This is a genomic window from Butyricicoccus sp. AF18-9LB, from assembly GCF_027684505.1.
Taxonomy (GTDB): domain Bacteria; phylum Bacillota; class Clostridia; order Oscillospirales; family Butyricicoccaceae; genus Agathobaculum; species Agathobaculum butyriciproducens.
This window is the reverse complement of sequence record NZ_JAQCWA010000010.1, coordinates 28,519-86,189: the sequence shown is the minus strand read 5'-3', so window position 1 is coordinate 86,189 and position 57,671 is coordinate 28,519. Positions and strand designations below refer to the sequence as shown.

55 protein-coding genes and 1 riboswitch (1 of these 56 running past the window's edge) are annotated in these 57,671 nt (G+C 59.0%); of the genes, 10 read left to right on the top strand and 45 right to left on the bottom strand.

The window, feature by feature from the left end; genetic code table 11:
* The 5 genes from PGY33_RS08140 to PGY33_RS08120 form a co-directional block, all read right to left on the bottom strand.
* Window positions 1-138: the 5' portion of an ABC transporter ATP-binding protein gene (locus PGY33_RS08140; RefSeq protein WP_118285663.1), read on the bottom strand. It extends 570 nt beyond the left edge of the window; 138 of the gene's 708 nt are visible here — the first part of the coding sequence; the start codon lies at window positions 136-138; its stop codon lies beyond the left edge, outside the window.
* Between the two features lie 17 nt (window positions 139-155).
* Window positions 156-914: an ABC transporter ATP-binding protein gene (locus PGY33_RS08135; protein WP_117751972.1), complete on the bottom strand. Its 759-nt coding sequence runs from the start codon at window positions 912-914 to the stop codon at window positions 156-158.
* A gap of 3 nt (window positions 915-917) precedes the next feature.
* A complete protein-coding gene (locus tag PGY33_RS08130; protein WP_270478138.1) occupies window positions 918-2,000 on the bottom strand; it encodes a branched-chain amino acid ABC transporter permease in 1,083 nt (360 codons plus the stop codon).
* A gap of 12 nt (window positions 2,001-2,012) precedes the next feature.
* Window positions 2,013-2,894, bottom strand: coding sequence for a branched-chain amino acid ABC transporter permease (locus PGY33_RS08125; RefSeq protein WP_116704605.1), 882 nt, complete (start codon window positions 2,892-2,894; stop codon window positions 2,013-2,015).
* A 362-nt stretch (window positions 2,895-3,256) separates the two neighbouring features.
* Complete coding sequence (locus PGY33_RS08120; protein ID WP_270478135.1) at window positions 3,257-4,441, bottom strand: ABC transporter substrate-binding protein; 1,185 nt, start codon at window positions 4,439-4,441, stop codon at window positions 3,257-3,259.
* 378 nt (window positions 4,442-4,819) lie between these two features.
* On the opposite strand from PGY33_RS08120, the gene PGY33_RS08115 reads away from it, so the two are divergent.
* Window positions 4,820-5,491, top strand: coding sequence for a M23 family metallopeptidase (locus PGY33_RS08115; protein ID WP_118668120.1), 672 nt, complete (start codon window positions 4,820-4,822; stop codon window positions 5,489-5,491).
* On the opposite strand, the gene PGY33_RS08110 is transcribed toward PGY33_RS08115, so the two are convergent.
* Window positions 5,476-6,015 carry a hypothetical protein gene (locus PGY33_RS08110; protein WP_270478134.1) on the bottom strand — a complete coding sequence of 180 codons (540 nt, stop codon included), beginning with the start codon at window positions 6,013-6,015 and terminating at the stop codon, window positions 5,476-5,478. The genes PGY33_RS08115 and PGY33_RS08110 overlap by 16 nt on opposite strands.
* Before the next feature lie 250 nt (window positions 6,016-6,265).
* Here PGY33_RS08110 and ispD point away from each other — a divergent pair, with 250 nt between their 5' ends.
* From ispD to PGY33_RS08085, 5 genes are all read left to right on the top strand, one after another.
* Entirely contained in the window at window positions 6,266-6,982 is a 717-nt protein-coding gene (ispD, locus tag PGY33_RS08105) for a 2-C-methyl-D-erythritol 4-phosphate cytidylyltransferase (protein WP_118360805.1), read from the top strand.
* A 1-nt stretch (window position 6,983) separates the two neighbouring features.
* Window positions 6,984-7,457: a 2-C-methyl-D-erythritol 2,4-cyclodiphosphate synthase gene (gene ispF / locus PGY33_RS08100; protein WP_117751979.1), complete on the top strand. Its 474-nt coding sequence runs from the start codon at window positions 6,984-6,986 to the stop codon at window positions 7,455-7,457.
* 82 nt (window positions 7,458-7,539) lie between these two features.
* Window positions 7,540-7,734 carry a DUF951 domain-containing protein gene (locus tag PGY33_RS08095; protein ID WP_117488760.1) on the top strand — a complete coding sequence of 65 codons (195 nt, stop codon included), beginning with the start codon at window positions 7,540-7,542 and terminating at the stop codon, window positions 7,732-7,734.
* A complete protein-coding gene (gene udp / locus PGY33_RS08090) occupies window positions 7,728-8,489 on the top strand; it encodes a uridine phosphorylase (protein WP_110435086.1) in 762 nt (253 codons plus the stop codon). The genes PGY33_RS08095 and udp overlap by 7 nt, the downstream gene beginning before the upstream one ends.
* Complete coding sequence (locus tag PGY33_RS08085; protein WP_270478131.1) at window positions 8,486-9,853, top strand: MATE family efflux transporter; 1,368 nt, start codon at window positions 8,486-8,488, stop codon at window positions 9,851-9,853. The genes udp and PGY33_RS08085 overlap by 4 nt, the downstream gene beginning before the upstream one ends.
* Before the next feature lie 355 nt (window positions 9,854-10,208).
* Here PGY33_RS08085 and metK read toward each other — a convergent pair whose 3' ends face one another.
* Window positions 10,209-11,396, bottom strand: a complete 1,188-nt coding sequence (metK, locus tag PGY33_RS08080) for a methionine adenosyltransferase (protein WP_118360809.1) — start codon at window positions 11,394-11,396, stop codon at window positions 10,209-10,211.
* 80 nt (window positions 11,397-11,476) lie between these two features.
* Window positions 11,477-11,581, bottom strand: a riboswitch (SAM riboswitch).
* Between the two features lie 252 nt (window positions 11,582-11,833).
* Here metK and PGY33_RS08075 point away from each other — a divergent pair.
* Both PGY33_RS08075 and PGY33_RS08070 read left to right on the top strand, forming a co-directional pair.
* Window positions 11,834-14,815, top strand: coding sequence for an acyl-CoA dehydratase activase (locus PGY33_RS08075; protein WP_270478127.1), 2,982 nt, complete (start codon window positions 11,834-11,836; stop codon window positions 14,813-14,815).
* Window positions 14,793-16,061: a 2-hydroxyglutaryl-CoA dehydratase gene (locus PGY33_RS08070; protein WP_330673808.1), complete on the top strand. Its 1,269-nt coding sequence runs from the start codon at window positions 14,793-14,795 to the stop codon at window positions 16,059-16,061. Before PGY33_RS08075 ends, PGY33_RS08070 begins: the two co-directional genes overlap by 23 nt.
* 54 nt (window positions 16,062-16,115) lie before the next feature.
* Here PGY33_RS08070 and PGY33_RS08065 read toward each other — a convergent pair whose 3' ends face one another.
* The 5 genes from PGY33_RS08065 to PGY33_RS08045 form a co-directional block, all read right to left on the bottom strand.
* Window positions 16,116-16,997 carry an aldose 1-epimerase family protein gene (locus PGY33_RS08065; protein ID WP_270478125.1) on the bottom strand — a complete coding sequence of 294 codons (882 nt, stop codon included), beginning with the start codon at window positions 16,995-16,997 and terminating at the stop codon, window positions 16,116-16,118.
* Window positions 16,998-17,253: 256 nt separating this feature from the next.
* Complete coding sequence (locus tag PGY33_RS08060) at window positions 17,254-17,601, bottom strand: Hpt domain-containing protein (RefSeq protein ID WP_118478452.1); 348 nt, start codon at window positions 17,599-17,601, stop codon at window positions 17,254-17,256.
* A gap of 14 nt (window positions 17,602-17,615) precedes the next feature.
* On the bottom strand, window positions 17,616-19,997 hold the full coding sequence (locus PGY33_RS08055; RefSeq protein ID WP_270478123.1) for a diguanylate cyclase: 2,382 nt from the start codon (window positions 19,995-19,997) through the stop codon (window positions 17,616-17,618).
* 275 nt (window positions 19,998-20,272) lie between these two features.
* Window positions 20,273-22,120, bottom strand: coding sequence for a ferrous iron transport protein B (gene feoB, locus PGY33_RS08050; RefSeq protein WP_270478121.1), 1,848 nt, complete (start codon window positions 22,118-22,120; stop codon window positions 20,273-20,275).
* Window positions 22,117-22,356 (bottom strand): FeoA family protein, encoded by a 240-nt coding sequence (locus tag PGY33_RS08045; RefSeq protein ID WP_110435094.1) that lies wholly within the window; start codon window positions 22,354-22,356, stop codon window positions 22,117-22,119. The genes feoB and PGY33_RS08045 overlap by 4 nt, the downstream gene beginning before the upstream one ends.
* 119 nt (window positions 22,357-22,475) lie before the next feature.
* On the opposite strand from PGY33_RS08045, the gene PGY33_RS08040 reads away from it, so the two are divergent.
* Complete coding sequence (locus tag PGY33_RS08040; protein WP_270478119.1) at window positions 22,476-23,414, top strand: S1 RNA-binding domain-containing protein; 939 nt, start codon at window positions 22,476-22,478, stop codon at window positions 23,412-23,414.
* A 50-nt stretch (window positions 23,415-23,464) separates the two neighbouring features.
* On the opposite strand, the gene PGY33_RS08035 is transcribed toward PGY33_RS08040, so the two are convergent.
* Entirely contained in the window at window positions 23,465-24,715 is a 1,251-nt protein-coding gene (locus tag PGY33_RS08035; RefSeq protein WP_181967685.1) for a replication-associated recombination protein A, read from the bottom strand.
* Between the two features lie 272 nt (window positions 24,716-24,987).
* Between PGY33_RS08035 and hisC the strand changes: the two genes are divergently transcribed.
* Complete coding sequence (gene hisC, locus PGY33_RS08030) at window positions 24,988-26,043, top strand: histidinol-phosphate transaminase (protein ID WP_270478116.1); 1,056 nt, start codon at window positions 24,988-24,990, stop codon at window positions 26,041-26,043.
* Between the two features lie 72 nt (window positions 26,044-26,115).
* Here hisC and PGY33_RS08025 read toward each other — a convergent pair whose 3' ends face one another.
* The 32 genes from PGY33_RS08025 to PGY33_RS07870 form a co-directional block, all read right to left on the bottom strand.
* Window positions 26,116-26,382 carry a phage holin gene (locus PGY33_RS08025; protein WP_118285680.1) on the bottom strand — a complete coding sequence of 89 codons (267 nt, stop codon included), beginning with the start codon at window positions 26,380-26,382 and terminating at the stop codon, window positions 26,116-26,118.
* Complete coding sequence (locus tag PGY33_RS08020) at window positions 26,379-26,624, bottom strand: hypothetical protein (protein WP_118285681.1); 246 nt, start codon at window positions 26,622-26,624, stop codon at window positions 26,379-26,381. Before PGY33_RS08020 ends, PGY33_RS08025 begins: the two co-directional genes overlap by 4 nt.
* 105 nt (window positions 26,625-26,729) lie before the next feature.
* On the bottom strand, window positions 26,730-27,320 hold the full coding sequence (locus PGY33_RS08015; protein ID WP_270478109.1) for an HD domain-containing protein: 591 nt from the start codon (window positions 27,318-27,320) through the stop codon (window positions 26,730-26,732).
* Window positions 27,321-27,378: 58 nt separating this feature from the next.
* Complete coding sequence (nrdR, locus tag PGY33_RS08010; RefSeq protein WP_270418404.1) at window positions 27,379-27,834, bottom strand: transcriptional regulator NrdR; 456 nt, start codon at window positions 27,832-27,834, stop codon at window positions 27,379-27,381.
* 175 nt (window positions 27,835-28,009) lie between these two features.
* On the bottom strand, window positions 28,010-30,397 hold the full coding sequence (gene secD, locus PGY33_RS08005; RefSeq protein ID WP_270478106.1) for a protein translocase subunit SecD: 2,388 nt from the start codon (window positions 30,395-30,397) through the stop codon (window positions 28,010-28,012).
* A 329-nt stretch (window positions 30,398-30,726) separates the two neighbouring features.
* The gene (gene purB / locus PGY33_RS08000; protein ID WP_116704618.1) at window positions 30,727-32,157 is read right to left on the bottom strand and encodes an adenylosuccinate lyase; all 1,431 of its coding nucleotides are present in this window, start codon (window positions 32,155-32,157) and stop codon (window positions 30,727-30,729) included.
* A gap of 302 nt (window positions 32,158-32,459) precedes the next feature.
* A complete protein-coding gene (locus PGY33_RS07995; protein WP_199667353.1) occupies window positions 32,460-33,659 on the bottom strand; it encodes a pyridoxal phosphate-dependent aminotransferase in 1,200 nt (399 codons plus the stop codon).
* A gap of 147 nt (window positions 33,660-33,806) precedes the next feature.
* Entirely contained in the window at window positions 33,807-34,463 is a 657-nt protein-coding gene (locus tag PGY33_RS07990) for a thiamine diphosphokinase (protein ID WP_118360819.1), read from the bottom strand.
* Complete coding sequence (rsgA, locus tag PGY33_RS07985) at window positions 34,433-35,332, bottom strand: ribosome small subunit-dependent GTPase A (protein WP_270478103.1); 900 nt, start codon at window positions 35,330-35,332, stop codon at window positions 34,433-34,435. Before rsgA ends, PGY33_RS07990 begins: the two co-directional genes overlap by 31 nt.
* Window positions 35,333-35,349: 17 nt before the next feature.
* Window positions 35,350-37,452, bottom strand: coding sequence for a Stk1 family PASTA domain-containing Ser/Thr kinase (gene pknB, locus PGY33_RS07980; protein ID WP_270478101.1), 2,103 nt, complete (start codon window positions 37,450-37,452; stop codon window positions 35,350-35,352).
* A 6-nt stretch (window positions 37,453-37,458) separates the two neighbouring features.
* Complete coding sequence (locus tag PGY33_RS07975; RefSeq protein WP_270478098.1) at window positions 37,459-38,211, bottom strand: Stp1/IreP family PP2C-type Ser/Thr phosphatase; 753 nt, start codon at window positions 38,209-38,211, stop codon at window positions 37,459-37,461.
* 44 nt (window positions 38,212-38,255) lie between these two features.
* Window positions 38,256-39,305, bottom strand: coding sequence for a 23S rRNA (adenine(2503)-C(2))-methyltransferase RlmN (rlmN, locus tag PGY33_RS07970; protein ID WP_270478096.1), 1,050 nt, complete (start codon window positions 39,303-39,305; stop codon window positions 38,256-38,258).
* A 68-nt stretch (window positions 39,306-39,373) separates the two neighbouring features.
* Entirely contained in the window at window positions 39,374-40,720 is a 1,347-nt protein-coding gene (gene rsmB / locus PGY33_RS07965; protein ID WP_270478094.1) for a 16S rRNA (cytosine(967)-C(5))-methyltransferase RsmB, read from the bottom strand.
* Window positions 40,710-41,423 carry a zinc metallopeptidase gene (locus PGY33_RS07960; RefSeq protein WP_270478092.1) on the bottom strand — a complete coding sequence of 238 codons (714 nt, stop codon included), beginning with the start codon at window positions 41,421-41,423 and terminating at the stop codon, window positions 40,710-40,712. Before PGY33_RS07960 ends, rsmB begins: the two co-directional genes overlap by 11 nt.
* A 77-nt stretch (window positions 41,424-41,500) precedes the next feature.
* Window positions 41,501-42,427 carry a methionyl-tRNA formyltransferase gene (gene fmt / locus PGY33_RS07955; RefSeq protein WP_270478090.1) on the bottom strand — a complete coding sequence of 309 codons (927 nt, stop codon included), beginning with the start codon at window positions 42,425-42,427 and terminating at the stop codon, window positions 41,501-41,503.
* Window positions 42,427-42,918: a peptide deformylase gene (gene def, locus PGY33_RS07950; RefSeq protein WP_116704623.1), complete on the bottom strand. Its 492-nt coding sequence runs from the start codon at window positions 42,916-42,918 to the stop codon at window positions 42,427-42,429. Before def ends, fmt begins: the two co-directional genes overlap by 1 nt.
* Before the next feature lie 4 nt (window positions 42,919-42,922).
* Window positions 42,923-43,522 carry a GNAT family N-acetyltransferase gene (locus PGY33_RS07945; RefSeq protein WP_270478088.1) on the bottom strand — a complete coding sequence of 200 codons (600 nt, stop codon included), beginning with the start codon at window positions 43,520-43,522 and terminating at the stop codon, window positions 42,923-42,925.
* A 35-nt stretch (window positions 43,523-43,557) separates the two neighbouring features.
* A complete protein-coding gene (priA, locus tag PGY33_RS07940; protein ID WP_270478086.1) occupies window positions 43,558-46,008 on the bottom strand; it encodes a replication restart helicase PriA in 2,451 nt (816 codons plus the stop codon).
* A 132-nt stretch (window positions 46,009-46,140) separates the two neighbouring features.
* A complete protein-coding gene (coaBC, locus tag PGY33_RS07935; protein WP_118761041.1) occupies window positions 46,141-47,337 on the bottom strand; it encodes a bifunctional phosphopantothenoylcysteine decarboxylase/phosphopantothenate--cysteine ligase CoaBC in 1,197 nt (398 codons plus the stop codon).
* 3 nt (window positions 47,338-47,340) lie between these two features.
* On the bottom strand, window positions 47,341-47,739 hold the full coding sequence (gene rpoZ, locus PGY33_RS07930; RefSeq protein WP_117488808.1) for a DNA-directed RNA polymerase subunit omega: 399 nt from the start codon (window positions 47,737-47,739) through the stop codon (window positions 47,341-47,343).
* 69 nt (window positions 47,740-47,808) lie between these two features.
* Window positions 47,809-48,366 (bottom strand): guanylate kinase, encoded by a 558-nt coding sequence (gmk, locus tag PGY33_RS07925; protein WP_118360829.1) that lies wholly within the window; start codon window positions 48,364-48,366, stop codon window positions 47,809-47,811.
* Window positions 48,359-48,622, bottom strand: coding sequence for a DUF370 domain-containing protein (locus PGY33_RS07920; protein ID WP_110435119.1), 264 nt, complete (start codon window positions 48,620-48,622; stop codon window positions 48,359-48,361). Before PGY33_RS07920 ends, gmk begins: the two co-directional genes overlap by 8 nt.
* Before the next feature lie 30 nt (window positions 48,623-48,652).
* Window positions 48,653-49,528 carry a YicC/YloC family endoribonuclease gene (locus PGY33_RS07915; protein ID WP_119194851.1) on the bottom strand — a complete coding sequence of 292 codons (876 nt, stop codon included), beginning with the start codon at window positions 49,526-49,528 and terminating at the stop codon, window positions 48,653-48,655.
* 18 nt (window positions 49,529-49,546) lie between these two features.
* Window positions 49,547-50,053 (bottom strand): hypothetical protein, encoded by a 507-nt coding sequence (locus PGY33_RS07910; RefSeq protein WP_118564029.1) that lies wholly within the window; start codon window positions 50,051-50,053, stop codon window positions 49,547-49,549.
* A 1-nt stretch (window position 50,054) separates the two neighbouring features.
* Window positions 50,055-50,687, bottom strand: a complete 633-nt coding sequence (locus PGY33_RS07905) for a J domain-containing protein (RefSeq protein WP_110435122.1) — start codon at window positions 50,685-50,687, stop codon at window positions 50,055-50,057.
* Complete coding sequence (locus PGY33_RS07900) at window positions 50,674-51,606, bottom strand: DUF5685 family protein (protein ID WP_147358573.1); 933 nt, start codon at window positions 51,604-51,606, stop codon at window positions 50,674-50,676. The genes PGY33_RS07905 and PGY33_RS07900 overlap by 14 nt, the downstream gene beginning before the upstream one ends.
* A gap of 117 nt (window positions 51,607-51,723) precedes the next feature.
* On the bottom strand, window positions 51,724-52,137 hold the full coding sequence (locus PGY33_RS07895; protein WP_158574681.1) for a SoxR reducing system RseC family protein: 414 nt from the start codon (window positions 52,135-52,137) through the stop codon (window positions 51,724-51,726).
* A 113-nt stretch (window positions 52,138-52,250) separates the two neighbouring features.
* Entirely contained in the window at window positions 52,251-53,822 is a 1,572-nt protein-coding gene (locus PGY33_RS07890; protein ID WP_270478151.1) for an NAD(P)/FAD-dependent oxidoreductase, read from the bottom strand.
* A 5-nt stretch (window positions 53,823-53,827) separates the two neighbouring features.
* On the bottom strand, window positions 53,828-55,198 hold the full coding sequence (locus PGY33_RS07885; protein ID WP_270478080.1) for a CdaR family protein: 1,371 nt from the start codon (window positions 55,196-55,198) through the stop codon (window positions 53,828-53,830).
* Window positions 55,195-56,013: a diadenylate cyclase CdaA gene (cdaA, locus tag PGY33_RS07880; protein WP_242988095.1), complete on the bottom strand. Its 819-nt coding sequence runs from the start codon at window positions 56,011-56,013 to the stop codon at window positions 55,195-55,197. The genes PGY33_RS07885 and cdaA overlap by 4 nt, the downstream gene beginning before the upstream one ends.
* Before the next feature lie 217 nt (window positions 56,014-56,230).
* Window positions 56,231-57,358, bottom strand: coding sequence for an aminotransferase class V-fold PLP-dependent enzyme (locus tag PGY33_RS07875; protein ID WP_270478078.1), 1,128 nt, complete (start codon window positions 57,356-57,358; stop codon window positions 56,231-56,233).
* Between the two features lies 1 nt (window position 57,359).
* Entirely contained in the window at window positions 57,360-57,569 is a 210-nt protein-coding gene (locus PGY33_RS07870; RefSeq protein WP_270478076.1) for a putative Se/S carrier-like protein, read from the bottom strand.
* Between the last annotated feature and the right edge of the window lie 102 nt (window positions 57,570-57,671).

Genomic DNA, 57,671 nt, shown 5'->3' with positions numbered 1-57,671 from the left:
CAGCGTGGTGGTCTTGCCGGCGCCGTTCGCGCCGATGAGCGCTACGACCTCGCCCTCGTTTACCTCGAAGGAAACGTCGCGCAGTGCATGAATCAGGCCGTAATACACGTTGATGTCCTTTACTTCCAACATTGCCATACTTGTTTCCTCCTTTCTTATTCGCCCAGATACGCCTTAACGACTTCCGGATTGCTCAGCACTTCCTTGGGCGTGCCCTCAGCGAGCAGACGGCCGAAGTTGAGCACATACAGGTACTCGCAGATGCCGGAGACCAGCTTCATGTCATGCTCGATGAGCAGAACGGTTACGCCGAACCTCTTGCGGACGATTTCGATCGTCTCCATCAGCTCCTCGGTCTCGTTCGGGTTCATGCCCGCGGCAGGCTCGTCGAGCAGCAGCAGCTTGGGGTTGGTAGCCAGCGCACGCGCGATCTCGAGCTTGCGCTGCTTGCCGTACGGCAGGTTGGCTGCCTTGTAGTCGGCTACGCCGTCCAGGTCGAACACGCGCAGCAGCTCGAGCGCCTTTTCGTCCATCTGCTTCTCCTTTTTGCGGTAGGAGCCGAGGTGGAACATGCTCTCTGCGAACGAGTAGGTGATCTGATTGTGCAGACCGGTCTTTACGTTATCCAGCACGCTCAGCTGCGAGAACAGGCGGATGTTCTGGAACGTACGGGCAACGCCCAGTTTGCAGATTTCATGCGGCTTTTTGCCGATGAGGTTCTGTCCGTCCAGACGGATGCCGCCGTCAGTCGGACGGTACACGCCGGTCAGCATATTGAACGCGGTGGTCTTGCCTGCGCCGTTCGGGCCGATGAGGCCGACCAGACCGCCCTTTTCGATTTTCATGCTCAGCTCGTCAACGGCACGCAGACCGCCGAACGAAATGCCGAGCGAAGTAACTTCCAGCATTGCCATGGCTTACGCACCCTCCTTCTTGCCGCCAGCCTTTTCGGCCTTTTCCATCTGACGCATTGCGCGCTTCTCCAGCAGGCGAACCTTGAAGGAGGAGTTGTTGAACAGCATCATTGCAATCAGCAGGATTGCGTAGATGAGCATACGGTAGTTGCTCAGGCCGCGCAGCAGCTCGGGCAGCAGCGTCAGCAGCGCTGCGGCGATGATAGAACCCCAGATGTTGCCCAGACCGCCGAGAACGACGAATACGAGCACCAGAATGGAGGTGTTGAAGTCAAACTTGGCAGCGGTTACTGTGGAGAAGTTCATCGCGTACAGCGTGCCCGCCATGCCTGCGAACGCCGCAGAGACCACGAACGCGAGCAGCTTGTAGTGCGAGGTGGAGATGCCGATGGAGTCAGCGGCGATCTTGTTGTCGCGGACCGCCATGACAGCACGTCCCGTGCGGCTGTTTACAAAGTTCAGCACGAAGAACAGCGTAACGAGGATGAGCACAACGCCCGAGGTGAAGGTGGAGAGCTTGGTGACGCCGGATACGCCGATCGGGCCGTTAATGATCATCTTGCCGCCGTCGCCCAGCTGGAAATTCTGGTTGACCAGGCTGAAATGCAGACCGGCATCATCCAGACCGAGATACATAACGTTTACAATGTTTTTGATGATCTCACCGAAGGCGAGGGTTACGATGGCGAGGTAGTCGCCCTTGAGGCGCAGCACCGGCACGCCGACGATGACACCCGCAATCGCCGCAAACAGTCCGGCAACGACCATGGCGACAGCCAGACGCAGCGGTGCAAGCGGGATCGCATCCGCCAGACAGGTGGTGGTGACAATGCCCGCAAACGCGCCGACCGACATAAAGCCTGCATGGCCGAGCGACAGCTCACCGAGGATGCCGACGGTCAGGTTGAGCGAGATCGCCATGACAACATACGAGCAGATCGGCACGAGCAGACCCTTGATCTGGCTGGAGATGCCGCCGCCCGCGATGGCTGCCTGCACGATGATGTACGCAATGATGACAATGCCGAAGCACAGCAGCGTGTCACGTCCGCGCTTGGACGCAGCATAGGATTTTAACTTGTTCATATGACTGCCCCCTTAAACCTTTTCGCTGACGTGCTTGCCGAGCAGGCCGTCCGGCTTGACCAGCAGCACCACGATGAGCACTGCGAACACGATCGCGTCCGACAGCTGCGTGGAAATGTATGCCTTGGCAAAAATCTCGATGATGCCGAGCAGAATGCCGCCGATGAACGCGCCCGGAATCGAGCCGATGCCGCCGAATACGGCAGCGGTGAATGCCTTGATGCCCGGCAGAGAGCCGGTGGTCGGCATCAGGGTCGGGTACGCGGAGCACAGCAGCACGCCCGCGATGGCTGCCAGACCCGAGCCGATCGCAAAGGTGATGGAAATGGTCGTGTTGACGTTGATGCCCATCAGCTGGGCCGCGCCCTTGTCCTCAGAAACCGCACGCATCGCCGTACCGACCTTGCTCTTGCCGGTGAACAGCATCAGAGCGACCATGATGACAAGGCAGGCCGCAATGGCAACGAGCGTCACCTTGGAAATCTGCATCTGACCGCCGAACAGGCTGAGCGCCTCGCCGGTAACGACCGAGGTAAAGGTCTTCGGGTTGGAGGACCAGATCAGCAGCGCCGCATTCTGCAGAAAGTACGAAACGCCGATGGCCGTGATCAGCACCGCCAGCGACGGCGCCATGCGCAGCGGCTTGTAGGCAAGTCTCTCAATAACAACACCGAGCGCGGTGCAGACAATAACAGCCAGCACAACGCCCATCCACGCCGGCCAGCCGAGATAGGTGGTAGCGCAGAAGCACATGTAGCCGCCTACCATGATAACATCGCCGTGCGCGAAGTTCAGCATTTTTGCAATGCCGTAAACCATCGTGTAGCCGAGTGCGATGATGGCGTAGATGCTGCCCAGACTGATGCCGCTGATCAAATGATTCAAAAAGCTCATGGTTTGGAACACCTCAAATCTTTATTTCTCCTGTTTATGAAATGGGGCAGTGGTTCGGCAATGGTCAAGCCACCGCCCCACCCCATAACTTTCGGTGGATGATACCTTCTCCGCAGGACACCCCGCCCTGCGGTACAGGTATACCTCTTTATAATAGCGGTAAAGGAGGACTGCTTCCAGACCTCCTTCACTCGCCCTTGCGTTCTTAATATGTCCCGGGCGAGCTTTGCCCGTCCGGGACACCGCTGCCCGCGCCATCGCGGCGCGACACCTTTGCCGTGCAAAGGTGAGGGGGTTATCCAAAAAAGTTTCTACGGAACTTTTTTGGTATCTAAGGGGGGCTCTGCCCCCCTTAGAGGGTCTTACATACCAACGTAAGCGCCGTTCTCGATAACCATGCCCTTCGGGGACTTGGATACGGCACCGGTCTCATCCCAGGTCATGCCCTCGCCGGTCAGGCCGTCAAAGGTCATGGAGGTGAACTGCTCGATCATCTTGTCGCACAGGTCCTCAGCGGACATATCCGGCGTAGCGCCTGCATTCTCGAGTGCCTGCTTGTAAGCGTAAACACAGTCGTAAGCGTCGGCTGCGAACTGGTTCGGGGTCTCGCCGAACTGCTCCTTGTACTTCTTAACGAAGGAAGCGGTCTTTTCATCGGTTGCGTCTGCGTTGAACGGGGTCAGCAGCATAACGCCCTCGGCCAGCTTGGGATCAAAGCCTTCCATGGTCAGAATGCCGTCCATGCCGTCTACGCCGAAGAACTTCGGCTTGTAGCCCATTGCGTTTGCCTGGGTCAGGATCAGGGATGCCGGCTGATAGTATATCGGCAGGAATACCAGGTCAGCGCCCTTGCTCTTTGCTTCGTTCAGCTGAACGGAGAAGTCGTTCGCGGAAGCATCGGTGAAGGTCTTGTCGGAAACGACCTCGAGGCCCTTGGTCTTTGCCTCTTCTACGAACTTGTCGTGAATGCCGGTGGAGTAAACGTCATCGTTCTTCCAGATGATCGCAACCTTGGTGCCGAGCTTCTGCTCTGCGATGTACTGTGCGGATGCGGTGCCCTGGTTCGGGTCCATAAAGCACATCTGGAATACGTTGTCCTTGCCCTCGGTTACTGCAACGGAGGATGCGGACGGGGTCAGAGCGAAAATGCGGTCGCTGTAGTTCTCAGCGGCGGTAGCCTCGCACGGCTTGGAGGTTACGGAGCCGAGGGACAGCTGCATGCCCCAGTCCTTCAGGGTGTTGTAGGCGTTTACCGCCTTCTCTGCGTCGCTCTCGTCGTCCTGATAGTTCAGCTCAAACTGAATATCGCCGCCCTCAGCGTTGATCTCGTCAACCGCGATCTGTGCGCCGTTCTTGCAGGCATTGCCGTAAATAGCATTCGCGCCGGTCAGCGGGCCGGTGCCGCCAATCTTGAAGGCAGTACCGGAAGCGGTGCTGTCGGAGCCGCTGTTCTGCGAATCGGAGCTGCTCGAAGCGGAACCGCCGCAGCCGGTCAGCGCCGTAGCCAGCATAGCGCCGGCAAGGAGCATACTGAGTGTTTTCTTCATGGTGAAATCTTCTCCTTTGTTTCCCCCGAATCGGCATATCCTATCGGGTGTCTTGGATTATGCTTCACATTATACTACCATTTCCGAATTTCGGCGCACTTTTTTTGCGCTGAGAATACAATTTCAGATAATCTACTGATTATCTTTTGAGTAACTTTACGTTTTTTGTATCTTCTCACAAGAACACTTGTCCGCCCCGCAAGGATTCCTGCAAATTACTTCCATTCTGCCGTCATTTTTGCAGGGAGAGCCTGAAAATTTTTTCTCACGCTGAGAACATCATAGACCTTCTTCGCTATTCATAAGATATTCGTAGGGCGGGGTGCCCTCGCCCTGCGGTGTTCATTCAATCTGTGCAACATTTCAAGGAGGTACCCCATGACCGAAAAACGCCACGGAAAAGGACTGTTATTCATCGTAACGCTGGTTCTCGCTGCCGGTGTGATAAAGTACGCCGATATCCCCTTCGCGCAGACCGTGCGCGAAAAGGCGGCTTCCGCCCTGTCCGGCGCGGCAAATGCTGACCATGTTCTTGCGGTATTCGGCGGCTCTGCCATGCCCGCAGATACCGTTCCTGCGGAATCCTCCGGCGGTGCGGACGATATTTTAGACCGCGACCAGACCCTGTTCCCCGACACGGTTGACCAGACCGTCTATCCGATGGAGTTCGAGCACGCCACGCCGACTTCCGGCACGCTGACGTCCTCTTTCGGCAGCAGGCTCAGTCCCATCACCGGTCAGCCGGGTTTTCACTACGGGCTTGACCTTGCCGCAGACGAGGGCACGCCCATCACCGCCTTCGCGGACGGCACGGTGCGCGAGACCGGTGAATCCGGCTACGGTCTGTACGTCATTGTCGATCACGCGGACGGTTTTGCAACCTTATACGCGCACTGCAGCAGCATTTCCGCCAAAGTCGGTGATACCGTCACCTGCGGCGAGCAGATCGCCAAGGTCGGCCAGACCGGCAACGCCACCGGTCCGCACCTGCACCTCGAGCTGTGGCACAACGGCGCAGCGCTCGATCCCGCCGACTATCTCGCACTGTGAGCCGGATTCAGGTCCGCGACGGCTTTCTTGTGCTCATGGCTGCGCTCTGGTGCGCGGATGAGAGCGGCGTGCTGCCCATTTTCCTGCTGGCGGCGGCTGTACATGAGTGCGGACATCTTTTCGTCATTCGGCTGTCCGGCGGCACGGTGCACGCCCTGTGCCTGACCGCCTGCGGCGCTGTCCTGCGGTGCAGCCTGCCGCCGTCGCCGTTTTCGCGCGCCGCCATCTGCCTCGCCGGACCGGCGGCCAGCTTTGCGCTCACCGCACTGGCGAACCCGCTCGGCGCGTACCGGCTTGCCGGCGCGAGTGCGCTGCTCGGGCTGTTCAACCTGCTGCCTGTGCCCCCGCTCGATGGCGGCATGGCGCTCCGGCACCTCGCGGACGGGCGGTTTACACGCCTGCTGAACGGGATTGCGGGCGTGTCCGTTCTCGTCCTCCTTGCGGGCGGCGTCCTCCTGTGGAAGTCGGGATTTGGCGGATGGCTGTTTCTCGCTGGATTGATGGTCGCCGCATGTAACCCGCATACACACGCGTAACCGTAGGGGCGAACCTTGTTCGCCCACAAACCGTTCGATTTTACGCTGTTCGGGAGCACACTGTGCTTCCCTGCGGGATAATCGTTGCAGATGAAGCCGCTCCGGAGTGCCCCGCCCTGCGATAAATTCTCACAACCCTTGTAAATTTTGCCGAAATCGTGTAAAATAACGGTACAAAGATTTATCCAAACGAACCAAAAGGCTCACAAAGCCTTTTGATAGAAAGGACCGAACAATTATGCTGGGAAAACGCAGAAAAAAAACTGATCTCCCCGCCGTATGCGCTGTTATCGTAGCGGCAGGCTCCTCCCGCCGCATGGGCGGCGAAAACAAGCTGCTGCTCGAAATTGACGGCGTACCCGTCCTCGCACGCACGCTTTCCGCCTTCCAGAAATGTGCCGCCATCCGCGATATCGTGCTCGTCTGCCGTGAGCAGGACATCATGCCCTATACCGAGCTGGCGAAGGCCTTCTCCATTGACAAGCTGTGCACGGTGACGCGCGGCGGCGAGACCCGCACGGAATCCGTTCTCGCGGGCATCACGGCCGCACCGGAAAATGCCGTGCTCGTTGCCGTACACGACGGCGCCCGCCCGCTCGTCTCCGAGGCCGTTATTACCGAGGCGGTTACCACCGCCGCCGCGTGCGGTGCTGCCGCGCCGGTCGTTCCGGTCAAGGACAGCATCAAGCGCATCGAAAACGGCAATATCGCCGCCGATGTCGCCCGCGACACGCTTGCCGCGGTGCAGACCCCGCAGGTATTCCGCAAGGACCTGCTCCGCCGTGCGCTGACCTCGGCTGCCGAGCGCGGCTACAGCTTCACCGACGACTGTGCGGCTGTCGAGTCGCTCGGCACCATCGTCAAGGCGACCCACGGCAGCTACCAGAACATTAAGATCACCACGCCGGAGGACATTCTCGTTGCGGAAGCGCTCCTCACAAGGGAGGACAAGTAACATGCGCATCGGACACGGTTACGACGTACACAGACTGGTCTCCGGCAGGCCGTGCATCATCGGCGGCGTGAACATTCCGTTTGAGCTTGGTCTGGACGGTCACTCGGACGCGGATGTGCTCACGCACGCCGTCATGGATTCCCTGCTCGGCGCGCTCGCGCTCGGTGACATCGGCAAACATTTTCCGGATACCGACCCGCGCTACAAGGGCGCGGACAGCATCGCGCTGCTGCGGCACGTTGCCGCGCTCGTGCGCGAAAGCGGCTGGCAGCTCGGCAATTTGGATGCGACCGTGCTCGCGCAGGCGCCCAAGCTCGCGCCGCACATTCTGCAGATGCGCGAAAACTTAGCGGCCGCCATCGGCTGCGCGGTCGAGCAGGTTTCGGTCAAGGCGACCACCGAGGAGGGACTGGGCTTTACCGGCTCCAAACAAGGCATTGCCGCGCACTGCGTGTGCCTTTTAGAGCGAATCTGAACAGTCTTACATATACACTATACTATGATAATAAAGGTAACACCGCATAGCGGTATTGCCCCCAACAAAGGAAGTGATTCCAATGGATATACAGGTAAACGACATTCTTACCATGAAAAAACAGCACCCGTGCGGCAGCAAGCAGTGGCAGGTGCTGCGTATCGGTATGGATTTCAAGCTGAAATGCCTCGGCTGCGGGCATGAGGTCATGCTGCCGCGCAGCAAGGCGGAGAAAAACATCAGAACCGTAGAACGGGAGGGTGAAATCGTATGTTGATAGACGGCAGACAGATGCACATTCAGATCACCAAGGGCGATATCGGGCGGTACGTCATTCTGCCCGGCGATCCGGCGCGGTGCGAGAAGATCGCGCAGTATTTCGACGACCCGAAGCAGATCGCGCACAACCGCGAGTACACGCTGTGGACAGGCTCTCTGGACGGCGTTCCGGTTGCGGTATGCTCGACCGGCATCGGCGGTCCGTCGGCTGCCATCGCCATGGAGGAGCTGGTCGAGTGCGGCGCGGACACGTTCATCCGTGTCGGCACGTCCGGCGGCATTGTGGACAAGGTAAAGGGCGGCGATATCGTCATTGCCACCGGCGCCATCCGTCAGGAGGGCACGAGCCGCGAGTACCTCCCCATCGAGTTCCCGGCAGTCGCGGATTTTTCCGTTGTTTCCGCGCTGCATGAGGCGGCGCAGGCGCTCGGCTTCCCGTATCACACGGGCGTAATCCAGTCCAAGGACAGCTTTTACGGCGAAATCCGTCCCGCGCAGATGCCAATCGCGGACGAGCTGACCGCCAAGTGGAAGGCATGGAAGGCGGCAGGCGCGCTCACCAGCGAGATGGAGACAGCCGCGCTCATGATCGTCGCGCAGGTGCTCCATGTGCGGTGCGGCGCGGTACTCAACGTGCTGTGGAACGCGGACAACGACGATGCTCCCGCCATCCCGCCTGACGCCACCGAGCGCGGCGTAAAGGCCGCCGTGGAGGCCATCCGCGTGCTCATCCGTGAGGACAGCAAGGCATGAGTGAACAACAGAATCAGCAGACAGCGGCCCTCGGCACAGCACCCGTAGGGCCGCTGCTGTTTCGGCTGGCGCTGCCGACCATTACGGCACAGGTGGTCAACCTGCTGTACAGCATCGTGGACCGTATTTACATCGGACGCATCCCGCTCGAGGGCAAGCTGGCGCTGACCGGCATGGGTGTCACCTTCCCTGTCATCACGCTCATTTCCGCATTCGCGGCGCTGATCGGCATGGGCGGCGCACCGCGGGCGTCTATCGCGCTCGGCGCAAGGGAGCACGACCGCGCGGAACGCATTCTCGGAACGTGTACGGCGGCACTCTGGGCGCTTGCGCTCGTGCTGACAGCACTTTTCCTGCTGTTTCAGGCGCCGCTGCTCCGCCTGTTCGGCGCATCTGCCGACACCCTGCCCTACGCGATGCAGTACCTCAACCTCTACGTTCTCGGCACGGTTTTCGTGATGACGTCATTGGGTCTCAACGGCTTCATCACCGCGCAGGGCCGCTCGTCGGTTGCGATGAAAACCGTTGTCATCGGTGCGGTGCTCAACACCGTGCTTGACCCGCTGTTCATCTTCGTGCTGAAAATGGGCGTGCGCGGCGCGGCTGTAGCGACAATTATCTCGCAGGCGGTGTCTGCGGCATGGGTTCTGCGGTTTCTGACCGGAAAGCAGACGGTTCTGCGCTTAAAACGCGCGTATTTCCGTATTGACCGACCGCTTTTGGCGTCCGCGGTCGGTCTGGGTGCATCCCCGTTTGTCATGCAGTCAACAGAAAGCCTGCTCACCATCGCCTTCAACGTATCGCTGCAGAAGTACGGCGGCGACGCAGCCGTCGGCGCAATGACCATCCTGACCTCGGTGGCGCAAATGGTGCAGCTGCCGCTGACCGGTCTGGCGCAGGGCGCGCAGCCCATTCTCAGCTACGCCTGCGGCGCGAAGCGGCCCGACCGCATGAAGCGCGTCGTGCAGCTGAATCTCGCGGCGGCGTTCGTGTTCGCGTTTTCGATCTGGGCGGCTGTGCAGCTGTTCCCGCATACGGTCGTGCACCTGTTTACCTCGGATGAGGAGCTGGTCGAACGCACCGTCTGGGCGCTGCGCGTATACTTTGCGCTCGGATTTACCAATGCGTTCCAGACCGGATTCCAGCAGTCGTTTGTGGCGCTCGGCGAGGCGAGAATCTCGCTTTTTCTCGCGCTCGAGCGCAAGGTTTTCCTGCTGATACCGTTTATTCTGCTCCTGCCGCACTTTTTCGCGGATAAGCTGTTCGCCGTGTTCCTCGCAGAGCCGGTCGCGGATTTGCTGGCGGCAGCAACGACGACAACGCTGTTTTTGATTCGATTCAAGCAGATCACGCGAGATATGTGAGCCAATTTCCCTGCATCGGCTCAATCCCTGCCGCGAAATTTTGAGATACAAAAAAGGCTCCGGATATGCTCCAGAGCCTTTGAGGCTGTCGAAAAACTATCGTTTTCCGAGCAGCCTCTCGCTCGAAACCACGCTTTCGAGCGAATACTGAAGAAAAACCGCGCCCTGCGCGCACATTTTTTCTCCCCTTGTATAAATTCCGAGATACATGCTCCCGGAATTTATGAATTTGCTTCGCAAATTCTATTTTATGCGTGCTGTCGCACGAAACGCAATACGCCAATCTGACTTTTTTGACAGACTGAAAGGCTCCGGATATACTCCGGAGCCTTTCTCTATGCAATTTCAGCGCAAATTAACCGTTTACCGCTGCCTTCAGCGCCTCAACCTTATCGGTATTCTCCCACTTGACGCCAAGCTCCTCGCGGCCCATGTGGCCGTAGGCTGCCAGCTGCTTGTAGATCGGCTTACGCAGGTCAAGCTGCTCGATGATCGCCGCCGGACGCAGGTCGAACACCTTCTCTACGGCCTTCTCAAGCACATCGTCGCCAACAACGCCGGTGCCGAAGGTCTCTACCATGATGGAAACCGGCTCGGCAACGCCGATGGCATACGCCAGCTGAATCTCGCAGCGCTTTGCCAGACCTGCCGCAACAATGTTCTTCGCAACCCAGCGAGCCGCATACGCGCCCGAGCGGTCCACCTTGGTCGGGTCCTTGCCGGAGAACGCGCCGCCGCCGTGACGGCCGATGCCGCCGTAGGTGTCCACGATGATCTTACGGCCGGTCAGACCGGAGTCGCCGTGCGGGCCGCCGATGACGAAACGGCCGGTCGGGTTGATGAAATACTTGGTATTCTCATCCAGCAGATGGGACGGAATGACCTTCTTTACCACCTGCTCGATCATGTCCTTGCGAATCTGCGCGAGGGACACCTCCGGGCTGTGCTGGGTGGAAATGACAACCGTATCCACGCGGACAGGCTGATTGTCCTCGTCGTACTCTACGGTAACCTGGCTCTTGCCGTCCGGACGCAGATAGTCGAACATACCGTTCTTGCGTACCTCGGTCAGACGCTTTGCCAGCTTGTGCGCCAGAGAGATCGGCATCGGCATCAGCTCCTTGGTCTCATCGCACGCATAGCCGAACATCATGCCCTGGTCGCCTGCGCCGATGGCGAGGTCGGCCTCAGAGGCACCCTCCTTGCTCTCAAGGGAGTTGTCAACGCCGAGTGCAATGTCGGCGGACTGCTCGTCGATCGCGGTCAGGACAGCGCAGGTGTCGCAGTCAAAGCCGTACTTCGCGCGGTCGTAGCCGATCTCACGAACCGTGTCACGGACAACCTTCGGGATGTCCACATAGCAGGAAGTGGAAATCTCGCCCATTACCTGAACCATACCGGTGGTGCAGGTGGTCTCACAGGCTACGCGGGCATACGGATCCTGCGTTAAAATCTCGTTAAGAATCGCGTCCGAGATCTGGTCGCAGATTTTATCGGGATGGCCTTCCGTAACCGATTCCGAGGTGAAAAAATGATGTGCCATTAAGTATCAGTTCCTTTCTCCAGTTCATTTTCAGAGCATTAAAAAACGCTCCTCAGCGGGAGCGAAAAGTTCGTTTTGCTCCCTCATCTTTCGTATTCTTACGCCGGATTTGGCACCTTACGTTGCAAAACAACGCAGGTTGCCGGGTTTCACAGGGCCGTTCCCTCCACCGCTCTCGATAAGGATATGTATTCACTTACGCCGTATATTTTATATAAAAATTCCGGCTTTGTCAAGGGGTATTTTCGGCATCCAAGGAGAAAATCGCCGCATTGACATTTTCCGCTTGCACCGTTATAGTAATAGAGGTAAGAATTTGCCCTGCATATTTATCACATCATATGGCCTTCTCAGGCTGACGCACGGCAGCACTTACCCGCATTCACTTTGCGCCAGGGCGATACCTTATTATTGCCTGAACGGCGCTCTGTTTTGTTATGGGAGAGATCAAGGGTATTATGAATGTAAATGTTGGAATCGACATCGGCTCAACGACCGTCAAGATCGTCGTTGTCCGCGATGGAGAGATTATCCACAAGCACTACGAACGGCATTTTTCCAAGGTGCGTGAAAAGGCGGTCGAGCTGGTGCGCGCGGCGCGCGAGCTCATCGGCACGGACACGCCCCTCCGCTGTTCCATCACCGGCTCGGCCGGTTTAGGCGTGGCGAAAGCCGCAGATATTGATTTTGTACAGGAGGTGTTCGCCACCCGCAAGGCGGTAGGCGTGCACGTTCCGCAGGCCGATGTTGTTATCGAACTGGGCGGCGAGGACGCGAAGATCGTATTTCTCACCGGTCAGCTGGAGGAGCGCATGAACGGCTCCTGCGCGGGCGGCACCGGCGCTTTCATCGACCAGATGGCGGTCCTGCTGGATGTTACGCCGTCCGAGCTCGATGAACTCGCACAGGGCGCGGAGCGCATCTACACCATCGCGTCCCGCTGCGGCGTATTCGCCAAGTCGGATATTCAGCCGCTGCTCAACGAGGGCGCGCGCAAGGAGGACGTAGCCGCGTCCATCTTCCAGGCGGTCGTCAACCAGACCATTGCCGGTCTGGCGCAGGGCCGTGAGGTCAAGGGCGATGTGCTGTTCCTCGGCGGTCCGCTGTTCTTCTTCAAGGGCCTGCAGAAGCGCTTTCAGGAGACGCTGAAGCTGGATGATGCGCACGCGCACTTCCCGGCTCTCGCGCCGTATGCCATCGCGGCGGGCGCGGCGGAGTACGCAGGCGGCACGCAGAAGACCTACACGGTCGATTTGCTGCTCGCGGCGCTCGAAAAGGCGGCAGACGCTCCGGTCGTTGCCAACTACCTGCCGCCGCTGTTCGAGGACGAGCAGCAGTACGAGGAATTCAAGAACCGTCACGCCATGCACGATGTCATGACGCAGAACGTCACCATGTACGAGGGCGATGCATATCTCGGCATCGACTGCGGCTCCACCACCACCAAGCTGGTGCTCATCGGTGAGGACGACCAGATTTTGTTCCACCACTACCAGTCCAACAAGGGCAATCCGGCGGATGTTATCCGCGAGCAGCTCACCAAGCTGTACGAGCTGTGCGGCGACCGCGTACATATCGTGTCCTCGGCGGTCACCGGCTACGGCGAAGCGCTCATCCAGAACGCCTTCGGCGTGGATTTCGGTCTGGTCGAGACGGTCGCGCACTTCCGCGCGGCGCGCCATTTCTGCCCGGATGTTGATTTCATCATCGATATCGGCGGTCAGGACATCAAGTGCTTCAAAATCCGCAACAAATGCATCGACAATATTTCGCTCAACGAGGCGTGCTCGTCCGGCTGCGGCTCGTTCATCGAGACGTTCGCCCGCTCGATGGGCTACTCCATCGAGGAATTCTGCAAGCTGGGTCTGTTCGCCAAGCACCCCATCGACCTCGGCTCGCGCTGCACGGTGTTCATGAACTCCTCGGTCAAGCAGGCGCAGAAGGACGGCGCGGGCATTGATGCAATCTCCGCCGGTCTGTCGGTTTCCGTTGTCAAGAACGCGCTGTACAAGGTTATCCGCGCCCACTCGCCGGACGACCTCGGTCAGCACATCGTTGTGCAGGGCGGCACGTTCCTCAATGACGCCATCCTGCGCTCGTTCGAGCAGGAAATCGGCCGCGACGTGACTCGTCCGGCTATCTCGGGTCTGATGGGCGCATACGGCGCAGCACTGCACGCCAAGGACAACCGCAGGGACACCACCACGCTCATCGGCACGGATATCCTCGCAGGCTTCGAGCACAACGTGCGCTCCACGCGCTGCGGTCTGTGCGAGAACCACTGCAATTTGACGATTAACGACTTCGGCGGCGGCCGCCGCTTCATTTCGGGCAACCGCTGCGAGCGTCCGCTCGGCGGCACGAAAAAGGCCGACCTGCCCAACCTTTATAAATGGAAGCTGGAAAAGCTGAAAAGCTACGGTGAGCCGTCCGGCATTGCAAACCCGATTGCAAAAATCGGTCTGCCGTTCGGTCTCAACAACTTCGAGCTGCTGCCGTTCTGGACGGCATTCCTGCGTAAACTCGGCTTCGAGACCGTCCTCAGCGACGTTTCCACCCGCGATATGTACATGCAGGGACAGCATTCCATCCCGTCCGACACGGTTTGCTATCCGGCAAAGCTGATGCACGGCCACATTGAGAACCTGCTTGAAAAGGGCGTGGACGCGATTTTCTATCCGTGCATGACCTACAACCTGGACGAGGAACGCGCGACCAACCATTACAACTGTCCGGTCGTTGCCTACTATCCGGAGCTTTTGAAGGCGAACGTCTCCGCACTCGCGGACTTCGACTTTATGATGCCGTACTTTGAACTCGCGGACAAAAAGCACTTCACTAAGCACGCCGTTAAGTATTTCTGCGGCAAGTACCCGCAGCTTAAGAAAAAGCAGGTCATCGCCGCTGTCGAGGACGCATACATGGCGCAGGACGAATACTACATTGACGTTCGCATCGAGGGTCAGCGCGCCATCCGCTACGCGGACGAGCACGACCTTGACGTTGCCGTTATCGCAGGCCGTCCGTACCACGTTGACCCGGAGATCAACCACGGCATCGACCAGCTGATCGCGTCGTTCGGTCTGGTCATCGTGTCCGAGGACGCGGTCTGGCAGCTGACCGATGCACCCGAGGTACATGTGCTCAACCAGTGGACGTACCACTCGCGCATGTACGGCGCGGCGAAGTACGTCACCCAGAAGGAGAACGCCCAGCTCATCCAGTTGGTATCCTTCGGCTGCGGCATTGACGCCATCACGACCGATGAGATGCGCGCCATCTGCGAAAACGGCGGCAAAATTTACACACAGCTGAAAATCGACGAGATCAGCAACCTCGGCGCGGCAAAAATCCGTATCCGCAGCATGCTGGCCGCCGTAGAGGAGGGACGCAAGCTTGCAGAACAGCAAAACGCCTGAGGCAACGCCCGCATATTCCTACCCGCAGTTCACGGAGGAAATGCGAAAAACCTATAAGATACTGGTACCGAACATGCTGCCCGTGCAGCTCGGACTCATCTGCCGCCTGATGAAAAACTACGGCTATGACATGGAGCTGCTGCACACCGAGGGTCCGAACATCGCGGAGCAGGGTCTGCGCAACGTACATAACGACACCTGCTACCCCGCCCTGCTGGTCATCGGTCAGCTGATGGACGCGATCGAATCCGGCAGGTACGACATTCACAAAATCGCGCTCATCCTGCCGCAGACAGGCGGCGGCTGCCGTGCCTCCAACTATATCCACCTGCTCCGCAAGGCGCTGGAAAAGAACGGCTACGGCTTCATTCCGGTCATTTCGCTGAACTTTTCCGGTCTGGAGAGCAACCCCGGCTTCAAGCTGACCAAGACCATGCTCGTGCAGGTGGCGTATGCACTTCTGATTGGTGATCTGATTATGATGGTCGCCAACCAGTGCCGTCCCTACGAGATCGTGCCCGGCTCGACCGACAAGGCGATCGACATCTGCATGGACGCGGTCATCAAGCGCTTCACCGGTGAGCGCATGGTGCGCTACGGCGAGGTAAAGCACCTGTTCCGGTTCGTGCTGACCGTGTTCGGCAAGCTGAAGCTGGATAAAACGCAGAAGAAAAAGCTGGTCGGCATCGTCGGTGAGATCTACGTCAAGTTCTCGCCGCTCGGCAACAACCGTCTGGAAGAATTCCTGCTCAGCGAGGGCTGCGAGCCGGTGCTGCCCGGTCTGATGGACTTCTGCCTGTACTGCATCTACAACTCGGTCATCGACCACGAGCTGTACAGCCGCAACGGCAAAACCGCCGCCGTCTACAAGATGGTGTACCAGTTTGTGCTCGGCAAGCAGGCCGATATCATCAAAATGATGAAAAAGGACGGTCATTTCCGTCCGCCGATGCCGTTTGACGAGGTGCGCAAAAAGTCGCACGCCATTATCGGTCAGGGTGTCAAGATGGGCGAAGGCTGGCTGCTCCCCGCCGAAATGGTCGAGCTGATCAGCGAAGGCGTGACCAACATCGTCTGCACCCAGCCGTTCGGCTGCCTGCCGAACCACATCGCAGGCAAGGGCATGATCCGAAAGATCCGCGAGGTGTACCCGCAGGCGAATATCGTCGCGGTGGATTACGACCCGGGCGCGTCGAAAATTAACCAGGAAAACCGAATCAAACTCATGCTTTCGAGCGCAGAGTAAAGCAAAGAGGACTGCAAACGCAGTCCTCTTTTTTATCCACAGACGGTGGATAACTTATTCATCGATGATGGTGGTGAACGTCAGGGTTTCGCTTTCGTTCGGATGCAATTTGCGGATACCCTGCTTGTGCTCGATGGCATGGTCAAGGTGATTGCCGTCCGGCAGGGTGCTCCACGGCTCGAGGCAGACGAACGGCACCTCGAAATCCTTGTACGGGCTCCACACCGCGAAATAGTCGAAGTCGGTGAAGTCCATCGTCACGCGGCGGCGGTTCTTCGTGCTGGCAATGGTTGCCGTGCGGAACGGCAGACCCTCGGTCATGACTGCATCGTTTGCAAACAGCTCGCGGGAAATCGGCAGTCTGCCGTCGGTCAGCGGAACGGAAATGCGGTCGGCGGTCAGCATGACGTTCTCGTCGGTTGCAATGCGGCTGAGCGCGTCCGTGCCCTCAAACTCCACATAGTAGTCGGTTATCTTCTCGCCGTCCTCCCAGCAGAGCGTATAGGCGTCATGGCCGCCAATCTCGTAATACATCACGGAATCGCTCGTATTCTTGACGATATGCTCCTTTTTCAGCGCATTTCCGTCCAAAGTATAGCGCACGGTGCAGATAAAATCCCACGGATACATCTTTTTCGTGTACTCGCTCGGCGTGAGCGTGAATTCCGCACAGGTGCCGCTGATTTTCTGTGCCTGCCACGCCAGATCGCGTCCGAAGCCGTGCTGCGTGATCTCATACGGCCTGCCGTCCACGGTGTAGGTCTTGTCCTTAAGCCGTCCCACGATTGGGAACAGAATGGGCGCATGGCGTTTCCATGCCGCCGGATCGCCCTTCCAGACGTACTCCGTGCCGTCCTTTTTGCTCGTAAAGCGGGTCAGCTCGGCACCGAATTCGTTAATTTCCACGCGAAAGCGTTCGTTTTCCAATACCTGCATGGGTTTTTCCTCCTTTACTTGAGGCAATACCACATAATTAAAGCTGCGGCGCTTTACGGAAATTTTGTGTCCTGACTTCGTTGCGATTTCACGGTAATACATCAAGTATTACCGCAAAACCGCGTCTTGTCAGTACGCAAAATTTACTCGTAAATCGCTCTTGTTCAATTATGTGGTATTACCTTAAGTTCAGGATACCCACTTTATCCGGTAAAGTCAAGAAAAAAGGACGAACCAAACGGTTCGTCCTTTGCTTTTACTCCAGCTCCGAAATCGCTCTGCGGATTGCGGCATCCTGCTGCTCCACAGCGTCGAGCAGGCTCCTGTCCTCGAGCGGCTTATTGCCTCTCATGGCCTCGGTCAGCACAGCGCTGACCTGATACAGCCGCTCAAAGCCAAGGTTCTGCGCTACGCCCTTGAGGGTATGCGCACCGCGGAAGGCAGCCTCCCAGTCCTGCTGCAGGGCCGCGTTGTGCAGGTCGGCGCAGGTCGGGTCGTCCTGATACATCTTCACGAACTTTTTCACCATGTTCTCATTGCACAGGCGCTGCAGCGTGTCCGCATAATCGCCGCCGATCTGTGCGTAAAACTCTTCCAGATTCATGTATGTACTCCTCCTCAGGTCTGTACGTCGTTGCGCTTTTGCTTTGCCCAGTACATCAGCTTGTCCGCCCGGCGGATGGCCTCGATCAGCGGATGCGCCTGATACACACCGCCGATGCTGACGGTCGGGTGGATATTCTCGTACTGCGGGATTTCAGTTGTGTACACGGCTCCCCGAATGTGCTCGAGTGTCGAACGGAATTTCTCCGCCGGGATATGCGACAGCAGCAGCACAAATTCATCGCCGCCATAGCGGACGAGTGTGTCCGCTGTGTTGACGCGCGCGAGAATGACATTCGCAACGTGCCGCAGCACCGCGTCGCCCGCAAGGTGGCCGTATTCGTCGTTGATCTCCTTAAAGTTGTCAATGTCGATCACCGCCAGTGCCTCCGCCTTTTCCAGCTCGGGCTGCTGGTCCTCGAGGTAGCGGCGCCCGTACGCGCCCGTCACCGGATCCAGATAAAAATCCTCTCCGTGCGAGGCATCCAGCCGGAACCGCCGCCCGCCGCTCGTCACCCAAACGCTGTCGCTGAGCCTGCTGCCCAGCTCGAGCACGCACTCGCGTCCGTCCACGACCAGATAGCGCGAAATCAGCTGATACGCGCACTCGTCGGTAAGCTCCAGCTTGCTCATGCGCGTCTTGTCCTCCATGCAGCGGCAGGAAATGCATCTGCTGCATCTTTTTCCGTGATTCCACACCGGAGAGCACGGCAGGACGCGGTCCGAGAACGTGCCGTCCGCATTCAGCTGCAGGATTTCGCCCCTTTTCGGATCAACCAGCCGCACCACATCAAAAATACGGCTCATGCCCTCCATTGAAGCCGCAAGCTGCCTTCCGGTGACAGCGCCGGAATCCGGCAGCGCCATTTCCGGCAGCATGATATCGGTCTGCATCTCGCGGAACTGACCGACAGCGCCGAGATACCGCGGCTTGGCGTCACTCGACCAGAGCGCACGGGCCGCGAGCATGTACTCGTGTTCCCAGCCGTTCTCCGGAAACCGCAGGGTGATCGGCATGCTGACATCCGGAGCATCCCGCGTGGTAACATACAGCGCGTTTTCCAGGCGGTGAAGGTCATCCTTGCTGAAGATCGTGAATTTTTCCGTATCCGCCGCATCATACAGACGGCTGCCAAACGGCAGCGTATCCGTGTGGTCCGTCACAGAGATGGTGCGCGTTGCCGCATCATAGTCGAACTGAATGCCGTAGGACTGCTTGGCAAAGAAGTCGGTCTTGATACGCTCGGTCTCGAGCGCCTGAATCGAGCGCCCGACCTGCGGCGTCGCCTGCTTGAGCATCATTTCGGTCGAAAGCTGCTGCGTGCGCACCGTGCTGTGCATATATCCCTCGTTCGCCTCGCGCAGACGCTCCCTGATCTGCAGCGACGCATCGAGCAGGCACTCGAGCAGCAGCGGATTGAACGTGCCGCACTCGCCGTTTACGATCATCCGCAGGGCGGTCTCGTGGTCATACGCGGACTTGTAGCAGCGCACGCTTGTCAGCGCGTCGTACACATCGGCAACCGAAACGACCTGCGCCGCAATCGGGATCTCCTCGCCGGTCAGGCCGTCCGGATAGCCGCGGCCGTCGTATCGCTCATGGTGCCAGCGCGCGATCTCATACGCGGTCTTGAGCAGCGGCTCCTCATTCGAGAACGGCAGGTCGTGCAGGATATCCGCGCCGACCGTCGTGTGCGACTTCATGATCTCAAACTCTTCCTTTGTCAGCTTGCCGGGCTTGTTGATGATCTCATCCGGAATGCTGACCTTGCCGATATCGTGCAGCGCGGACGCACTCGAGATCAGCTGAATATCCTCCTGCGTCAGCGAATAGCGGTCGGTCTTCTGCACCAGACGGCTCAGCAGCACCTCGGTAATGGTGCGGATGTGCAGCACATGCGGGCCGCTCTCGCCGTTGCGGAACTCGACAATATGGCTGAAGATATTGATCATCAGGTCGCTGATCTTTTCTTTTTCGTAAATCTGCTCGGCGGCAAGCCGCATCAGCCGCTTCTGCTTGGCAGCCAGTATCAGCGCGTTGACCACGCGGCGGCGCACGACCAAGCGGTCGAACGGGCGGCTGATATAGTCGGTAACGCCGAGGTCATACGCGCGCTCGATGTGCTCGATGCCGTTCTCCGCTGAGATCATCACCACCGGGATATCCTCGATCTGGCGGTTGTTGTTCATCGCGGTCAGCACGTCAAAGCCGTTCATCTCCGGCATGACCATATCCAGCAGGATAAGGTCGATATCGGTGTGCGTCCGCAGCAGCTCGATCGCGCGTGCGCCGTTTTCCGCCTCGATAAAATTGTATTCATCACCAAGAATATCGGCTAAGATCGTGCGATTCAGCTCGGAATCATCTACGATCAGAATCGTGCTTTTCTCTTTCATTCGTGCTAAAACCTCCTGCCGGTCAAGCAATAGATACCGTGATTGATTGATCACAGGCCGCATAAAACAAATCGTGTTCCTGCATGCATCTGCATGCATAAAAGCCGAGGTCTGCAAGGCAGAAAACCGGCAGGGATAACGCTAAAATAATCCATTAGTATGATAACATTCTTTACAGGTTTATGCAAGCTATTTTGTTTTGAAAATGCAGATTTTTTAACATTTCACACGTTTTACCCTAAAAAAAAAAAAAAAACGCACTTTTTTCCTGCTTTTCAGCCTGCCGAAGCAAGCATGCAGTGTATCAATATGCAAAGGGCAAGCCCGATTCCCGCAGGAATCAGCACCGCCGCCAGTGTCCACTTTGCGCTGCGCGTCTCCTGCAGGATGGTAAGGCAGGTTGTCGAGCACGGCGCGTGCGCCACGGTGAGCACCAGTGTGCAGAGCGCGGTCTGCACCGTCCAGCCGTTTGCCAGCAGCAGCGCACGGAAGGAGGCAAAGTCCACGCCGGAGGCGATCGTGCCGGACGAGAGGTAGCCCATCACGATGAGCGGCATGACCAACTCATTCGCCGGAAAGCCGAGGATGAACGCAAGCAGTATCACGCCGTCTATCCCGAACACCCGCGCTGCCGGGTCTAAAAATGCCGTGATGTGCGACAGGATAGCTGTATTCCCGATCTGCACATTGGCGAGCAGCCAGATGAGCACGCCCGCCGGAGCCGCCACAGCGGCGGCTCTCGCAAGGACGAACAGCGTCCGGTCGCGCACGCTGCGCACGATAACGCGCCCAATCTGCGGCATGCGGTACGGCGGCAGCTCGAGCGCAAACGACACCGCCTCTCCGCGCAAAACCGTTGCCGAGAGAATGCGCGACACGAGCAGCGTCAAGCCCACGCTTGCCGCGATGACGCCGGTCAGCAGCAGCGCGCCGCCTGCCGCGCTGCCCGCGAAAAACACTGAGCACAGAAAAATGAGCAGCGGAAACCGTCCGTTGCACGGCGCAAAGCTGTTGGTGAGGATGGCAATCAGCCGCTCCCGCGGCGAGTCGATGATGCGGCAGCCACTTACGCCGCAGGCGTTGCACCCGAAACCCATGCACATGGTCAGGCTCTGCTTGCCGCTCGCTCTCGCGCACTGGAAGGCGTGGTCAAGCTGAAACGCCACGCGCGGCAGGTAGCCTGCGTCCTCAAGCAGCGTGAACAGTGGGAAGAAAATCGCCATCGGCGGCAGCATGACCGAGACCACGGTTGCCAGCACGCGCCACAGCCCGTCGGTCAGCATCGAGACGAAAAACGGCGGCAGTCCCAGCTTCGCAAGCGCGCCCGCAAACGGCGTGCCGAGTGCCAGAAGATGCGTGCTCAGCCACTCGCTCGGCACGTTTGCGCCGAATAGAGTGATGTAAAACACGCCTGCGAGCAGCAAAAGCATGAGCGGCACGCCGAACCTCCGGCTGAGGATCACATCGTCCGCTCGGTCATCCCGCGCGCAGGCGCATTCCGGCTGTCTGACGCACGTCAGCGCGATCTCCTCCGCGCGGAGTGCCGCCGCTGCGGTTGCAATATCGTCCCTCTGTTCCTCCGTCAAATCCTCGTCCATCGCCGGATAGCGGATGGCGGTCGGGTGCGTTTCATTTTCGCCTGCCGCCGCTCGGCGTATCGCGGCTTCAAGCTCGGGCAGACCCTTTCCCTGCCGTGCGGCGCACGGTATCACCGGTATGCCAAGCTCCCGCTCGAGCGCGGCAGCATCAATCTCAATGCCCTTTTTTGCGGCTTCATCCATGAGATTCAGGCACAGAATGGCGTTTTTCTGTACCTCCAGTACCTGCAAAGCAAGGATGAGGCTGCGCTCCAGACAGCCCGCGTCCGCCACGAGCACCACCGCGCACGCCTGACCCGAAACCAGAAATTCCCGCGCGGCACGCTCCTCCTCCGAGTGCGCCCGCAGCGAATAAGTACCCGGCAGGTCGGTCAGCGTCAGTCCGCCGCCGCGCAGCCTGCCCTCGGCGCACGCGACTGTTTTTCCGCTCCAGTTGCCGGTGTGCTGACGGCTGCCGGTCAGGGCGTTGAACACGGTCGATTTGCCGACGTTCGGGTTGCCTGCCAGCGCCACGGTGCGCCTCATGGCTGCACCTCGATTTGAGCGGCATCGCATTTACGCAGGGCAACCACCGCGCCGCGTATCCGGTACGCGATTGGGTCGCCCGAAAGCGCACGCCGCACACAGGTAACGCGCGTGCCCGGCACTAACCCTAAATCCTGCACGCGCCGCCGCATGCCGCCGCTGAGGTGCAGCGCCGCAACCCGCGCCTGCTGTCCGTCCCGCAGCGCCGACAGCGAAATATTTGCCGAATCTGCCATCCAATCAGCCCCTTATCCATAATTTCTGTTTACAGACTATGCACTTTTGCGAAATTTGGTGCTACTCTGCCCTGCCTGCACATATAGTAAGGCAGACCCCAAAGGAGGCTCGGCTGCATATGAAAACAAGCGAATCCTATCTGCCCGAGGGCAGCTACATGGTACGGCCTGCGGTCCGGCAGGCATTTTCGACACTCGGCGCGCTGCGGCAGGCGCAGGACGAGGGACGCATTCTGGAAGCCGTCGCACAGCGGTGCACCGCCGCGCACGACCTGCTGTTCGACCTCGGCATCGCACAGGGCATCCTGCCGCGCGTGTCCTGCGCGCTCGGCGTGGCGGAGGGCGACACGCGCGAGATTGCCATCCTGTCGCGTGTAGGCAAGCCCACCTGCTTCGTCGTCACCGATATCGACGAGAGCACGGACCCGCCCACGGCGTGGCTGTCGCGCACCATCGTTCAGCAGAAGGCGCAGGACCGGCTGCTCGATTCCCTCCGTCCGGGTGACGTGATTCCGGCGCGTGTGACGCATCTGGAGCCGTTCGGTGCATTCGTGGACGCAGGCTGCGGCGTGCCGTCGCTCATCGGCATCGAAAATCTGTCCGTGTCGCGCATCTGCCACCCGAGCGACCGATTGACCGTCGGGCAGTCCATTTTAGCCGCTGTCCGCACCGTGGAGCCGGAAAACCGGCGAATTTCACTCACCCACCGTGAGCTGCTCGGCACCTGGGCGCAGAACGCGGCGCTGTTCTCCGTCGGTGAGACCGTGCGCGGCGTTGTCCGCTCCATCGAGCCGTACGGCGTGTTCATCGAGCTTACGCCCAACCTGTCCGGCCTTGCGGAGCCGCGCGCAGACCTGCGGCCCGGCATGGCGGTATCCGTGTACATCAAGTCCATCCTGCCGCAGCGGATGAAGGTAAAGCTGACCATCATCGACGTTCTTGCGCCGTATGATGCACCGACACCGCCACGGTATTTCATCACCGAAGGACACATTGATGAATGGACCTATACGCCGGTTGGGTGCGATAAAAAGCCGGTTAAAACCGTTTTCGAGTGAACAGCAAAAAAATGGAGAATGAAACCGTCACGTTCATTCTCCATTTTCCATTATTTCTGATTTTTCACTCTATCCCAGTACGCTTTCGCGGCCTGTTCGGTCTTATTCGGGCCGTATTCGTAGTATTGTGCGCCGCGCAGCTCCTCGGGCAGATACTCCTGCTGCACCCAATGGTTGGGGTACATATGCGGATACTGATACGTCAGTCCGCGGCCTAATTTCTTTGCGCCGCCGTAATGCGCATCCTTAAGGTGCGCCGGAATATCGCCTGCCCTGCCCGCCCGAATGTCGGCAATGGCGGCATCAATACCATTGATGGCGCTGTTGGATTTGGGCGCGGTCGCCATCAAAATGATCGCTTCCGCGAGCGGAATCCGCGCCTCGGGCAATCCCAGCTGGAACGCGCTGTCCACGCACGCCTTGACGATGGCGGCGCACTGCGGGTACGCCAAACCGATATCCTCGCTTGCAATAACGAGCATGCGCCGCGCCGCGGAGATCATATCGCCTGCCTCGAGCAGCCGCGCGAGATAATGCAGGGCGGCATCCGGGTCGGAGCCGCGCACGGACTTCTGCAGCGCCGAGAGGATGTCGTAATGGCTGTCACCGTCGCGGTCGTAGCGCATATTCGACCGCTGCGCCGCCTGCTGCGCGTCCGCGAGCGTGATGCCGTCCGCCCCCGCACCGGAGACAAGCAGCTCGACCGCGCCGAGCGCCTTGCGTACATCGCCGCCGACTGCCTGCGCGATGTAATCCGCCACACCGTCCTCGACCGGCTTTGCATCCTCGCCCATCGCAAGCTTCAACGCACGTTCCACTGCCCGGCGCATATCGGCAGCCTCGACCGGCTTGAACTCGAATACCGTGCAGCGGCTTAAAATCGCGTTGTAGATGTAAAAATACGGGTTTTCCGTTGTGGATGCGATGAGCGTGATCTTGCCGGTTTCGATGAATTCAAGCAGGCTCTGCTGCTGCTTTTTGTTGAAATACTGGATCTCATCGAGGTACACGAGCGCACCGTTCGGCGCAAGAAAGGTGTCCAGCTCGTCGATGATCGCCTTGATGTCGGCAATGCCCGCTGTGGTGGCGTTTAAGTGGTACAGCTTGCGGTCGGTCTGCTGCGCGATGATGGACGCGACCGTGGTCTTGCCCACACCGGACGGCCCGTAAAATATCAGGTTCGGGATGCTGCCGCTTTCAATGACGCGGCGCAAAAGGCCGTTTTCGCCCAGTAGATGCCGCTGCCCGACCACATCGTCCAAAGTCTTCGGACGGATTTTGTCTGCTAAAGGTTGGTACATAATTTCACCTTAACCATTTTTTTCGTAGGGCGTGACAAGGTGAATTGCCCTGCAGGGCAAGAGATGGTCCTCTGGAGGACGACCTCGGCACGCCGTTGTAAACCATCTGCATACCGTTCAATGCGGCGCGCCGAGTCGTCGCGCCCTACGATTATCGTTCATATGTTATGAATTATATCATAAATTTTCGTTATCGACAAACCCTCTTGACTTTATCACTTTATTATGATAAACTATCCCCATCAAAGAAAACGAACACAGGAGGTCTCCCCATGGACAAGCCTTTTCTCGATAAGCTGCGCAAGATCGACCCGTATGTGCCGGGCGAGCAGCCGAAAACCGACAATATCATCAAGCTGAACGCCAACGAGAACCCGTACCCGCCCGCGCCGTCCGTGACCGAGGTTCTGCGCACGTTTGACGCCGCAAAACTCGCAATTTACCCGGATGCGAACGCAAAAGCACTCAAAACCGCTATCGCAGAGCGGTTTGACCTGCAGCCGTCGCAGGTATTCCTCGGCAACGGCTCGGATGATGTGCTCGCGCTGGCGTTCCAGTCGTTTTTCTGCTCGGACAAGCCCATTCTCTATCCGGACATCACCTACTCGTTCTATCCGGTGTGGTGCGATCTGTTCCGCATTCCGTACGAAAACATGCCGCTTGACGAGGATTTCTGCGTCAATGTGCGTGATTACGACAAGCCGAACGGCGGTATCGTGCTGCCGAACCCGAACGCGCCGACCGGCCGCGGCGTAACGCTCGAGTTCCTCGAGGACCTGCTGCAGCACAATCAGGACTGCGTTGTCATCATCGACGAGGCGTATGTGGACTTCGGCGCGCAGAGCGCGGTTCCGCTGCTCGGCAAGTACGAAAACCTGCTCATCGTGCAGACGACAAGCAAGTCGCGCTCGCTCGCGGGCATGCGCATCGGCTACGCGCTCGGCTCGGAGACGCTGATTTCCACGCTCGAGGCGGTTAAAAACTCGTACAACTCTTACACGATGGACGCCATCGCACTTGCCGTTGGTGAGGCATCCATCCGCGACGAGGATTACTTCCAGCAGACCTGCCGTAAGGTCAGCACCACCCGCGACCGCTCGGCGGAGGCGCTGCGCGCGCTCGGCTTTACCGTGCTGCCGTCGCTGACAAACTTCCTGTTTGTCACCCACCCGGAGAAGAAAGCGCCGGATATCTTCGCCGCCCTGCGCGAAAAGGGTATCTTTATCCGCTATTTCAAGCTGCCGCGCATTGATAATTACCTGCGTATCACCGTCGGCACGGATGAGCAGATGGATAAGCTTATCGCCGCGCTGAAAGAGATTCTGTAAGAAAAAACCCTCTCAAACAAGCAATGTCAGTAAGTTAAGCTGACATTACTCTATGAGAGGGATTTTTTCTGTTTACTTCTGCGGAATGGTATACTGCCTTGCCCGTTCGCTGTCCGCGACACCCTTAGTTGTCGGATCGTTGACGGCGTTCCACACGCTCGACAGCACAAGGAACAGGCAATACGGATTGCGCACCGCATTGCAGAGCAGCGCGCCGACACTCTCCCAGGTGGTGAGGTCAGCGGCGGTCAGACCGGCATACGCCAGCACCGCAGCGAACGCGCTCACAACAATCTGCACCCAGAATACCGGATTCCTAAGCCGCACCTTCCAGTTCACTCGACTTCCTCCTTTTCCAAATCACTGATGCGGTGGTTAGCCACGCGGACACGCTCGTCCAGCAGCGCGACCTGCTGCTCCAGCCTGAAGGTTCGGGTGATGAGGTTATTGTGCTTTTCGACCTTTTTTTCAAGCTGTTCGATGCGGTAATTGACCAGCTTGCCGGAGACGATAATGCCGCCGGCCGTGCCCGCCAGCGTCCCCAGCAGACTCAGTCCCGCAATGATGATCTCAGCTGACACGTTTTCACCTCCTTGCTTTGCATAAGTGCCTGCACCCATACGCCGTTCAGAGGGGAAAATTGACCACGAATGGTCAACTCGGTCGAAAACGATTCCTATTTTCTTTTATTTTTCTTTGAGCGCACCCTTTTTGATGTTCGCCTGCAGAATGTTGTCCGTCAGCTCATACAGGTACGCCGAGCCTTTCTCCGTGCGGCTCTGGCGGCCGTAGACCTGCTTGGCGGTCACATCGTGGTCGGCCCAGTCGCTGCCGCCGTTGCTGTTGTTGAGCAGAAGCGGCTGCAGATTGTCCATCGCGTGGGCAAAGTGCGCCTCGGCGGTCTCATCGGCCTCAAATTCGTCAAAAACAGCCATCAGTTCGCGCTTCTGGTCGTCCGGCAGGAGCGAATAAATGCGCTGCTTTGCCGCGTCCTCGCGCGCCTTCTGCGTCTGCAGACCGTCGGTGTCGTAGGCGTAGGTGTCACCTGCGTCAATCTCCACCACATCGTGCAGCAGGCACATGAGCATGACCCGCGCCACATCCACCGGCTCGTTGGAATATTCCTGCAGCAGATACGCCATGATGGCCATGTGCCATGCGTGCTCGGCGTCATTCTCGCGGCGGCCGTGGCCGGAGAGATGCGTCTGCCGGAAAATGTTCTTCTCCTTGTCGATCTCAAGAATGAAATTCAACTGTTTCTGCAGCCGTTCGTCCATAAATCCATCTTCCTTTCGATATGAAAAAACGGGTACAGCCTGCGCCATACCCGCCGAATTATTTATCTTTGAGGAGCGTGTTCAGCTCTTCCATAAAGGTGTTGATGTCCTTAAACTGGCGGTAGACCGAGGCAAACCGCACATACGCGACCTCATCAACCTTACGCAGCTGCTCCATGACAAGCTCACCGATGACCTTGCTGGAAACCTCGCTTTCGAGCGAGCTGAACAGCTTCTGCTCGACGTGATCGACGATCTGTTCCAGCTGCATCAGCGAAACCGGGCGTTTCTCGCACGCCTTCACCAGACCGTTGAGCAGCTTCTGGCGGTCGTACGCCTGCCGGGTGCCATCGCGCTTGATCAGCATAAGCGGCATGCGCTCCACCGTCTCGTAGGTGGTAAAGCGTTTTCCGCAGTGGAGACATTCACGCCGGCGGCGGATGCTGGTACCCTCGTCCGTCGGACGGGAGTCCACGACCTTGCTGTCTTCAAAGCTGCAAAATGGGCACTTCATCGTACTTCCCCCTTGTGAACACCGCTTCACGCGCGTGGTTTGTTATCTGTCTGCTGTTATTATACTACGTGGGGTGCTGTTAAGTCAATTTTTTATTGTGATAAAGCGGCACCTTTTCCTGCACTGCCCTCCGGACGCAAAAAAGGCACCCGAACGGGTGCCTTTTCGATAGTCGTTAGATCTTGCGGCGGCGGCGGAACTTCTTACGGAAGAAGCCCCACAGACCGGTAGACAGCATAACGGACGACCAGCCGCCGGCCAGGATACCGACGATCAGCGGCAGGGTGAACTGCTTGAGCGACGGAACACCGAGGATGTATACCATGCCGATGGTGAACAGCGTGGTAAGCGTGGTGTTGATGGTACGGCCCATGGTCTGCCAGATGCTCTTCTCGCCGATGACCTCAAACGGCTCCTTGCGCGCGGTGCGCAGGTTCTCACGAACGCGGTCGAATACGATGATGGACGCGTTGATCGAGTAGCCGAGGATGGTCAGTGCAGCAGCAATGAAGTTGCTGTCGAGCGGAATCTGCAGCAGAACGTAAACGCTCAGCATAACGAGCAGGTCGTGAACCAGGCAGCAGATCGCAGCCAGACCACTGGTCAGCTCGAAGCGGAAGGTGATGTACAACAGCATCAGCAGGATTGCAAGGATCGAGCAGAGGAATGCCGAACGCTGCAGGTCGCTGCCGACAGAAGCGGATACGTCGTTGTTGTTGAGGATATCGGTATCGGCAAGGCTGTACTTCTCCAGCATCTTGTCGATCACGGCAGCACGCTGCTCGGAATCGATCGAGGTGGAGCGGATCAGCACGTCCTCGTTGCCGTCACCGGAGGAGGTTACAGAGGATGCGTCCACACCGGTTGCGTCCTTGAACAGATCGCTGACCTCGGTCTGGATATCCTGCGTAACTGCGGTATGCATGTTGAACTCCATCTCGGTACCGCCGGCAAAGTCGATGCTCAGGTTGAACAGGTTCTTGCCGAACGGCAGCAGAATCAGCGCAACAAGGCCGGTTACGATCAGTACGACAGAGATACCGCTGAAGATCTTGAAGTTCTTGAGGATCGGGAAATGCTTCTTCTCTTCCTTGCGCTCGCGCAGGCCGTAAGCCTTCGGATTGCGGATGTGGAAATCCACCATGCGTCTGAGCAGGAAGTGCGTGATGGTCAGCGCGGTGAACATCGAAACGATAACACCAATGCCCAGCGTGGTAGCGAAACCGACGATCGTGCCGGTGCCAAGGAAGAACAGCACGCCACACGCGATCAGGGTGGTGATGTTGGAGTCCAGAATTGCGGTGAACGCACGCTTGAAGCCGGAGTCAATGGCGCTCTTGACGGTCTTGCCGGCAGCCATTTCCTCCTTGATGCGCTCGAAGATAATGACGTTTGCGTCAACCGCCATACCGATGGACAGGATAATACCTGCAATGCCCGGCAGGGACAGGTTTACGCGGATCAGGCTGAACAGCAGCGCCTCGATAACCATGTAGAAGCACAGAGCGAAGCAGGAAACAACGCCCGGAATGCGGTACATGATGATCATGAACAGCATAACGAGTACCAGACCGATCAGGCCTGCCTTCAGGCTGGAGCTCATCGCGTCAGCGCCGAGCTGCGGGCCGACAGAGCGAAGCTCTACCTGCTTGAGCGAGAACGGAATCTGACCTGCGTTGATGAGGTTTGCCAGCTCGGTCGCGCTGTCGCGGGTGAAGTTGCCGGTGATAACACAGCTGTCGTTGTCGATCTTCTCGGAAACAGACGGATACGAGATGATCTGTTTATCCATCATGATGTACAGAATGTTGGTGCCGTCCGTGCGGGCAGCAACGGAGCCGGTCGCCTCAGCGAACTTCTTCCGGCCCTCGCTGGTGAACTGCACTTCAACGTAGTGCTGATCGGACATGCCGTTCGTCGGGTTGCCGTAGCCGTAGGACGCCTTCTTGATGTCCGAGCCGGACAGCCACTCCTTGCCGTCGGCATCGAGGAAGGTCAGCTGAGCGGTGGTGCCCAGGGTCTGTACGGCCTCCTCCGGGTTGGTGATCTGCGGGATCTCAACCGTTACGCGGTTCTCGCCGCTGAGGGATACGGTAGCCTCGGTAAAGCCCTTGTCGGTCAGACGCTGACGAATGACCTTCTGTACCGAGTTCATGTCGTCGGACAGGTTGTTGGTGTCGTAGCCGTCCGGGATTTCGGCCTCGTATACGATACGGGAGCCGCCGACCAGATCCAGACCCAGACGGATACCATTGTCGGTATCGAGTACGCTCGGGATGATGGCCTTCAGACCGGAGTCTGTCGTGTCTGCGGAATCGGTCGAAGCCGAGTCAGCAGAGGTGTCAGCAGACGCATCCGTGCTGTCTGCCTTGTTGTCCGCCGTGTCTGCGCTGTTGTCGGTAGACGAGGTGTCGCTCGTATCCGTCGCAGACGTGTCGGACGTTGCCGTGTTCCGGAACGGCATGGTCCAGCCGCCCGGAATGTACACTCCTGTTACCGCCGTCACGCCGAGGAAAATGATGATCAGCATGACCGCGATAAAGGAAGTTACACTCTTTTTCACTTGCAAGTGCCTCCTTTATTTTTTTGTTACACAACTGATTTAGTATACAGCATAATAGCCAAAAAGTCAATCATTCTGCACATATTGTATAACAATTCCGCGCCTGTGGCGCGTGTGCAATAGAATATCCCGCTGCGCGGGATATTCATAAAAACCGTGGGGCATGTACCTGTGCAGCGCGGCTTTTTAATGCCGCGCAAGGTTAGCACCGGTTTTTATACCGGTAAGCATATTTATGTGCCGCGTGCGACGCGCAAATATGCGCCCGGGATGTATCCGCGCCATGTGCGGTACATCCTATCTCGTTTCAGACTGTGATCTGAAACGAATCAAAGGTTGATCTCTACCTTTACGTCCTCACCGGTGAGGTACGGCGCGATCGCCGGACGAACACACTCGCTCAGGAACTCGTCTACCTGAGACGGGCAGCGGCCGATGTAAGCGGACGGGTCGAGGTGCTCGAGGATCTGCTCACGGGTCATGCCGAACATCGGGTCGCCGGCGATGCGGTCAACCATATCGTTCTCCAGACCCTCCTCCTTGATGCGCTTGCCCGCAGCCATGGAGTGCTCGCGGATGCGCTCGTGCAGGTCCTGACGGTTGCCGCCGCGCTTTACGGCGTCCATCATGATGTTCTCGGTTGCCATAAACGGCAGCTCGTTCATAACGTGCGCCTCGATGACCTTGGGGTAAACGACCAGACCGGAAACGACGTTGATCATGATGTTGAGGATTGCGTCAACGGCAAGGAATGCCTCCGGCACGGAAATGCGCTTGTTCGCAGAGTCGTCGAGCGTGCGCTCGAACCACTGGGTAGCCGAGGTGAACGCCGGGTTCAGGCTGTCGCAGATGACGTAGCGCGCCAGTGCGCAGATACGCTCGGAACGCATCGGGTTGCGCTTGTACGGCATGGCGGACGAGCCGATCTGGTTCTTCTCGAACGGCTCCTCTACTTCCTTGAGGTGCTGCAGCAGACGCAGGTCGGTTGCGAACTTGGAAGCGGATTCTGCGATACCGGCGAGCGTTGCGAGCGTCTGCGCGTCGATCTTGCGGGAGTAGGTCTGGCCGGAGACCGGAACCACGCCTGCAAAGCCGAAATCATCGGCAATGCGCTTCTCAAGCTCCTTAACCTTGCTCTCGTCGCCGTCAAACAGCTCCATGAAGGACGCCTGCGTGCCGGTCGTGCCCTTGCTGCCGAGCATGCGCAGGTTTTCGATGCGGTATTCTACCTCGTTCAAATCCATCAGCAGCTCGTTCATCCACAGGGTAGCGCGCTTGCCGACCGTGGTCAGCTGTGCCGGCTGGAAGTGGGTGAAGCCGAGGGTCGGCTGGGACTTGTGTGCATCCGCGAACTGCGCCAGCTTGTCCAGTACGGTCGCCAGCTTTTTGCGAACCAGCAGCAGACCCTCGCGGATCTGGATGATGTCGGTATTGTCACCGACATACGCGCTGGTAGCGCCGAGGTGGATAATGCCGGCCGCCTTGGGAGCCGCCTTGCCGAAGGTGTAAACGTGCGCCATAACGTCATGGCGTACCTCCTTCTCGCGCTGACGGGCCACATCGTAGTCGATGTCGGTCAGGTGCGCGGCCATCTCGTCCACCTGCTCCTGCGTGATCGGCAGACCGAGCGCCAGCTCCGCCTTAGCCAGCGACAGCCACAGCCGACGCCAGGTGGAGAACTTCATATCCGAGGAGAAGGTGTAGAGCATCTCCTTGGAAGCGTAGCGCGAAGAAAGCGGGCTTTCGTACACGTTGTTCATGTTATTCGTCCTTTCCGGTGTGTATTTTATCCAAATTATAACGAAATAACGGACTTGGATGGTATCTAATCTTCCATAACAGTCCGATTTTAGTTTAACACTTTGCACCGGTCATTTCAAGCAAAACCGACCGATTTTGCGCTATCTTGTAGCAATAAACAAAGTTTGCAGCGGTTTCGCCGTTAGATTTTGCGTCCTCCCCTTTTTCCTGCACCGCCTGCGCGGTTCAAGTGCCCCAGAGGTTCGGTGCAGAAACCAAAAAGCAGCACCCTTTTCAGAGTGCTGCTCGGAATTACGAATGCTTACGCGTTCTTAATAAACGCCTCGAGGCGGTCGAGACCCTTGTCAATCTCGGTGAGCGAGGTCGCATAGCTCCAGCGGACGAAGCCCGGCGCGGCAAATGCGGTGCACGGAACGGTCGCAACCAGACCCTTCTCAAGGAACAGCTGCGCGAAGTCCTCGGCGCTCTCGATGACCTTGCCGTACATGGTCTTGCCGAGGAAGCCCTTCATGTTCATCATAACATAGAACGCGCCCTCCGGCTTGATGCAGGAAACGCCCTCGATCTTGTTCATGCGCTCTACCAGATGGTCGCGGCGCTGCTCGAACGCCTGCTTCATCACCTGCATATCCTCCTGCGGGCCGGTCAGCGCGGTGATGGCCGCCTGCTGGGAAATGGTGGACGGTGCAGAGGTGGAGTGGCTCAGGTAGTTCGCCATCACCTTGGCCAGCTGCGGATTGGACGCGCTGTAGCCGATACGCCAGCCGGTCATCGCGTAGCTCTTGGACACGCCGTTGACCAGAATGGTGCGCTCCTTCACGTCCTCGCCCAGAGAAGCGAAGGACACAAACTCGTTGTTATCGTATACGAGGTTGCAGTAAATTTCATCCGCGATAACGTAGATGTTATGGCGGCAGCAAACCTCAGCGATCGCCTCCAGCTCGGCCTTGGTGTATACCATGCCGGTCGGGTTGGACGGAGAGTTCAGCATGAACACCTTGGTCTTGTCGGTAATGGCGGCATCCAGCTGCTCTGCGGTGATCTTGAAGTGCGCCTCCTCGGTTGCGGCTACGATGACCGGGATTGCACCTGCCTGCTTTACCATCTCGGAGTAGCTTACCCAGTACGGAGCCGCGATAACGACCTCATCACCCGGGTTGCACAGCGTCATCAGCGCAATATAAACCGAGTGCTTTGCACCCGAAGCCACAACGATCTGCGTCGGCTCGTAGTCCAGACCACAGTCCTCCTTCAGACGGTAGCAGGCTGCTTTGCGCAGGTCCATCAGACCGGCTGCCGGCGTGTACTTGGTCTGGTTGTTCTCAATGGCCTCGATACCGGCCTGCTTGATGTGCTCCGGCGTCGGAAAATCCGGCTCACCGGCACCAAAGCCGACAACGTCCTTGCCCTCTGCCTTCATCTGCTTGAACAGCGAATCAATGGCCAGCGTCGTGGACGCCTGCACACCTGCTGCAATCTTGGAAATCGGCTTCAATGCCATGCTCAGCACTCCCTTATATCTCTCATCAGTTATCATGTGTTTTTATTATATGCCTGCGAACTTATTTTTGCAAGTCCTGACTTAATAAATTGCAAAATCGACACAATAAAAAAACCCGCCGATATTGGCGGGTCAGGTGTGGAATTTTCACAAAACACGGTCGCGCGAGAAGATAATCAGAGCCGTTCCCCGTTCAATCGTGACGGCAAAGCGGCTGTTCGGTTTTGCCTCGTTCGAGGTGGAGATCATGCCGACACGGGTAACCGTGCCGTTCGTTAATTCATATTTTGCATTCTCGATGGTCACGCCCTCGAGCACCGCGTCCATCGGCACGACCGAGAAGTAGGTAAACGTCTCCGGCATGATGAATTCCTGCCGTCCGCCCTGATGCAGCTCAACGCGGTTGTACGGATCGAGGATGGTCAGGTGGCCGCCGAGCGTTTTTGCTTCCTCAAGCAGCGAGAGATTTGCCAGCATATGGTCGATGCGCCCGCCGGTCGCACACACGAGCGTCGCCTCGCGGCAGCCGCGGCGGAACACCTCCCGCAGACAGCTCTGCGAGTCCGTGTCGTCCTTCTCAGGTCTCAGCAGGATCACATCGTCTCCCTCTACCTCGGTCATGGAATCCCGGTCGGAGATCATGAAATCCGGGTGCAGACCGAGCGCCCGCGCGTGCCGCAGGCCGCCGTCCGCACACGCAACGAGCGCGTCCGGATGCTCGCGCAGAAACGCGCGGATGTAACCGTAATCGGTTTCCGGTGCAGCCGCAAAAATCAGCGCGTGCCGCCCTTGGTAAGTTCCCATTCCTTCAGATCCTTTACACTTTCATACAGCTTTACATAGCTTTCATGACGGGTTTTCGCAATTTCTCCGTTTTCCACCGCCGCAAGGATGGCACAGCCCTTCTCCTTGACATGCGCACAGCCGGTGAATCTGCACTGCCCGATGTACGGCTCGAACTCCGGAAATGCGTACTGCAGATCCTCGGCCAGCACCAAATCCATCTGCTCGGTCTCAAACGAGGAGAAGCCGGGCGTGTCCGCGATATAGCCGCCGCCTTCGATCGGGTGCAGCTCCACATGACGGGTGGTGTGCTTGCCGCGGCCGATCTTATCCGAAATCGCACCGACCTCGGCGCCGAACGAGCTGTCCAGCCGGTTGAGTACGCTCGACTTGCCGACACCCGAGTTGCCCGCAAACGCGCTCACCCTGCCGCGGATGCGCTCGCGCAGTGCGTCAATGCCTTCGCCGGTGTGCGCGCTCACGCGCAGCACCTCGATGCCGCTTTTGCGGTAGGTTTCATACAGCTCGTCACCCGGATTCGCGTCCGTCTTGTTGATGACGACCAGTGCGTCCATGTTCTTGTGCACCGCGATCGCCGTTACCTTGTCGATCAGGAACGGGTCGGTCACCGGCGGTGCCGCGCTCGCCACGGCAACGACCAGATCCAGATTCGCCACAGCCGGCCGGATCAGGCTGTTCTTGCGCGGCGCGATCGTCTGCAGATAGCCGGTGCCGTCCTCCGGCTGGATTTCCAGCGTTACCCGGTCCCCGACAATAGGCTTGCCCACGGTCTTGCGGAACCGTCCGCGTGCTTTGCATTCAATGAGGCCTTCGGCGGTATCCACATAGTAGAAACCGCCGATGCCCTTCAGAATGATCCCTTCGATCAAACTTAATTCCTCCGTTTTTAACTGAATGTGTACGTCTGCGAGGTAGTCGAACCGTCCACGCTGACCGTAACATCATGGTCGCCCACCGAGCCGCTCACCGAGATGGACGTGCTGCCGCCGCTCGTGCTGCAGGTGTCGTCATACTGGATCACGCCGTCCACATAGATGATAACATGCGCGGTATCCGTGTTGTCCGGCAGCGAAACCGGAATGGTCGCACTGCCGAGGCTCGGCGTATCGTCGTAGTCGCCATCGCCGTTGTCCTGACCGCCGGAATTGCCGCCGCTGTTATCCGGCGAGTTATTGTTCGATGTGCTCTTGCCCTTGGAGATCTGGATGTTGACCGTGCTGCCCTTGGTCACCTCAGCACCGGCATCCTGCGACTGCCATACGACCGACCCCGCTTCCGCAGAGCTGTCCACTTTGTCTACCGAGCCGATCTTCAAGCCCTTTGCCTCCAGCGCCGCACGCGCTCCGTCCTCGGTCATGCCGAGCAGACCGGGCACAGCAACGTTTTCGTTATCGTCCTTCTGCTTGCCCTTGCTGATATAGACGGTCAGCGTCGCGCCCTTTTCCAGCTCGGTACCCGCCTCCGGGTCGGTGCGGATGACCTTGCCTTCCTCCACGTCGTCGCTGTATTCCTCAACGACCTCGCACTTGATGTCGTGCGATGCCAGCGCCGCCTGTACATAATCGAGCGTCTTGCCGGTAAAGTCGATCACCTTGTAGGTATCCTTGACGTTTTCGCCGCCCGAGGACACCGTTACCGTGATGATCGTACCCTTGGTTGCCTTTTTCTTACCGTCGGCGTTCGGGTCCTGCTCGAGTATCTCACCGACCGGACGGTCGGATTCCTGCCGTTCGGTCGCTTCCTTTACCGTGAAGTTGTCGGTTATATCCGGGTCGGCCAGTACTTCGTCGATATTGCGTCCGAGGAGGTCGGGCACGATAATCTTCTCCGACTTGTCGCCGCTGCCGGTGATCACCAGAATGCCGACCAGCAGCAGACTGATCACCGCGATCACGCCGACCGCCATGCCGACCGCCATGCCGGGCCGCTCGGCCAGCTTTTCAAAAAAGCCGTCCGGCTCATCCTGCTCCTTTTTGCGGAAACCGGTGCGGGTGCGGGTCCGGGTCTGCGTGCGTGTGCGGGTGCGCGGCGCAGCTGCGCCCTCAACGGAAGCGGCTTCATGCTCTGCCGCACTGCGGCGCGCCGCACGCTGGATGTCCGCGCCGATGATCTGCGTCTCGCCCGAGTTATCCTCGCTTGCCACATAGTGGAAGCGTGCATTCGGGTCCGAGCGGAGCACCTCCATGTCCTCGTACATCTTTTCCGCAGATTCATACCGGCGGCTGATGTGCGCACTCATGGCGTGCATGACAATGTCGTCCATGCCCTTTGGAATGCCCGGCACAAACGCACTCGGGATGATCGGTACCTCATTGATGTGCTGCATAACGATCTGGAGCGCGGTTTCGCCCTCAAACGGCAGCTTGCCGGTCAGCATTTCGTACATCATCACGCCGAGCGAGTACAGGTCGGTGCGGTAATCGATCTTGCTGCCCTTGGCCTGCTCCGGCGAGATATAGTGCACCGAGCCGATGGCCTCCTGCACCACGCGGGTCTCCTGCGCGGCAGCGAACGAGGCAATGCCGAAATCGGTCAGCTTTGCCGTACCGTCCCGCAGAATGATAACGTTCTGCGGCTTAACGTCCTGATGGATGATGCCGCGCGAGTGTGCGTGCATGAGTGCGCGGGCAACCTGCTCAGCGAAGAAAATGGTCTCCTCCCACGACAGATGTCCCTTGCGCTGCAGATACTGCTTGAGGGTGATGCCCTCGATCAGCTCCATAACGATATAATCCGTGCCGTCCTCGCTGCCGACGTCGAACACGGAAACAATATTGTGGTGGCTCAGCTTGGCAACGGCGCGCGACTCAATGGAGAACCGCTTGCGGATATCCGGGTCCTCCGCGAACTCCTTTTTGAGCACCTTGAGTGCCACATCGCGCCCGAGAATAGTATCCCGCGCCCGGTAAACGACCGCCATGCCGCCGACGCCGACGATTTCTTCAATCTGATAGCGTCCGCCGAGCATACTGCCGATATATTTATCCATAATCCGTCACACTCCCTGCTTTTTGCCGAGGGTGAACAGCGCAACGGTGATGTTGTCGCGGCCGCCGCCGTCAAGCGCCAGCTGCAGCAGCGCGTCACCGGCCAGCTCGAGCGTCGGCGCGTTTGCCAGCACCTCCGCGATCCGGCTGTCCTCCGCCATGCCGGTCAGACCGTCCGAGCAGAGCAGCAGCATGTCCTTTTCGTTCAGGCGCACTTCAAACAGGTCGCCTTCGACATACGGCTCCACGCCTACCGCACGGGTGATGAGGTTTTTCTGCGGATGGGTGCGCGCATCCGCCTCGGTGATCTTGCCGCGGCGGCGCATTTCCTCCACATAGGAGTGGTCCTCGCTGATCTGGTGCATGGCTTCGCCGTCAAAGCGGTACGCGCGGCTGTCGCCCACGTTGATAACGGTCGCGCAGTCGCCCTGAATGAGCGCGGCAACCAGGGTCGTGCCCATGCCGCGGAACTCCGGCTGCCTGCCCGCCAGAGAGAAAACCGTCTCGTTCGCCTGCTTGAGCGCCTGCGTCAGCAGGTTCTGCCGAGCCGTTTCGTCCAGTGTGCCGCTTAAAGCGTCACCCGCGGACTCGATAAAGCTCTGCGCGGCAAAGCGGCTGGCTACGTTGCCCGCATTTGCACCGCCCATGCCGTCGCACACGACGAGGAGCGCGGTCCGGTTGTCCTCCCGCGCTTCGATCTGAAAAATATCCTGATTGGTCGGGCGCACCCGTCCCTTATCGGTCAAGCCGAAATATTCCATTTCACAACCTCCTTCGATTGTGTTTATATGTGAGAATATTCAAGTTAATCACGAGAACTGCTCTTTCCGTCCTCCTTCAGCTGCCGCTGACGGAGCTGACCGCAGGCCGCATCAATATCCGGACCCAGCTTGCGCCTTACGGTCGCGGTAACGCCGCGCTTCTCGAGCGCCTGCTGGAACCTGCGGACGGTTTCCGGCCTGGACGGCTTCAGCGGACTTTCCGCAACCTCATTCAGCGGAATGAGGTTGACGTGCGCCGGTCTTCCTTTCAGCAGCTTCGCCAGCAGGTCGGCCTGCCACGGGCGGTCGGTCTTGTCGCGCGCCATCATGTACTCATAGGAAATGCGCCGTCCGGTGGTGTCGAAATAGTACCGGCACGCCTTCATCAGGCGCTCGACCGGATACGCATCGTTCACCGGCATGATGGACGAGCGTGTTTCGTCATCCGGCGCGTGCAGCGACACAGACAGCGTGATCTGCAGCTTTTCCCGTGCTAACATCTCTATTCTATCAGCAATTCCGCTGGTTGACAAGGAGATATGGCGCTGTCCGATGTTGATTCCCTCCGGGCAGCTCACCAGATGCAGAAACTTGAGCACGTTGTCGTAGTTATCGAGCGGCTCGCCGGTGCCCATCAGCACAATGTTGGAGACCTTTTCGCCGCTGTCCTTCTGCATGAACAGGATTTCGTCCAGAATCTCGCCTGCGGACAGACTGCGCGTGCGTCCGTTCAGACCGGAGGCACAGAACTTGCAGCCCATCCGGCAGCCGACCTGCGTCGAAACGCAGACCGACACGCCATGCTCATAGTGCATCAATACGGACTCCACGCAGTTGCCGTCCCGCAGACGCCATAAGTATTTCACCGTGCCGTCCACGCGGCTCACCTGCTTGCGGGCGACCTCCGGTACGGTCAGCAGGAAATTTTCCGCTAAACGCGCCCGTAAGTCCTTGGATAAGTTGGACATCTCTTCAAAGGACTCCACACCCTCGTGAAGCCATTTGAAGATCTGTCCCGCACGGAACGGCTTTTCGCCCATTTCCTTCAAAGCGCTTTTCAGTTCATCTATTGTAAGGGATTTGATTTCGATCATGTGTCTCTCCTTCAAATCTTCTCTCTCGTTTTCCTGTAGGGCGGGCGCCCCGCCCTACGATTCCACTATCACTTCCGGTGCATTTTCGCAATAAAGAATCCATCCGTATTGTGAACGGGCGGCAGCAGCGTCACCATACCGTCTGTCCTCTCTCCGCAGACCGGATGCGTCCACGAAACCGCTTCAAACTCCGGGTTTTCGGTGAGAAACGCGCGGACAACGTCCTCGTTTTCCCGCTGCAGGATGGTACAGGTCGAGTAGACGAGCGTGCCGCCCTTCTTTACATACTGTGCACAGTTTGCAAGGATTCTCGCCTGAATCTCCGGCAAAGTCCGGATTTCGTCCGGATTCTTGAACCGGATTTCGGGTTTCTTGCGGATAATGCCCAGTCCCGAGCAGGGCACGTCGCACAGCACAACGTCCGCGCTGTCCTTCCACTCCTCGCGGCAGACCGAGGCGTCCTGCAGCTCGGTGCGGATATTCGGCAGTCCGAGGCGGGCTGCGCCGTCGCGGATGCGTTTCAGCTTGTGCTCGTAAATGTCGCACGAGGTGACGCTGCCTTTCCCCTGCATTTTTTCAGCCATGGCAAAGCTCTTGCCACCGGGCGCCGCACAGCAGTCGAGCACGGTGCTGCCCGGTTTCGGGTCAGCGACCGCCGCCGCGAGTGCGCTTGCCGCGTCCTGCACGGTCACACGGCCCTCGATAAACGCCGGAAGCGCGGCTGCGTCTCCGCCGCTGCACAGCAGGATTTCCGGGAATGCCTCGTGCGGCTGCACGGTCAGTCCGGCGGCTTCAAGTTCCTCTTTTGCCTGCTCCGGCGTATTCTTCATCGTGTTCACGCGCACCGAAATCGGCGCGTCCGCGTTATCCGCCTGACAGATTTTCTGCGTCAGCTTCTGGCCGTACTGCTCGGAAAGCAGGCGCACGAGCCACTCCGGATGGCTGTACTGCAGCGCGTAGTAGCTTTCCTTATCCGGGCAGTTCAGGCGCGGCAAAGAGCCGTTTTGGACCGCATTTGCGGCATTTCTCAGCACCGCATTGGCAAAGGCGACCGTGCGGTCATTTGCATGGCAGTAGTGCTTGACCAGCGCGACCGTCTCGGCAACCGCCGCATGCGCGGGAATCTTATCCATCAAGATCAGCTGATACAGACCCATCCGCAGGCACGCCAGCACGCGCGGCGCGATCTTTTTCAGCCGCACGCTTGAGAAGTGCCGCAGGTACCAGTCCAGTAAAATTTGGTTCTGCACCGTGCCGTAGGTCAGCCGCGAGGCCAGCGCCGCGTCGCGGCTGTCCAGTCCCGCGCGGGATAAATAGTGGTGCAGCGCACCGTCCGACCAGGCGGCCTCCTCTGCCATGGAAAACAGCGAAAATGCCGCCACCTCACGCGGTGTTGTGGGACGTTTATCTATCATTGCGGTCTCTTCCTCCAAAAATCAGCACCAGACGCAGCAGCTGTGCCAGCGAGGTCGCCAGTGCGGCAACATAGGTCAGCGCCGCCGCCGTGAGCGTCTTTTTCGCCATCGGGTACTCGTCTGCGGTCAGCAGGCCGTTCTGCTGAATGGTCTGCAGGGCGCGGCGGGATGCGTCCAGCTCCACCGGCAGGGTCACCAGCTGAAACAGCGTGGAAAGACCGAACGCCGCAATGCCGATCGTGACGAGCGTGCTCGTGTTAAGGAGCAGGCCGAGGATCAGCAGCGGCATCGCCGCCATCGAGCCGAACTGCGTCAGCGGGATGATCGCCGCGCGCAGCTTGATCGGCGCATAGCCGATGGCGTACTGCACCGCGTGCCCTGCCTCGTGCGCGGCAACGCCGATGGACGCCACCGACGTGGACGAGTACACCGCACTCGACAGCCGAATGACATTGCTTCTCGGGTCAAAATGGTCGGTCAGCTTGCCGGAAACGTACTCGATCCGCACACCGGAAACGCCGTTGTACCGCAGGACAGCCTCCGCCGCCTGTGCGCCGGTCAGTCCCCACAGATTTTGCACCCGCGAGTAGCGGTTAAACGTGCTGTTTACCTTGTTCTGCGCCCAGAATGCAAATAAAACGCACGGCAGAACCAGTACGATGTAGTACATGTCAATGCCGTAGTAGTAACCATGATAAGGCATAAGAAAACCTCCATACCGGAGCGGAGAATTGAAGATTGGAACTTACGTCCTCTCCGTTCTTCACTCCTCACGCTTTTTCATTCGTCTCCCAGCTTAGTGCCGACTTCGATTGCGTGCCCACGCAGAAAGTCCGTAGCCTTCATGCGTTTGCCGCCGACCAGCTGAATCTCGGTCAGTTTGAGCGCGCCCTCTCCGCACGCCACGGTCAGACCCTTTTTCGGGTCGGACTCGAGCACCGTGCCCGGCTCGCCATTGCCGTTTGCCTTTTCGGCGGCAAACACCTTCAGTCTTTCACCGGAAAGCGTGGTCAGCGCGATCGGCCACGGATTCAGTCCGCGAATCAGGCAGTCGATCTCGTGCGCCGATTTGCTCCAGTCGATCACCGCCATCTGCTTATCCAGCATATGGGCGTAGCAGCTCTGTGCATCGTCCTGCGGACGCGGCGTGATCTCATCTAATTTGACGAGCGTTTGGGTCAAAAGTTCCGCACCAGACTGTGCCAGACGGTCAAAAAGTTCGCCTGCGGTCTCCTTCTCGCCAACCTTGGTCTCATAGGTGAGCAGCATATCGCCGGTGTCCAGACCCTCCGCCATCTGCATGGTGGTAACGCCTGCCATTTCATCGCCCGCGATAACCGCCCACTGAATCGGAGCGGCGCCGCGCCAGCGCGGCAGCAGCGAGCCGTGCACGTTGATGCAGCCGTGCGGCGGGATATCGAGTACCGCCTTGGGCAGCAGCTTGCCGTATGCCACTACGATGATAACCTCAGGTGCAAGCTCGCGCAGACGCGCCTGCTCGTCCTCATTTTTGAGGGTATTCGGCTGGAAAACCGGAATATCATGCTCGAGTGCGAGCGTTTTCACCGGCGGTGCAGTGAGAATCTGCTTGCGGCCCTGCGGCTTATCCGGCTGGGTGTACACGGCGCAGACGTCATGTCCGGCATCGATGAGCGCCTGCAGGCTCGGCACGGCGAAGTCCGGCGTGCCCATGAATACGATACGCATTATTCCTCGTCACCACCCTGCATTGCCTCCGGGTCGATATACTCCTCGACCTTCTCGGTGAACAGATGGCCGTCCAGATGCTCGGTCTCGTGGCAGAAGCACTGCGCTACAATGCCCTCGCCTTCGCGCTCGAACCAGTTGCCAAAACGGTCCTGTGCGCGAATCTTCGCCCAGGTCGGACGGGTCACATAGCCGTAAACGCCCGGCACGGACAGGCAGCCCTCGACAACGCGCTCGGAGCCTTTCTGCTCGATGACTTCCGGGTTTACCAGCTCGACCATCTCCTCCGGCTCCTTGTTCACATCCAGCAGCACGACAACGCGGCGCAGAATGCCGACCTGCGGTGCCGCCAGACCAACGCCGCCGGAGTTTTCGAGCGTCTCGCGCATATCGTCGATCAGCGTATGCAGACGGTCGTCAAACTTCTCTACCTTGCGGCTGTGCTTGAGCAGCTGCTCGTCGCCCTCGGTCAAAATCTTTCTCAGTGCCATTGTTTTATTCCTCCACTTGATTCAGCTTATCCATGTATTTTTGTAAACATTCCTGTATATTTTTCTCATTGAGTGCCGGAAACGGCATCACCGGCTGCGGTTTTCCGCTGCCGATATGCTTTTCCAGCCATGCCACATCGTGCCAGCCGTCAAACTTCCAGCCGGAGTCGTGCCACACGCCTGCGTCCTCGAAACCCAGTCTGCGCTGCATGCGAATGCTTTTTTCGTTCGGCAGGGTCACGCAGCTGTACAGGTGGCGCAGCCCCTGCAGCTCGAGCAGGTCGATCAGGCACGCCAGCACGGTCGTGCCCACACCATGTCCGTGGGTGCCCTGTGCCAGATAGATGGACAGCTCCGCATCCCAGTCGTATGCCGCACGCTCACGAATGCGGTGCGCGTAGGCGTAACCCATGATAACGCCGTCACATTCGCAGACGAGATACGGAAACGCCGCCGCGGTTTCGCGGATACGGCCCGCAAACGCCTCAGCCGTCGGCACATCATATTCAAACGTGATGGTTGTATTCGTTATGTAAGGCTCGTAAATCTTCAAAAGCGATTCTGCATCGTTTTCTGTTGCCTTGCGAATGACAAATTTGCTCATTGAATTAACCTTCTTTGCCGGGGTCTCAAGTACTGCTACATTTCATTATTGGAATCCGCGAACACAGTAACGCCCCGGTTTTTACCGTCCTGCATAAACTCCCGCAGCACGCCCGAGATAAGTTTGCGCCATCTTGCACAGTCCCTCGCGCGGATGGTGAGGTGGTAGCGATACCGTCCCATCACCTTGACCATCTGCGCCGCAGCGGGGCCGAGCACGGGTGCTTTCACATCGGCAAACTGCCCTTCCATCAGGCTCTGCAGGCGTGTTTTGAGCGCGAGCAGACTGCTGAGCACCTGCTGCTCCAGTTCACCGACGGCGGTTATCATGGTGATGTCGCACACGGGCGGGCACCGAAGCGCTTCGCGCGTCTGCATTTCGCTCTCGTAGAACGCCTCGTAGTCCTGCCGCGCAGCGGTCAGGATGACCGGATGCAGCGGACTGTACGTCTGGATCACGGCGCGGCCGGTGTCAAATCGCCGTCCGGCGCGGCCAACCACCTGCGTGATGAGCGAAAACGTGCGCTCATGTGCGCGGTAGTCCTGCGCATACAGGCTCTGATCCGCGTCCAGCACACCGACCAGCGTGACGTTCTCAAAATCCAGTCCCTTGGTCACCATCTGGGTGCCGATAAGGATATCAGCTTCGCCTTTGCCGAATTTATTCAGCAGGCGTTCGTGTGCGCCCTTGGCGGTCATGGTGTCCGCATCCATGCGGAGCACCCGTGCGGACGGAAACCGCTCGTGCAGCTCCTCCTCCAGCTTCTGCGTGCCGGGCGTTTCGGTGAACAAGCTCGTGCTGCCGCAAACCGGGCACTTGCCGGTTATCTTGACAGATGCGCCGCAGTAGTGGCACATCGCGCGGCCGGACACCGAATGGTAGGTCATGGTGGTCGAGCAGGACGGGCACTCGGGCACCCAGCCGCACACGCCGCAGCCGATCACACGGCTGTTTCCGCGCCGGTTGAGGAACAGGATGGCCTGCTTGCCCTTTTCGAGCGTGCTGATCAGTTCGCGCTCGAGGTCAGGTCCGATGATGCCGCTCCGCCCCTCGCGTACCAGACCGCGCATGTCCGAGATGATGACCTCGGGCAGTCCGGCACCCAGAAACCGCTCTGTGAGCGCGAAAACCGGGTATTTTCCCTGTTTTGCGCCGTAATACGTCTCGACCGACGGCGTTGCCGAGCCGAGCACGAGCAGCGCGTCCGTCTGTGCCGCACGGTACTTTGCCACATCCCGCGCATGGTAGCGCGGCGACTGCTCCGAGCGGTACGCCGCGTCCTGCTCCTCGTCGATGATGATAACGCCGAGATTTTTCGCGGGCGCGAACACCGCCGAGCGTGTGCCGATAACCACCCTTGCTCTGCCGGTTTTTATCTTCTTGAAGCTGTCATACCGCTCACCGGCGGACAGCGCCGAGTGCAGAACCGCGACTTCTTCGCCAAACCGGGCGGCAAACTGCCGCAGAAGCTGCGGTGTCAGTCCGATCTCGGGCACGAGCACAATGGCGCTTTTGCCCTGCTCGAGCGCGTGCGCGATCAGCTGCAGGTACACCTGCGTCTTGCCGCTGCCGGTCACGCCGAACAGAAGCGCCGCACGCGGTGCGTTTTCGTCCATCAGCGCCGCCATGCCGTCATACGCCTGCTGCTGCGCCGCCGAAAGCACCGGAGCCGCGGTGCGCGGCACCTCGGAAAAGTCCGGTGCGCGCAGCACTTCCTCGTATTCCGCGCGGAGGATGCCCTTTTTCGTCATGTCGCGCAGCGCGGCGTCGCTCACGCCGGTCATGTAGACAATTTCCTTCTGGCTCATCGCACCGCCGTCCGACAGCAGCGACACCACGTCCATCCGCGCCGGACTGCGGCGGCTGATATGCGACATGGCTTCACTTGCTTCCATGTCCAGACGGAGTATTTTTTCGGTCTTATCACCGGTTTTCTGCGCCGTATTGCTGTGGTAGATGAGGATTCCCTCGCCTGCCAGCGCGTCCAGTGTCTGTCCCGCGCCTTTGCCGAGCCGTTCGCGTATCTCGCTCACCGAGAGCGTCTGTCCCGGCTGCTCAAACAGCGCCAACACCTGACCGGCTTCGCCGTCCCGCTCCCGCAGAGCCGCCAAATCCGCGTCCGGCGCAAGCGTGTACGTCTCGTTGCGCTTGAACCACAATCCGGCGGGCAGCATGGCGTGTACACAGTCGAAGTAGGTGCAGTACAATCTTTCCCGCATCCACGCCGCGAGTCTCAGCTGCTCGGCGGTCAGAATCGGCGTTTCGTCCAGCACCTCCACGATGGGCTTGAGCTTGAACTCGCCCGCATCCTCGCGGAAGGCGAGCACCACCGCTTCCGCCCGTTTATTGCCAAAGCCGAACGGCACGAGAACACGGGTGCCGATCTGCACCTGTTCCCGCAGCTCGTCCGGCACACGGTAAGAATATAGCTTGTCGATGGCATAGGTTGCCGCATCCACGGCGGCCGCACAGATTTTTTCCGCCAAGGAACACACCAACCTTTCGTTTTGGGACGCGCACTGCGCGTCCCTACAATAATTTAACATTCTGCACACGGTATAACATCATATAACCATGTGATAATACACCGTAGGGCGGGGTGCCCTACGGAACAGATTTTAACCCTGCATCGAGAGAAGTCTATCGAGAATCAGGTCCGCCAGATCTTCCTTACTCATCATCGGCGGGGTCTCTCTGTGTCCGTCCTTGAACAGCAAGGTAGCCACATTGGTATCCGTACCGAAGCCCGCGCCCTTATCGCGCAGCGAATTCGCCACGAGCATATCGCAGTTCTTGCGGCGCAGCTTGCTCTCGGCATTGTCCAGAAGGTTCTGCGTTTCCATCGCAAAGCCGCACAGCAGCTGTCCCGGCTTTTTATCCTTGCCGAGTGCGGCGAGAATATCCGGATTGCGGGTCAGTTCGATATTCATCTCGCCGTCACCCTTTTTGAGCTTTTCATCCGCTGTCTGCGCCGGACGGTAATCACCGACGGCGGCAGCCTTGATGATGAAATCCTGCTCGGGTGCGCGGCTCGTCACCGCGTCGTACATATCCCGCGCGGAAACAATATCCACACGCGTGACACCGTGCGGCGTATCGAGTGCGGTCGGTCCGGAAACGAGCGTTGCGTCAGCGCCGCGCATGGCTGCGCGGGCCGCGATCGCGTAGCCCATTTTGCCGGTGGAGTGGTTGGACAGGAACCGAACCGGGTCCATGGCCTCCTGTGTCGGACCGGCGGTGACAAGAACGTGCCTGCCTGCCAGATCCTGCTCGGTCAGCGCCTTTTCAATGCCCCAGAGGAGCGTCGGCGTGTCCGGCAGCTTGCCGCGTCCGCTGTCGCCGCAGGCGAGGTGGCCTGCGTCCGGCTCGATGATGTGGAAGCCGCGCTTTCTCAGCGCAGCGAGGTTCTCCTGCGTCACCGGATTGTCATACATGCCGGTGTTCATCGCGGGAGCGACAACGACCGGCGCCTTGGTGGCAAGCAGCGTGGTCGTCACCATGTCGTCCGCGATACCGTGCGCCGCCTTGGCGATGACGTTGGCGGTTGCCGGTGCGATAACAAACACGTCAGCGGCCTTCGCGAGCGAAATGTGCTCCACCTCCCACGGAAAGCTGCGGTCGAACGTATCCACGACCGCGCGATTGCCGGACAGTGTTTCAAACGTCATCGGCGCGATAAACTGAGTCGCGGACTCGGTCATCAGCACATGGACAGTCGCGCCGTTCTGGTGCAGCTTGCTGGTGAGATCGGCAGCTTTATAAGCCGCAATGCCGCCCGTCACGCACAGAACGACCGTTTTCCCTGCAAAACGCATGGCTTAGAGGTCCTCCTCCGGAATGTCGCCGTCGCTCAGAGAGCCGTCGTCAAACTCGTTCAGGCGGCGCACCTCGTCCGCGTTCTCATCCTTGTCCTCGTCATCCTCGGAGTCGGTGTGCTCCTCGTCCTCATCCAGATCAAGGGTGTCGTCCACGTCAACCATAGCGGCTGCAATGGCATTGTTCTGCGGAATGGCAGTCTCCACACGCGGACCCGGACGGTAAACGATCTTGCCGGCTGCGATCTCATCGAGCGCCAGCTTAACAGCCTTGTCCGGCAGCGGCTCGCCCTTTTCCTCCGACTCATCGGCAATATCGCGGGCACGCTGTGCTGCCAGGTTTACCAGCAGATAGCGGTTGCCTACTCGTTTCATCAGTTCCTGCATAGAAGGGTTCAGCATAGTAATCAGTTCTCCTTATTTACCAGATATAGTTTTATTTTATGAAAGTTTCTGTTTATATACTGTCGCTTATCGACGCTTGGCGAGAATGCCGTGCAATTCTTCAACCGCACGCTCCACCGTGTCGTTTACGACGACGTAATCGAATTTATCCTGCTGCGCGAGTTCGCCCTTCGCCGTTTCCAGACGCTTCTGCACCTTGGCTTCGTCCTCGGTGCCGCGTCCGCGCAGACGGTTCGCGAGTTCCTCGAACGACGGCGGCGCAATGAACACCATCACGGCATCCGGACGCTTTTCATGCACCTGCATCGCACCCTGCACCTCGATCTCGAGGATAACATCGCAGCCTTCCTCCAGCTTTTCGTTCACCGGAGCCTCCAGCGTGCCGTAGTAGTTATCAACGTACTTCGCGTGCTCGAGGAACGCATTAGCGGCGATCTTCGCCTCAAAGTCCTCTTTCGTGAGGAAATAATACTGTACGCCGTCCTTTTCGCCCGGACGCGGCGCACGGGTCGTCGCGGAGATCGAGAAGAACAGCTTCTCGTCCTCGCTCAGCAGCCTGGACAGCACGGTGCCCTTGCCTGCACCGGACGGTCCGGTGAATACATACAACGTTCCCTTACGCATCTTCTGGTTCTCCTTCCTCGGTCTCGCCCGCAAAACGAGCCGCAACGGTCTCCGGCTGCAGGGCGCTGAGCACCACATGGTCGCTGTCCATGATGAGCACGGCGCGGGTGCGTCTGCCGTAGGTGCCGTCCACGACCATGCCGCGGTCGCGGGCCTCCTGCACGGTACGCTTGACCGGCGCGGATTCCGGGCTGACAATGGCGATCAGCCGCGACGAAGCGACCATATTGCCAAATCCGATATTGATGAGCTTCATCGCTGACCTCACTCCTCGATATACTGTAAATTACTCGATATTCTGAATCTGTTCGCGGATCTTCTCAATTTCGCTCTTGATATTGACCACGATCTGCGCCATGGACACATCGTTTGCCTTGGAGCCGATGGTATTGGTCTCGCGGTTCATTTCCTGCACAAGGAAATCCAGCTTGCGGCCGACCGGCTTGACCTCATTCAGCATGCCGTCCAGCTGCTGCAGATGGCTGCGCAGACGCACGGTCTCCTCGTCCACGGCGGTCTTGTCCGCGTAGATGGCCGCCTCGGTGACGATGCGGGTCTCGTCGATGGACGTATCCGCCAGCACCTCCTTCATGCGGGCGAGCAGCTTCTCGCGGTACTCGCGCACGCGCTCCGGCGAGCGGACCTCCACCTCACCGACCATGCGCTCGATCTCGGACGCACGGTTTCGCACATCCTCAGCCAGTTTAGCACCCTCGCGGGTACGCATTTCGTCGAAATTGTCGCAGGCTTCGCCAAAGACGGACAGCACATCGCGGGTCATCTCGTCCGCGTCCTGCTCGATGCGCTCGGAGCCGAGCACGTCCGGCAGCTTCGCCAGACTCATCACGCTCACGTCGTCGCGCAGACCGTACTTGTCGGCCAGCTCATGCAGCGCCGCCAGATAGTGCTCCGCGACCGCATGGTTCACCGTAACCGCAATGTCGCCGCCCTCCTGCGTCTCCACGCCGATGTAAACCTCAACCTTGCCGCGTGCAATACGCGCCGCGGCGGCCTTTTTTACGGCATCATCCAGAAAGCCGTACTGACGCGGAGCCTTTACCGTGCAGTCCAGATAACGGTGATTGACCGCACGCAGCTCTGCTGTGATGGTTCTGCCGTGCAGCTCCTGCTTGGCACGTCCGTAGCCGGTCATACTCTTCATAGATATCTCTTTCCCTTCTTATTCGGGCGGCAGGGTGCGGCGCAGCAGCGCGATCACCTTTGACAACCCGATATCATATACAATAAAGCCGATATTTGCCGCGATCCACAGTCCGGCGAGCCGAAAAATACCCGGCATCTGCACCTGCGGAAACAGACCGCAGCTTACCAGAACAGCCGCGAGCACCAGCACAATGTTAAAATACGCCAGCTTGCCGCTCAGCTGCGTGAAGACCGGCAGACGGCACTCGATCAGATATTTCACGATCGGGTACAGGCCGAACAGCAGCACATAGGCCGCCGCGATCAGCTTGCGCGGTGTCAGCAGCAGTCCCAGTACCGAGGTGACGAGGTACAGCAGCACAGCCGTTTTTACGTTCGCGCGGCGCAGCAGCGGTATCGCTGAGGCCGCACCTGCTATCAGGCAGGCCGCCGGTCCGATCTGCGGCATCACACCGCCGAAATACAGCCACGCCGTGGCCGCCGCTGCCAGAAGTCCGCCGCGGGCGATCTCGCGCGTGCTCATATCAGCAGCCGCCTCCGCCGCAGCACATGTTCAGGCAGCAGTTGCAGATGAGCGTCTGCACACAGCAGTCGCACATGCTTGTCTCCTGCATGGGCCGGTAGCCGCCGTAGCCGCCGGACAGATGGAGGTTCTGCAGCGCGTGCTGATACTCCGCGTTGTTCGGGTCCATCTGACACGCCTGCGTGTACGCGCGGGCGGCCTCATCGTACCAGCCCTTGCGGTAGTATACCGTGCCGGTCAGATAGAACCACTCCGCATCCCGTCCTGCAGCACGCTGCAGCAGCGCCTCTGCCATGCCGAGGTTGCCCTGATTGATGGCCTGCCGCACCTGACTGTACAGCGCGGCATTCGCACCGGTGTAGGTGCGCTGCTGATAGCCGCCGTACTGCTGACCGTTGTATGCGCCGCCATAGCTCTGCTGCTGTCCGCTGCTGCCTCCCGCCGGATTCCTGCGTTCGTTCATGATCATGTCGTACGCTTCGTTGATCTCCTTCATGCGGGTTTCGGCCAAATCTGCCAGCGGATTGTTTACATAGTTATCCGGATGATACTTGCGCGCCAGCTCACGGTACGCGCGCTTGACGTCATCATCACTTGTTTGCGGTGTTACACCGAGCACTTTATAGGGATCCATGTTTGCCCCTTCCTTCGTTTGTCTGGTAGGTGCCGTTCAGTACCTGTCGGGTGACGGTCGGCATACCAAGAAAAATGATATTGCGGATCAGGTCCGCATCTCTCCGGGGACTCAGCAGGTCAAACGCCATGCAGATATCCGCCAGTGAGCGTTCGAGCGTGCGCTCGAGCGGTTCCCTTACCGCAGAGATGTCCGGCGTTTGCAGCTCGTACCGCAGAACGACCGGATTGTAGCTGTTCTCTTCCATATCCTTTTGGATGTCCTGCACCGCATCGACAAGGTAGATCCACCTGCCGATCTGATAGAACATCTGGTGCAGAATACGCTCGCGGGTGTCTCCGGTGCGCGGCACAACGGCAGCCGTCATGCGCGAGGACGTATCCGCCGCACGGTCCATGGACGGGCAGCGTTCCGCCTCCAGACAGCGCAGATCCTCGAGTGCCTGCCGGATCTCCTCGTCCGCTTCGGGCATGCGTGCGCGCGCCTTCTCGTAGCCGCGGCGGCCAAGGCGGCACAGCAGCGCCGCAAGCGCGCGTTTCGCGCCCTTTTCGTCCGCCAGATCATCCTGAAACTTGTGATAGGTCAGCAGGATGCTCGCGTCCGCCGCCAGACGAAGTGCATCGTCTGTCTCGGCACAGCTTTTCCGCCGAAACGGAGAAGCGTCGCATCGTTTTCTGCACGGCGGAGCAGTCTCCGCCTCCTCACTTCCTGCAACAAGTGCAAAAAACGTCATATCGTAGCTTAAAAACAAGGTGTAAAATCTGCCGTATTCTGCGCGGATCGTGTGGCATAAGCCGCAGTAAACCTGCTGAAAACGGTCAGCCTCCTTCACCCGCAGCTCGGCCTTCACCGGACGGATAAAGCCAAACATCGCATAGCCCTTTCCCGCCGTGCGGTGTGCACGGACTTTCGTATTCAATCTATTTTACCGAACTTTTGCGTATCTGACAAGGGCGAACACAGAAAATTGGCGAAAATTCATAAAAAATTAAAACTGCCTGTCGTGAAACCACGGTTTCACCGACTCTATTCCACATCAAAGCCGCTCGGTGATGGCAAACGGCGCTTCATTTCTGAGCTTCAGCTTATGGCTGTACCACATCGCCGCCAGAATGCCGCCGACGAACAGCACGCCGCCGATGAGCGCGGACAGTCCGCCGCCAAGTTTCATTCCTGCGCCGACGCCGTAGCCGACAAAAAACAGCACGAGCGGCAGCAGATACACGAGCACGGCAAAGCCGAGCACCTGCTTGGTCTCGCCCTCGAGCAGCACGCGGTCGCCGACGGACGCATGCGCGTGATTGCGCGCGGTAACGTAAAGCGTCTGGGTTTCCAGACCGCCGCAGCCGCCGCACTTGGCACAGTCGTGGCCGCACGCCGAGCGGCGCGTTACCTCGACCTCTGCCAGGCCGTTCGGCAGCAGCTTTTTGATGGTTCCCTGTTGGGTCACGTTGAAATCTTCCTCTCTATTATTCAAAACCAGTTGCAGTAATGGGAAATTGAGAATGGAGAATTGAAAATTATGGTCATGCACAAAGCACATTCATTCTCCATTTTCCATTTTCAATCTGCAAACTCTTCCATAATCCGAAATGCCGCTCTGATTCCGTCCACGGCGGCGGACATAATGCCGCCCGCGTATCCGGCGCCTTCGCCGCACGGAATAATGCCGCTGCAGCCGAGTCCGAACAGGTCCTCGCCGCGCGTCATGCGCACCGGAGACGAGGTCCGCGTTTCCGGACCGGTCAGCAGCGCGTCCGCCGTGTCATAGCCGCGAATTTTACGGCCGAAATACGGCAGGCTGTCCCGCAGCATGGTCTGCGCGAAGTCCGGCAGGCAGGCTGCCGCCTCTCCAAGCTCCACGCCGATGGGATAGCTGGGCTTGACCGCACCGAGTTTTCGGGTCGGCTTGCCGTTCAGAAAATCCCCGACCTTCTGGCACGGCGCGCGGTACGAGCCGGTCTGCGTGTACGCCGCGTGCTCGATCCGGCGCTGCAGCGCCACGCCGCCGAACGGTGTTCCGTCGTCGTAGTCCTTCGGGTCAACCGACACGGCAAGCGCCGCGTTGGCGTTTTTGCCGTCGCGCGCATGATAGCTCATGCCGTTGGTGACGACCGTGTTCTCCTCGCTCTGTGCCGCAACGACCACGCCGCCCGGGCACATGCAGAAGGAATAGCACGCGCGTCCGTCGGCTCTGCGCGAGAGATTGTACTCCGCAGGCGGCAGCATGGGATGTCCCGCCGCCTTTCCGTACAGAGCACGGTCGATCTCGGTCTGCAGGTGCTCGATGCGCACGCCCACCGAGAACGCCTTCGGCTCAAAGTACACGCCGTTTCCGTGCAGCGCGGCAAAGGTGTCGCGCGCCGAGTGACCGATGGCCAGCACCGCCCGCTCGCAGGCGATGTCCTGCCCGTCCGCCTCGACGGCGCAGAGCGCACCGTTTTTGACCGAAACGCCGGTCAGCGGCGTGCGGAAGCGCACTTCACCGCCGTTTTTGATGATCTCACGGCGCATTTCACGAACTACATTCTTGAGGATATCCGTGCCGACGTGCGGCTTCGCCTTTTTGACGATATCCGCCGGAGCACCGTGCGCGGCAAGGATTTCCAGCACATTGTCGCACAGCGGATCACCGATGCGCGTGGTCAGCTTGCCGTCCGAGTAAGCGCCGGCGCCGCCTTCGCCGAACTGGATATTGCAGTCGGTATCGAGCGCACCGCCCTTCCAGAACGCGTCCACGACCTTGTCACGCTCGTCCAGATCTCCGCCGCGCTCGAGCACGAGCGGACGGTAGCCGTGCTTTGCCAGCACATAGGCGGCGAACAGTCCCGCAGGGCCGAGACCGACCACCACCGGACGGTGCTCGAGCCGCTTTTCGCCGTGCGGAATGATGATTTTCGTATTGGGTTTATAACGCACGAAGGGCATTTGCAGTTTTTCCGCAAATGCCTTTTCGTCGAACGGCGCGTCCAGACGCACCGAATATACCCGGCTGATCTGTCCGCGCCGCGCGTCAATGCTGACGCGGCAGACCGCCGCTTGTATGTCGTTTGCCGTGAGACCGGTCAGCCGGCGTGCCTCCGCAACGGCGGCCTGCTCCGGCAGATCAAACGGCAGACGGATGCCGGTTACCATCAGGCTCACTGGCTGTCACCGCCCTTTCTTGTACGGTGCACGGTCGGCTCTGCGGCCGTGCTGTCCGTATCGTCTGTGCTGTCTGTCTTATCCGAGGTGATCGTCTCATCCGACACATGCGGGTCGGTGATCTCAATCTCGACCTCGATATCCTCCTCGACGAGCGTTACGCCGCTCGGCAGACCGACGGTCGTAGCTACGCCCTTGACCTTGTGCCTGCCGACGCCGAGCGATACCGAATCGTAGGTCAGACCGATGGACAGGTTATTCACATCGACCTTCTGCAGCTGGCTTTCACTGCCGCGCAGCTCCATCTCGACCGACTTGGTGAGGATAGCGACCTTGTACGGCGTATTCTCCTGCGCGGTGTCGTTCCACGCGAACTTAGATACCTGCACCTTGCGGGTTGCAATACCGTCCACCGAGATGGTGACGTTTGCCGTTTCCGGCTGACCGCTGACGAGCGAAACGCCGCTCGGCAGCTTATCCTTGATGGACATGGAGATCGGCGTGCCCGTGTGGACGCTGCCGAGGTCGATCTCACCGAGGTTGATTTCCTTGATGTCGCTCAGCACCGCCTGATCGCTCGCAATAACCTCTACGTTCTCCGGGTCGATGACGCACTGCACCTGATTCTGCGTCAGGCTGCCGCCGTCCTTGAGGGTAACGGTCAGCGGAATTTTGTTGACGCGGTAGATCGGAACCGAAACCTTGATCTTTTCGGTCTGGCTGGTGATATAGTTCGAGGTGAACGCCGCACCGTCCTGATCATACAGGGTTACCTTGCATTCGTAGTCGGCCAGCGAGGAATTGCGGCCGGTAACATCCACGGCTGCAACCGCCTTGGACACCTGCGCCAGATCGGTTGCCGGACCGAAAACGGTGACCTTTTTGGTGGCCGCGGTCGGCTTGCCTGCGCGGTAGCCGTCGCTCGGTGTGCCGGTCACATTGACCTCGATCGGAACATCCTTGCTCTCCACGCGGTCCACGCGGACGTGCACCTTGCCGGGATTGACATAGTTAGTCTCCACGCCGGACTTGCTGACCGACACGGTGACCGGAAGATCGTATTCATTCGCCTCGGTCAGACCCGAGATATCCACCGTTGCGGTGATCTGGCTGGCGCGGACCTCGCCGACGCTCTTGCTCTGACCGCGCAGGCTGACGGTGACCGTTGTGTTCTCGCCCTCGATGAGTTCCAGACCGGTCGATGCTTTCAGCTGCGACGCACCGATGACGCGCACCGGCACATCGTCAAAGCGCATGTTGCGCTCAGGATTGTCAATATCCATAACAACTGCCCACAGAACGATAGACAGCGCCAGCGACAGGAGCTTCAGCAGAAAATCCTGCTTTTTGATAAAATTCTTCTTCACTTGCCGGCACCTCCCTTCCACTTGTCGCGGATGGCGGCAATACGGCTTTTTTCGTTCCTGTTCCTGAGTTCATCGCCGAGCAGCTCGCTCTCGAGCATCTTCTGCAGAATTTCGGGCGACAGATGGCGCTTGAGCATGCCGCCGATGGCGACAGAGATCGCGCCGGTCTCCTCGGAGACAACGACGAGCACGCTGTCCGCGGTCTCGCTCATGCCGACAGCCGCGCGGTGGCGCGTGCCGAGGTCGCGCGACAGACCCTGATTGCCGGAAAGCGGCAGCACGCAGCCTGCAGCGCACACCCGTCCGGCACGGACGATCATGGCGCCGTCATGCAGTGGGCTGTTCTTGAAGAAAATGTTCTTGATGAGCTCGGCAGACGGTGCTGCGTCCACTCTCGTGCCGGTGGCGATGATCTCGCCGAGACGCTCCTTGCGCTCGAACACGATGAGCGCGCCGGTCTTGGTCCTGGACATATCCGCGCATGCAGAAACGGTTGCAACGATCATGCTCTCTACCACATTCGGGTCGGTATCCGGAATCAGCATGCGGCTGAGGTTGCCCTTGCCGATCTGCTCGAGCAGGCGGCGCAGCTCCGGCTGAAAAATGACCACAACGGCGAATACGCCGACGCTGAGCGCGTTGCGCAGCAGCCACGATATCATGGTCAGATGCAGGAAGCTGGCGAACAGCATGATAAGCACCAGAATAAGAATACCCTTGGCCAGTCGTGCGGCGCTGGTATCCTTCAGCAGCTTCATAACACGGTAAATGATATACGCCACGACGAGGATATCCACCACGTCGATCGGCGTCATTGTGCGGAATTGATCAAACGCACTGAAAAAAGAACTTATTATGGTCCGCCATGATAAATTCGGTGAGAATACATTTTGCAGCGCTCCCATTTTGTCACCTATCCTAACTTGCTCCTCATATTCGCGGGCATTTGCGGATGCACGCAGCAGATTGCACGCAAACACCATGTTTTACCTTACTTATACTACCACAAATCCGGCTTTCTGTATAGCGTGTTCACAGTTTTTTTACCAATCTGCAAACTTTGTCTGCGGCCTGCTCCAGCTGCCGCGCCGTCGAGTAGAACGACAGGGACAGCCGCACGGTTCCGGTGTCCTCCGTGCCCGCCGTCCGGTGCGCGAGCGGCGCACAGTGCAGCCCCGCCCGGGTGCACACGCCCTCGTCCGAGAGCATATCCGCGAGCACCTCACTCGGCGTGCTGGGAACACGGAAGGACAGCACGCCGGTCTGCTCCTTTCCGGCAAAGCACTCGATTTTGCTTTCGCGGGAGAGCGCACGGGCAAGCTCATGCACCAGCCGTCTCTCCTGCCCGGCAATGTGCGCCGGCGTGACCGCTCGGACAAAGGCGATGCCCGCCGCGAGTCCCGCGATGCCGGGCACATTCGGCGTGCCGCTCTCGAGCGCATCCGGCAGAAAATCCGGCTGGCGCATCTCCTCGGACAGACTGCCCGTTCCTCCGGTCAGCAGCGGCTTCGCGGCAATCCGGTCGTCGAGCGCCAGCAGAATGCCCGTGCCCATCGGTCCGTACAGCGCCTTGTGTCCGGGCATGCACACCGCCGCAAGACACGGATAGCGCTTTACGTCAATCTCTGCCACGCCCGCCGACTGCGACGCATCCAGGATGAGCGGCACGCCTGCCGCCGTCAGCAATTCCGCGATTTCGTCCAGCGGCGCAATGCTGCCGAACACGTTGGAAACGTGGCTGAGTATCATCAGGTCGGCGCCCTGCACAAGCGCCTGTTTCAGCGCGGAAATCATAGCCGCGCCGTCCCACAGCGGCGTATCCAACACGGTCGGCTCAATATTTCGAGCCGTCAGCGGCCGCATGACCGCATTGTGCTCATAACCGCTCACAATGACGCGGGAATCCAGTTTTACGAGCGCATTTATCGCAATATTCAGCGCATGCGTGGCGTTCAGCGTGAAAATGACACGCTCCGGCTCGCCCACGCCGAACAGCGCCGCTGCCTGCTCCCGGCAGGCGTACACCAGCTCTCCCGCTCGACCGGCTGCCGCGTAGCTGCCTCGTGCGTAGCCTGCCGCGCCGTACATCGCACGGCGAACTGCCTGCTCGACCGCCCGCGGCTTATACAAGGTGGTGGCAGCATTATCCAGATAGATCATGTCAGTCCTCCCGCAGCACACGGCACGGCGTCACACCAAGCTGACGCAGCCGATGCACGGCCCAGTCCGCCTGCTGCGCGCTCACGCGCACCGCCCATCCGCAGGATTCGGTTCGTTCGTGACGCGGCGGACGCACGACCTCTCCCGGTACACCCAACCGCGCCAAATGCCGCCGCAGGCCGATGGCCTCGGTCTGACTGCGGCAGATCAACAGCGCATAACCGCCCATAAGGGCACTCCTCCTTCCCAATTCTGAGAAACTAAGGCAATACCGCATAATTGAACAAAAGCGATTTGTGAGTAAATTTTGCGG

Coding starts and splice junctions, on each gene's coding strand:
- PGY33_RS08135 (WP_117751972.1), bottom strand. CDS start 914: ATGGCAATGCTGGAAGTTACTTCGCTCGGCATTTCGTTCGGCGGTCTG.
- PGY33_RS08130 (WP_270478138.1), bottom strand. CDS start 2,000: ATGAACAAGTTAAAATCCTATGCTGCGTCCAAGCGCGGACGTGACACG.
- PGY33_RS08125 (WP_116704605.1), bottom strand. CDS start 2,894: ATGAGCTTTTTGAATCATTTGATCAGCGGCATCAGTCTGGGCAGCATC.
- PGY33_RS08120 (WP_270478135.1), bottom strand. CDS start 4,441: ATGAAGAAAACACTCAGTATGCTCCTTGCCGGCGCTATGCTGGCTACG.
- PGY33_RS08115 (WP_118668120.1), top strand. CDS start 4,820: ATGACCGAAAAACGCCACGGAAAAGGACTGTTATTCATCGTAACGCTG.
- PGY33_RS08110 (WP_270478134.1), bottom strand. CDS start 6,015: ATGCGGGTTACATGCGGCGACCATCAATCCAGCGAGAAACAGCCATCC.
- ispD (WP_118360805.1), top strand. CDS start 6,266: ATGCTGGGAAAACGCAGAAAAAAAACTGATCTCCCCGCCGTATGCGCT.
- ispF (WP_117751979.1), top strand. CDS start 6,984: ATGCGCATCGGACACGGTTACGACGTACACAGACTGGTCTCCGGCAGG.
- PGY33_RS08095 (WP_117488760.1), top strand. CDS start 7,540: ATGGATATACAGGTAAACGACATTCTTACCATGAAAAAACAGCACCCG.
- udp (WP_110435086.1), top strand. CDS start 7,728: ATGTTGATAGACGGCAGACAGATGCACATTCAGATCACCAAGGGCGAT.
- PGY33_RS08085 (WP_270478131.1), top strand. CDS start 8,486: ATGAGTGAACAACAGAATCAGCAGACAGCGGCCCTCGGCACAGCACCC.
- metK (WP_118360809.1), bottom strand. CDS start 11,396: ATGGCACATCATTTTTTCACCTCGGAATCGGTTACGGAAGGCCATCCC.
- PGY33_RS08075 (WP_270478127.1), top strand. CDS start 11,834: ATGGGAGAGATCAAGGGTATTATGAATGTAAATGTTGGAATCGACATC.
- PGY33_RS08065 (WP_270478125.1), bottom strand. CDS start 16,997: ATGCAGGTATTGGAAAACGAACGCTTTCGCGTGGAAATTAACGAATTC.
- PGY33_RS08060 (WP_118478452.1), bottom strand. CDS start 17,601: ATGAATCTGGAAGAGTTTTACGCACAGATCGGCGGCGATTATGCGGAC.
- PGY33_RS08055 (WP_270478123.1), bottom strand. CDS start 19,997: ATGAAAGAGAAAAGCACGATTCTGATCGTAGATGATTCCGAGCTGAAT.
- feoB (WP_270478121.1), bottom strand. CDS start 22,120: ATGAGGCGCACCGTGGCGCTGGCAGGCAACCCGAACGTCGGCAAATCG.
- PGY33_RS08045 (WP_110435094.1), bottom strand. CDS start 22,356: ATGGCAGATTCGGCAAATATTTCGCTGTCGGCGCTGCGGGACGGACAG.
- PGY33_RS08040 (WP_270478119.1), top strand. CDS start 22,476: ATGAAAACAAGCGAATCCTATCTGCCCGAGGGCAGCTACATGGTACGG.
- PGY33_RS08035 (WP_181967685.1), bottom strand. CDS start 24,715: ATGTACCAACCTTTAGCAGACAAAATCCGTCCGAAGACTTTGGACGAT.
- hisC (WP_270478116.1), top strand. CDS start 24,988: ATGGACAAGCCTTTTCTCGATAAGCTGCGCAAGATCGACCCGTATGTG.
- PGY33_RS08015 (WP_270478109.1), bottom strand. CDS start 27,320: ATGGACGAACGGCTGCAGAAACAGTTGAATTTCATTCTTGAGATCGAC.
- nrdR (WP_270418404.1), bottom strand. CDS start 27,834: ATGAAGTGCCCATTTTGCAGCTTTGAAGACAGCAAGGTCGTGGACTCC.
- purB (WP_116704618.1), bottom strand. CDS start 32,157: ATGAACAACGTGTACGAAAGCCCGCTTTCTTCGCGCTACGCTTCCAAG.
- PGY33_RS07995 (WP_199667353.1), bottom strand. CDS start 33,659: ATGGCATTGAAGCCGATTTCCAAGATTGCAGCAGGTGTGCAGGCGTCC.
- PGY33_RS07990 (WP_118360819.1), bottom strand. CDS start 34,463: ATGGGAACTTACCAAGGGCGGCACGCGCTGATTTTTGCGGCTGCACCG.
- pknB (WP_270478101.1), bottom strand. CDS start 37,452: ATGGATAAATATATCGGCAGTATGCTCGGCGGACGCTATCAGATTGAA.
- PGY33_RS07975 (WP_270478098.1), bottom strand. CDS start 38,211: ATGGAATATTTCGGCTTGACCGATAAGGGACGGGTGCGCCCGACCAAT.
- rlmN (WP_270478096.1), bottom strand. CDS start 39,305: ATGATCGAAATCAAATCCCTTACAATAGATGAACTGAAAAGCGCTTTG.
- rsmB (WP_270478094.1), bottom strand. CDS start 40,720: ATGATAGATAAACGTCCCACAACACCGCGTGAGGTGGCGGCATTTTCG.
- PGY33_RS07960 (WP_270478092.1), bottom strand. CDS start 41,423: ATGCCTTATCATGGTTACTACTACGGCATTGACATGTACTACATCGTA.
- fmt (WP_270478090.1), bottom strand. CDS start 42,427: ATGCGTATCGTATTCATGGGCACGCCGGACTTCGCCGTGCCGAGCCTG.
- def (WP_116704623.1), bottom strand. CDS start 42,918: ATGGCACTGAGAAAGATTTTGACCGAGGGCGACGAGCAGCTGCTCAAG.
- PGY33_RS07945 (WP_270478088.1), bottom strand. CDS start 43,522: ATGAGCAAATTTGTCATTCGCAAGGCAACAGAAAACGATGCAGAATCG.
- coaBC (WP_118761041.1), bottom strand. CDS start 47,337: ATGCGTTTTGCAGGGAAAACGGTCGTTCTGTGCGTGACGGGCGGCATT.
- rpoZ (WP_117488808.1), bottom strand. CDS start 47,739: ATGCTGAACCCTTCTATGCAGGAACTGATGAAACGAGTAGGCAACCGC.
- gmk (WP_118360829.1), bottom strand. CDS start 48,366: ATGCGTAAGGGAACGTTGTATGTATTCACCGGACCGTCCGGTGCAGGC.
- PGY33_RS07920 (WP_110435119.1), bottom strand. CDS start 48,622: ATGAAGCTCATCAATATCGGATTTGGCAATATGGTCGCTTCGTCGCGG.
- PGY33_RS07915 (WP_119194851.1), bottom strand. CDS start 49,528: ATGAAGAGTATGACCGGCTACGGACGTGCCAAGCAGGAGCTGCACGGC.
- PGY33_RS07910 (WP_118564029.1), bottom strand. CDS start 50,053: ATGAGCACGCGCGAGATCGCCCGCGGCGGACTTCTGGCAGCGGCGGCC.
- PGY33_RS07905 (WP_110435122.1), bottom strand. CDS start 50,687: ATGGATCCCTATAAAGTGCTCGGTGTAACACCGCAAACAAGTGATGAT.
- PGY33_RS07890 (WP_270478151.1), bottom strand. CDS start 53,822: ATGGTAACCGGCATCCGTCTGCCGTTTGATCTGCCGGAGCAGGCCGCC.
- cdaA (WP_242988095.1), bottom strand. CDS start 56,013: ATGACGCCGATCGACGTGGTGGATATCCTCGTCGTGGCGTATATCATT.
- PGY33_RS07875 (WP_270478078.1), bottom strand. CDS start 57,358: ATGATCTATCTGGATAATGCTGCCACCACCTTGTATAAGCCGCGGGCG.